Consider the following 55,903-nt stretch of genomic DNA (forward strand, 5'->3'; position numbering starts at 1 on the left):
GCATTGGAGCGGGCATTAAGTTCTGCAGATGTTTCTCAACCTGTTCCGCGTTATGTCAAAACACTTCGAGAACTTAGAAAAGCGTCGCAAACAATTAGTTGTCATCGCGACGAGATCAAGTTCGGGGTCACTTTTGGAGAGCGTTTGAAAGAACTGGGTGACGACTTCGGTTTGTCCCCGGAGCACTTTTCGGTCAATACCAGTGGCTCACCGCTGCTCGTCAAGGAGCAGGTCGGAGAACACCTGATTTCGCCCACTCATTTTGAAAACGGTGCGTATTTCAGCCACCCCCATGCCGATCATCAACTCGATCACTCGGCGCAGGATTTGCCTTCGATCAAGATTGGACAGTATGTGCGTTTTGGTCGTAACGCTGCGGTCAATGCCGGCGGCGATGTGGATATAGGCGATGGTGTCTGGCTATCGCCGGGAAGTCAGTTACTGCGTCAGGACCATGACCCGTATGGTCGGCTCTCCATCGGCTCGCGGACTGTCGCGATGACGCGCCTGCCACCGGTGCGACTGTGCGATTACGCGTGGGTCGGGCGTGAAGCGATTGTGGGCTGGAACGCGGATTACCTGGGTAAGGCGAGCATCGTCGGAATCCGTTCCTTCCTCAATACATGGGTCGGCGATTATTCCATCGTTGGCGATCAGGGAAAGGTCCTGCAATACTTGCCGTTCAAGGCTCACCTCATGGAAACCTACCAGCCGTCGATCGAGCAGACGCTGCAAGTCAGCAATTGGGCCGCGATCAATTCGGACTGGTTGATGATCTACCGTGACAGCCCGAAGCGCGAGACGCCGACATTGCCGGCACCACTGGCGGAGTATCTCGACACGCCGGGCAAAAAGTCCGTATTGCTGATTGCCCCATCCGATAACGCTCAGCTTCAAGCGTTCGGCCAGCACAGCCTGGATGTCATTTCCAGTTCCCGGCAGCCGTTTGCCCATCACTTGCAGTGGGCTCAGGACTACGGCCATAAGCAGCTCAGGTTGCGCGCCGATCTGGATTTTTCGAGGTTGCCATTCGCATCGGCCGGCGACTTTCACTATCGCCGTCGATTGGGTTACTCACTGATTGTCGCCAACAGTTCGCCTGTCGAGGCCGAGCCTTGCCGAGTCTATGTCAATGAACTGGCCCGGGTGCTGGCGACGCAGGCACTGTTGTTGGTGCCCATTACGGATGTGTTGCAGGCGCAACTGTCTGTGTATCAAGACTTGTTCCATCTGCGAGGGGAAGTCGAGTTCGACGGTGCCTCTTTCATGTTAATGAAGAAGATCTAACGGAGGCGTCAATGCCGTACTTATTACTTTCACTCGCTGCCGTGTTCTGGGGCGGTAACTATGTCGTCGGAAAGTTGATGGTGGTGGATGTTGATCCGGTGCTGCTGTCGCAACTTCGATGGCTGATTACCAGCGCTTTACTACTGCTGATTAACTATAAAGCCGTGATCGCCAGTTTGCCGGCCGCACGTAAGTCATGGTTGACTCTGGTTATGTTGGCGATCTGTGGCCAAGTTATATTTCCGCTGACCTTATATATCGGTTTGCAATACACCAGTTCGTTGAATGCGGCGATTTACCTGTCGGCCACGCCGTGTCTGGTACTGGCCCTCAACCGTTTCGTTTTCGGTGATTTCATCTCCAGGTCGAACATGCTTGGGGTGGTCATCAGTACGGTGGGTGTGTTCTGGCTGGTGACGATGGGGCATCTGTCCGATTTGAGCTTCCTGGAAGGCTTCAACAAAGGCGATTTCTGGACCATGGCCTCGGCTGCCAGTTGGGCTGTCTATTGCTCCTTTTTGCGGACAAAGCCAAAAACCATCGCCGGCAATGCGTTCGTGACGTATTGCGCGGTGGTGGGGGCGCTGTGCCTGATTCCGTTCAGCCTGGGTATTTGGGCATTGCACCCTGATCTGACGTTCAACCTGGGGCAGGGCGCTGCACCGTGGCTGGGCCTGGCGTATCTGGTGATCTTCCCGTCCTGGCTGTCGTACTTGTTCTGGAGCAAAGGTATCGGTGAAATCGGTGCCACCCGTGGTGAGATCTTCACTCACTTGGTGCCACTGTCCGGTGGGCTGTTCAGTATCGTGTTCCTCGACGTGCAACTGCACGCCTATCACCTGGTCAGTCTGGTGCTGATTGTATGTGGGGTGATCCTCTGTTCCATTAAAAGGCGGGCACCGGTGGTACTGCGCACGGAGGCGGCTTGATGGACAGAATCATCGATTCGGTCGACCGTCACGGTGTGCGGTGGGTGGGGATTGTGCAGGGCAAGGGGGCATCGGCTACGGTCTGGCAGGTCGAAGATGCCGAAAGTTCTCAGGCGTTGGCTGTGCGATTCATGCGTAGCAAGCAATCCTGGGAGCACTTCAAAAGCAACTTGTCCTTGGTAGCGGTGCCGCTTGAAGCGCTTTCATTGATGACCTTTAACGTGCCGCTGCGGCCCGTACGGGATGCCGTGTGCATGGTGAGCGGTTTTGGTTACACGCATCGCTCGGTCAATGGTCTGCCCATGCCTCAGAGGTCCTCGCCGGACTGGTACTACAAAGGTAACGGCAAAGGGTTGGTGGCCGCTTCCCGGGCGATCAAATCACCGTGTCATGCCAGTGGCGCGGGAATCGAGATCGAGTATGCCTGTGTGTACCTCATCGACGACTGCCGAAACCCCCGCTATATCGGTTACACCTTGGCGGTGGATTTTTCTGACCCGGTGCTGCGTCACACTCAACCCGGGCTGGCTGGTCTCTCCAAGTTGCGCAATACCGCGTTGTGCCACGAGCTGGTGATCGCAGAACCACCGCGCTACTCAGTGGTGAGGAGTTCGATTGTCCGGCGTGGTGAAACCGTGTGGGACAAACAGTCGCTATTAGGGCTGGATCAGTTGATGTTTGCCAAACGTGAACTCGAAGCCCTGTTGTTCCAGCATGAAGAGCTTTGCGAGCCCGGTACGGTTCACTATGTTTTGCTCGGTGCCTCGTTAAGTACCGACAAGGATGCCTTCGAGTTGCAGCACGGTGACGTCATTCGGGCGAGCAGCCAGGAGGATGGACTGCAACTGTCCAACCTCTTCGAGGACGAGGTGGTGCGGCAATCGTGTAACTGCTGACGGGGGCCCGGCCCGTTACCCTTCCGTCAGCGGTAAGCGGGCCGGTTTTTCGAAGTCCAGCACCCATTGCGCAAGCGCTCTGGGGGCTGGTTTGCCAGGGTGATCGAAAAACACGAATTCGGTGGTCAGCGAGGCATATGAACCACTCAGGAAATATGTTTGCACCTGTTCACTGCGGCAGCACGAATCGACCAGTGACAACGGCACCAGGGCAACGCCCACGCCGTTGATCACATTAGAAAACAACAGCGGATAAGAGCCACACTCGATGATTTTTTCCGGGGTGATATTGCCCATCATGAATAGTTCGTCGAGATTACGTTGCGAAGCGCTGCGCCGGCTGTTGACCAGGAACACTTGGCCACTGAACGCTTTCAGGTCCTGGATGGCGGGGTGTGCTGCGCTGTAGATCAAGGCCAGGGGATCGTTGAACAGCGTTACCCGGCGATAATGCGAAGGTGCAAAGCCTGCGCCGACAATCACTGCGTCGAGCTTGCCGGCCTCAAGATCCTTGAGCAGCGACTGTGTATTTCCAATGCTGACATCCACTGCCAGCCCGTCGGGATTGGCAACGATGCTTTGCAACAGGTTCTGGCGAGTAATAGTGAGGTTTTCGATGACACCCAAACGCACCCGTGTTTCGGTTTTTGTCTGGTTCAGGCTGGCTTGAGCGCGAGCAACCAGTTCGAGGATTTGTGAGGCATAGGCATAGAGCTCCTTGCCTGGCGCCGTCATCGTGATACCGCGACCGGAGCGTTCAAACAGCTTGGTATCGAGCCGTGATTCGAGTGTCTTGATGCGGAAGGAAATACTGGATTGAGCGCGGTTTAACCTGATCGCTGCTTGTGTGACGCTGCCGTAGTCAACAATCGCTTTGAAAGCGTCCAGTTCAGCAATTTCCATAGTCACGCACTCTTTGCTCCATAACGGGCCGAAGGCTTTCGGGCCGTGGCAGGACCTACTTTGAGCCCTGCACCGCTCTATTCTGCACGTTGTACAGTTCTTTCGTAATACTTGCTTACAAATATTTAAGCGGGTGTTTAGCGAGGAATGCAATCGCCTCGGCAATAAACCGTTGCCAGGTAGCGACAGGCTTCAGTTTCTATAAGCAAAAAAAGCCCCGCCTGGATCACCAGGCGGGGCTTTTTAGTGGCCGATGGAATCAGACGAGGGGTTTAGGCTCGTGCTCTTTTTCCTGGGCTTGCTCGTGTTGCTCTACCGCTTCCTGAACGGAGCGAGGTGCTTCGTCGATCGCGGATTCAACCGGCTCGGCAGGGGCTTCAGCGGCCGGGGCAGGGGCTGCCTCGACAACTTCAGCAACAACCGGTGCTGGCTCGGCAGCAGCCGGAGCAGCAGTGGCAGCCAATTCGGCTTCCTTCTGCAGACGCTCGGCTTCACGCTTGCGACGACGTACTTCACGCGGGTCGTTCGGCGCACGGCCACTTGGGGTCAGAGCGCTGACAGGGGCGGCTTCAACCACCGGTGCAGCCTCTTCGGCAACAACTGGCGCTTCAACAACCACTGGAGCAGGCTCGGCAGCAGCAACCACTGGCTCGGAGACCATGGCTTCAGCAGCCGGAGCTTCAGCGACTGGCGCTGGAGCTTCGACCGCTACAGGTGGCTCGGCAACCCAGTTGAACGTGGTTTGTTCCTCGCGAACTTCACGTACCGGTTCAGCCGGGGCTTCAACCACAGGCTCTGCAGCAACTACCGGTTCAGCGACGACGGCCGGTTCAGCGGCAGCTTCAACTTCAGGCTGGGCTTCACGAACCGGTGCTACTTCGATTTCCGGAGCGGCAGTTACTTCTACCGGCGTGGTCGCTTCAACCACTGGCGCTTCAACCGGAGCGGTTTCCAGAGTGGCGGCAGTGGCGCGTTCAGCTTGCTCGTTGGCTTGTGCTTCAGCAGGTGCGCTGATCACGGAGCTGGCAACGGCTGCGGTAACAGCCAGGCCGGCGGCCAGATCGGCAGCGCTTGGCGCTTCGGCGTTTTCAGCCGATTCGGACTCTTCCGAACCTTCGATCACGTTGCCGTTGGCATCGCGTTGACGCTCACGACGGTTGCTGCGACGACGCTGGCCACGGGAGCGGCGGCGTGGACGATCGCCTTCGGCGCCTTCCTGACTGTCTTCCTGCAGTTGCTCTTCGCTGGTGGTCAGCTCTTCTTCAGCAACGGCAGCAGCGGCTTGCTCGGTACGTGGCTGACGTTCTTCACGCGGTGGGCGTGGAGCGCGTTCTTCACGTGGTTGACGGGCTGGACGCTCTTCAGCGTTGGCAGCGGCGGCCGGAGCGGCATCCAGAGGCTCGCGCAATTCACGAACCGGACGTTCTTCGCGCTCGCCACGTGGCTTGCGATCTTCACGCGGGGCGCGCGGTGCACGTTCTTCACGAGGGGCGCGTGGTGCGCGCTCTTCACGCGGAGCGCGTTCCTGGGCGACTGCTGGAGCTTCTTCGCGGGCTTCGCGTGGCTCACGTGGTGCGCGCTCTTCACGCGGTGCACGTTCCTCACGAGGCTTGCGCTCTTCATCGCGGCGACCGTTACGGTTGCGGCTCTGTTGACGGCCGTTACGGCGCTCTTCGTTGCGGGCAGGGCGTTCGGTAGCTGGCTTTTCAACCACAACCGGCGCAGCAGGCTCTTCCTTGGTGGCGAACAGGCTGACCAGCGACTTCACCAGGCCTTTGAACAGGCTTGGCTCTGGGGCTACGGCAGCTGGTGCAGCCACCGGAGCGGCGGCGACTTCGGTCGGAACCGGAGCGTTGGCGCGGGCCGGAGCGGTCTTGACCGCGGCTTCCTGGCGAACCAGGGTGCGGGTCGCGGCGGCTGGCTGGACTTCTTCGACTTCGGCAGCGGCAGCGGCGATTTCGTAGCTGGACTGATTGATGCTGGCTTCCGGGCTGTCATCGCGCAGACGCTGAACTTCGAAGTGCGGCGTTTCGAGGTGATCGTTCGGCAGAATGACGATGCGGGCACGGGTGCGCAGTTCGATCTTGGTGATCGAGTTGCGTTTTTCGTTGAGCAGGAAAGCTGCAACCGGAATCGGCACTTGTGCGCGAACTTCGGCGGTGCGGTCTTTCAGGGCTTCTTCTTCGATCAGGCGCAGGATCGCCAGCGACAGCGATTCAACGTCACGGATGATGCCGGTGCCGTTGCAACGCGGGCAGACGATGCCACTGCTTTCGCCCAGCGATGGACGCAGGCGCTGACGGGACATTTCCAGCAGGCCGAAGCGCGAGATGCGACCGACTTGCACGCGAGCGCGGTCGGCTTCCAGGCATTCGCGGACTTTTTCTTCCACGGCGCGCTGGTTCTTGGCAGGGGTCATGTCGATGAAGTCGATGACGATCAGGCCGCCGATGTCGCGCAAGCGCAACTGACGGGCGATTTCTTCGGCAGCTTCAAGGTTGGTCTGCAGTGCGGTTTCTTCGATGTCGCTGCCTTTGGTGGCGCGCGCCGAGTTGATGTCGATGGACACCAGGGCTTCGGTCGGATCGATAACGATGGAGCCGCCGGAAGGCAGTTCGACGACGCGCTGGAAGGCGGTTTCGATCTGGCTTTCGATCTGGAAACGGTTGAACAGCGGAACGCTGTCTTCGTACAGCTTGATTTTGCTGGCGTACTGCGGCATCACCTGGCGAATGAAGGTCAGGGCTTCGTCCTGGGCTTCAACGCTGTCGATCAGTACTTCGCCGATGTCCTGGCGCAGGTAATCGCGGATGGCGCGGATGATCACGTTGCTTTCCTGGTAGATCAGGAACGGCGCGGAACGATCCAGCGAAGCTTCTTTGATGGCGGTCCAGAGTTGCAGCAGGTAATCGAGGTCCCACTGCATTTCTTCGCTGCTGCGGCCAAGGCCGGCAGTGCGAACGATCAGACCCATGTCGGCCGGGGCAACCAGACCGTTCAGGGCTTCACGCAGTTCGTTGCGCTCTTCACCTTCGATGCGACGGGAGATACCGCCGGCACGCGGGTTGTTCGGCATCAGGACCAGGTAACGACCGGCCAGGCTGATGAAGGTGGTCAGGGCGGCGCCCTTGTTGCCACGTTCTTCTTTTTCGACCTGAACGATGACTTCCTGGCCTTCGCTCAGGACGTCCTTGATGTTGACGCGGCCTTCGGGGGCTTTCTTGAAGTATTCGCGGGAGATTTCTTTGAGGGGCAGGAAGCCGTGGCGCTCAGAGCCGAAATCGACAAAGGCAGCCTCAAGGCTTGGTTCGATGCGAGTAATCCGGCCTTTATAGATGTTGGCCTTCTTCTGCTCGCGTGCACCGGATTCGATGTCCAGGTCGTAGAGGCGCTGGCCATCTACCAGTGCAACACGCAACTCTTCGGGTTGAGTTGCGTTAATCAGCATTCTTTTCATGTAGTACCGTCGGTTTCCGGGCTGCCGGAAACGGCGTTCGGCACACACGACTTCTCATGGTCGGTGTCAGGTGCGTCAGGAGTGGTTGGCCACTCCAGTGTCTAGCGAACCCCGGCCAATTGGGCCGGTGTCGCGACGTACGCGTCCTGCTTGCTGTGGCTACTTAAGCACTCAGTCAGGAGGAGGAATCAACCGGCGGCTGTGGACGAGATGAAGCGTCTTGATAAAGCCTATTGCTACACAGTCCAGCGGTTGTGCATCTCCACCCTACACGTATCCCTGATAATTCGGGTGCTGCCGCGCGCAGAATCCGCAGCGGGTTGGCATTTACCGTGAGCTCCGAAAGGGGAGGTCACGCATCATGGCTAATTTAGGCGGTGTTTCCGAAGCGTTCGCTCGGGGTCGTTCGCAGCTGACTGCACTTTGTGAACTGGCCGTGAATATTTGCTCGGAAGGCGAGTGAAAACTCTGCTTTGCGGCATGATTCAGGCCTTATGTCACCTGCGCTCGTTACAACTGAAAACTCTGCCGTTACGTAGCGAAAGCCCCGTAGGACGGCCTCTCGTCCTCGTGAATTGCGTTGGTCAGGGCCGGTTTTTGACCGTTAGTCCGCTGTCCAGGCCACTTTTGGCGGCGTTCGCGACTATAGCAGCAATGATTAAGTGCTTCAATTCCATAAAAAATTGTTATCATTCACGCCATGACGACTACTGCCCCTTCGACCCCAGCCGTACAACTGCTGGAGGTCTCGCCGGAATATGCCGGCCAACGAATTGATAACTTCCTTCTCGCTCGGCTCAAAGGCGTGCCCAAGACCTTGATTTATCGCATTTTGCGCAAGGGCGAAGTGCGGGTGAACAAAGGTCGGATCAAGCCCGAATACAAGCTGCAGGCGGGCGATATCGTGCGCGTGCCGCCGGTTCGCGTGCCTGAGCGCGACGAACCCGTGCCATTGGCCCAGGGTCTGCTGCAGCGGCTCGAGGCCTCGATTGTCTACGAAGACAAGGCGCTGATCGTGGTCAACAAGCCTTGCGGCATTGCGGTTCATGGCGGCAGTGGCTTGACCTACGGCGTGATTGAAGCCTTTCGTCAGTTGCGTCCGGATTGCAAGGAACTCGAACTGGTTCATCGTCTCGATCGTGATACTTCCGGCCTGCTGATGATTGCCAAAAAGCGCAGCATGTTGCGCCACTTGCACACGGCATTGCGCGGCGATGGCGTCGACAAGCGCTACATGGCGCTGGTGCGCGGCAACTGGGCGGCCTCGATCAAGCAAGTCCGTGCGTCGCTGGGCAAGAGCAATCTGCGCTCCGGCGAGCGCATGGTCGAAGTGGACGAGGAGGAGGGCAAGGAGTCTGTGACCGTGTTCAAGGTGCTGCGTCGCTTTGGCGACTTTGCCACTATGGTCGAGGCCAAGCCGATCACGGGGCGCACTCACCAGATTCGCGTCCATACTCTGCATGCCGGACATTGCATTGCTGGTGATACCAAGTACGGCGATGAGGGTTTCAGCAAAGAGATTCGTGATCTCGGCGGCAAGCGTCTGTTTCTGCACGCCTACATGCTGACTGTGCCGCTGCCTGATGGTGGTGAGCTCAAGTTGCAGGCGCCCGTCGACGAGATGTGGGCCAAAACCGTGGAGCGCTTGAGTGCACCCTACTGATTACAAGCTGCTGGTTTTCGATTGGGACGGCACGCTGGCTGACTCCATTGGTCGGATTGTCGAGGCGATGCATGTCGCGTCCGAGCGGTCCGGTTTTCAGTTGCGTGATGATTTTGCCGTCAAAGGCATTATCGGTCTGGGCTTGCCGGAAGCGATCCGCACGCTGTATCCCGAGATTGGCGACACCGAGCTGATAGCATTCCGTCAACACTATGCGGATCACTACATTGCGTCGGAAGCCGTGCCTTCTCCGCTGTTTGAGGGTGTTATCGAGTCTCTCGAAGCGTTTCGTGTCGAGGGGTATCATCTAGCAGTAGCGACCGGCAAGGCTCGTCGTGGGCTGGATCGGGTGCTGAAGTCTCACGGCTGGGAAGATTATTTCGACATCACCCGTGCCGCTGACGAAACTGCCAGCAAACCCCATCCGCTGATGCTTGAGCAGATTCTCGCCCATTGCGAGGTCCGTCCGGAGCAAGCGCTGATGGTTGGCGATTCGTCGTTCGATCTGCAGATGGCGCGCAATGCGGGCATGGATTCAGTGGCGGTCAGCTATGGCGCTCAATCGATCGACGCCTTGAAGCTATTTGAGCCGAGACTGGCCATTGATCGTTTTTCAGAGTTGCACGCCTGGCTGAATCAGCGGGTTTAATTGGTTTTTTTGCTGGGGTACATGGCATGACCGACGAATGGAAAGCGCCCGCCAAGGCGAGTGCGGAAAGCGGTGACGAGAAAAGCTGGAAGCTGCTGGAAAAAACCCTGCTGGCTGGTGTGCAGGAACAGCGCCGGTCCCGTCGCTGGGGGATATTCTTCAAGTCGCTGACTTTTTTGTACCTGCTCGGCGCGTTGATTCTGTTATCGCCGTTGATAGGCATGGAGAAGGGCGCGAGCCTCGGCTCTGGCTACACGGCGCTGATCGATATAACAGGCATGATTGCCGACAAAGAGCCGGCCAGTGCCGACAATATCGTCGGCAGTCTGCGTGCAGCCTTCGAGGACAAGAAGGTCAAGGGTGTAATTTTGCGGATCAACAGCCCGGGCGGCAGTCCGGTGCAGTCGGGTTATGTCTACGACGAGATCCGTCGTTTGCGCGGCCTGAATCCAGATACCAAGGTTTATGCGGTGATCTCGGACCTGGGTGCTTCCGGTGCCTATTACATCGCCAGCGCCGCGGATCAGATCTACGCCGACAAGGCGAGCCTGGTAGGTTCCATCGGTGTGACAGCGGCCGGTTACGGTTTTGTCGGGACTATGGAGAAGTTGGGTGTGGAGCGTCGTACCTACACCTCCGGCGAGCACAAATCGTTCCTCGATCCGTTCCAGCCACAGAAGCCCGCGGAAACCCAGTTCTGGCAGAGCGTGCTCGATACCACTCATCAGCAGTTCATCAGCAGCGTCAAGAAGGGTCGTGGTGATCGCCTGAAGGATAAAGATCATCCGGAGCTGTTCTCCGGGCTGGTCTGGTCCGGCGAGCAGGCGCTGTCGCTGGGCTTGATCGATGGTCTGGGCAATGCCAGTTCGGTTGCGCGTGATGTGATCGGTGAGAAAGAGCTGGTGGATTTCACTGTCGAGGAATCGCCATTCGATCGCTTCTCGAAAAAACTCGGCTCCAGCGTGGCTGAGCATTTGGCGATGTGGATGGGCTTTCAGGGTCCGTCGTTGCGCTGATCGTCTGGCTGCATAAAAAAACCGGCCTGCGTGGCCGGTTTTTTTCAAATCAAAAAGATCGCAGCCTTCGGCAGTTCCTACGTCAATCCATGTAGGAGCTGCCGAAGGCTGCGATCTTTTGATCTTTAGGGTATCTGCACACCTTCAGCCAACAGCATGTCGATCAGGCGAATCAGCGGCAGGCCGATCAGGCTGGTGGCGTCAGGGCCTTCGGTGCTTTGAAACAGGCTCACCCCCAAACCTTCGGCCTTGAAGCTGCCAGCGCAGTCGTAGGGCTGTTCGGCGCGCAAGTAGCGTTCGATGCGCGCTGTGTCGAGTGTGCGCATGTGTACGGTGAAGGGCACGCAATCGACCTGGCAGTGGTCGGTCTGACTATTGAGCAGTGCCAGGCCGGTCAGGAAGGTCACGCTTGCGCCGCTGGATGCCAGCAGTTGTTCGCGGGCCTTTTCGAAAGTGTGAGGTTTGCCGATAATCCGCTCGCCGAGTACGGCGACCTGATCGGAGCCGATGATCAGATGGGCTGGATGACTGCCTGCAAGTGCGCGGGCTTTTTCTTCGGCGAGACGCTTTACCAGTTCAACGGCTGACTCGTCCGGACGGTGGCTTTCGTCGATATCCGGCGAGCTGCAGGTGAACGGCAGCTGCAAGCGGGCCAATAATTCCCGGCGATACACCGAGCTTGAAGCGAGTAATAAAGGCAGCATGCGCATCTCCAAAGGGCAGGTGCGAATTCTAGCGCAGGCTCAAGTGACGGACAGGGCTGAATTTCCTTTGACATGGCTGGGGGCATCCCTATAATGCTGCGCCTATGTTGAATGACCCGATTCCACCTCACGTTGACCCGCGCAAATTGGCTGACCGTGGCACCACCCTTCAAGGTGAACTGCTGCTGGCCGATTTGGAGAGACTCTGCGACCCGCTTTCCGATACTGTCGGTACGGTGCAGGCTAAATTCGTTTTTGAACGAGATGAACGTAAATCTGTGGTAATTCACAGCTTTATCGACACCGAAGTCAAAATGGTTTGCCAGCGTTGTCTTGAGCTGGTCACCCTGCCGATCCATAGCGAATGCAGTTATGCTGTGGTGAAGGAGGGTGCGAATACCCAGTCGTTGCCGAAAGGTTATGACGTGCTGGAACTGGGCGAAGATCCTTTGGATCTGCAGTCACTGATCGAGGAGGAGCTTCTGCTCGCCTTGCCCATTGTGCCTGCTCATCATCCGGAAGAATGCCAGCAGCCGGCGGGTCTCGATGAGCCCGAACCGAGCGAGGACGAGGTAACGCGGTCCAACCCGTTCAGTGTATTGGCGCAGTTAAAGCGTGACCCAAACGTTTAGGAGTTAATCAATTATGGCTGTTCAGCAGAACAAAAAATCCCGCTCTGCCCGTGACATGCGTCGTTCGCACGACGCTCTCGAGGCTAGCACCCTGTCTGTAGAAAAAACCACCGGTGAAGTTCACCTGCGTCACCACGTATCGCCAGAAGGCGTATACCGTGGTCGTAAAGTGATCGACAAGGGCGCTGACGAGTAATCCTTGTCCGCTCAAGTCATCGCGATTGACGCAATGGGCGGGGACTTCGGTCCCCGCAGCATTGTTCAGGCCAGCCTTGCTTGTCTGTCTGCTACACCCTCGCTGCACCTGACCCTCGTCGGTCAACCCTCCCTTCTTGAAGAACTGCTCGCCAGCCAATCGGCTGTGGATCGCGCGCGCCTGTCGATTACGCCGGCGTCCGAAGTCATCACCATGGACGAAAAGCCTGCCCAGGCCTTGCGTGGCAAGCTCGACTCGTCGATGCGTGTGGCGCTGGAATTGGTGCGCGACGGCAAGGCCCAGGCCTGCGTCAGTGCGGGTAATACCGGGGCGCTGATGGCGTTGTCACGGTTTGTGCTCAAGACCTTGCCGGGCATCGATCGGCCGGCGATGATCGCGGCCATTCCGACGCAGAAGGGCTACTGCCAGTTGCTCGACCTGGGTGCCAACGTCGATTGCAGCGCCGAGCACTTATTGCAGTTTGCCGTGATGGGCTCGGTCGCGGCAGAAACCCTGGGCATCGTTCGCCCAAGGGTGGCATTGCTGAACATCGGCACCGAAGACATCAAAGGCAATCAGCAGGTCAAACTGGCGGCCACCTTGTTGCAGAGTGCTCGTGGCATCAACTACATCGGGTTTATCGAAGGTGACGGTTTGTACCGTGGCGAGGCGGATGTGGTGGTGTGTGACGGCTTTGTCGGCAATATCCTGCTCAAGTCCAGCGAAGGCCTGGCGACCATGATTGCCGGGCGCATTGAGGCGTTATTCAAGAAAAATTTCGCGTCGAAAGTGGTGGGCGCACTGGCGCTGCCGCTGATGAAACGCTTGCAGGCCGAACTGGCGCCGGCACGCCATAACGGCGCAAGTTTCCTTGGATTGCAGGGAATTGTCGTAAAAAGCCACGGTTCGGCGGGGGTGCAGGGTTTTCAGAGTGCGATTCAGCGCGCGTTGATTGAGATCCAGGAAAACTTGCCAGAGCGGCTTCATGGGCGCCTGGAAGATTTGTTGCCTTAGGTGTTTTCGTCGGACAATGCTTAAATGTGACCGCTCAGTTCAATGGGCCATCCAACTGTGAGTTTCTTGCGTTCCACAAGCGGGACGTCAATTCTCCGACGACAAGATCATTAGGGGCTTGTTACATGTCTGCTTCCCTCGCATTCGTCTTTCCAGGACAGGGTTCGCAGTCCCTCGGCATGCTGGCCGAGTTGGGCGCGCAACATCCGGTGGTCCTCGAAACATTCAAAGAAGCTTCCGATGCTCTGGGTTACGACCTGTGGGCACTGACCCAGCAAGGGCCGGAAGAACAACTCAATCAAACCGATAAAACCCAGCCGGCCATTCTGACCGCCTCGATCGCCTTGTGGCGCCTGTGGCTGGCTGAAGGCGGCGCACGTCCGGCTTACGTTGCCGGTCACAGCCTGGGCGAATACAGCGCCCTGGTGGCTGCAGGCAGTCTGAGCCTGGGTGACGCAGTGAAGCTCGTAGAGCGTCGCGGCCAGTTGATGCAAGAGGCCGTTCCGGCCGGGCAAGGCGGCATGGCTGCAATCCTGGGTCTGGAAGATGCCGACGTGCTGGCAGCCTGTGCCGAAGCGGCGCAAGGCGAAGTGGTTAGCGCGGTCAACTTCAACTCCCCGGGCCAGGTAGTGATCGCCGGTGCGAAGGCTGCGGTCGAGCGCGCCATCGAAGGCTGCAAGGCACGTGGCGCCAAGCGCGCCATGCCATTGCCGGTCAGCGTGCCGTCCCATTGCGAATTGATGCGTCCGGCCGCCGAGCGGTTCGCCGAGTCGATCGCGGCGATCGACTGGCAGGCTCCGCAGATTCCTGTGGTACAGAACGTCAGCGCCAACGTGCCGGCCGATCTGGAAACCCTCAAGCGCGATCTGCTTGAACAGCTCTACAAGCCTGTACGCTGGGTCGAGTCGGTCCAGGCGCTGGCTGCCAAGGGCGCGACCGAACTGGTTGAATGCGGCCCTGGCAAAGTACTTGCCGGTTTGAATAAACGTTGCGCCGAAGGCGTATCGACCTCTAACCTCAATACCCCAGACGCTTTCGCTGCCGCCCGCGCAGCGCTGGCCTGAACAAGGAGAAGCTTGCATGAGTCTGCAAGGTAAAGTTGCACTGGTCACCGGTGCCAGCCGTGGTATCGGCCAGGCTATCGCTCTGGAATTGGGTCGTCAGGGTGCCATCGTTATCGGCACCGCGACTTCCGCTTCGGGGGCCGAGCGTATCGCTGCTACCCTGAAAGAAAATGGTATTCAGGGCACAGGCCTGGAACTCAACGTCACCAGCGATGAGTCCGTAGCGACCGTGCTGTCGAGCATTCAAGAGCAGTTCGGTGCGCCGGCGATCCTGGTCAATAATGCCGGTATCACCCGCGATAACCTGATGATGCGCATGAAAGATGACGAATGGCATGACGTCGTCGATACCAATCTGAACAGTCTGTTCCGCCTGTCCAAGGGTGTTTTGCGCGGCATGACCAAAGCCCGTTGGGGACGAATTATCAGTATTGGCTCGGTTGTGGGTGCCATGGGCAACGCAGGCCAAGTAAACTACGCTGCCGCCAAGGCCGGTCTGGAAGGTTTCAGCCGTGCACTGGCGCGTGAAGTCGGTTCGCGTTCGATTACGGTAAACTCGGTGACCCCTGGGTTCATCGACACCGATATGACCCGTGAACTGCCCGAGGCGCAGCGTGAAGCCATGCAGACGCAGATTCCGCTGGGTCGTCTGGGGCAAGCTCAAGAGATCGCGTCTGTGGTCGCTTTTCTTGCATCCGACGGTGCGGCTTACGTTACTGGGGCTACAATCCCGGTGAACGGCGGGATGTACATGAGTTAAATGTGACGGATTGCTTCAAAAAAATGTCATACGAGCTGTCTAAAATCCGTTATAAAGCTGCAATCTATTTATAGACAGAGGGTCGGCGGGTTTGAGGAGTGAAGCTTTCAGTTGAAAAACTGAAAAGTCTTTCTATACACTTACCCACCGGCCAGCTGCCTGAATTTGTCCATTAGGAGTGAAAACAAGGTATGAGCACCATCGAAGAGCGCGTCAAGAAAATCGTTGCTGAGCAACTGGGCGTTAAAGAAGAAGAAGTGGTCAACACTGCTTCCTTCGTTGAAGACCTGGGTGCCGACTCCCTTGACACCGTTGAGCTGGTGATGGCTCTGGAAGAGGAATTCGAGACCGAAATCCCTGACGAAGAAGCTGAGAAGATCACTACTGTACAAGCAGCAATCGACTACGTTACCAGCCACCAGGCGTAATAGTTTTTAGTCGTCGCTCGCTGTCATGGAAAAACCGCACTGCCATCATGGCGTGCGGTTTTTTCTTTAGGCCTGATGCAAAGTCGTCATTTGAAAAAGGAGAGTGCTGTGTCGCGTAGACGCGTCGTAGTCACCGGTATGGGTATGTTGTCGCCACTGGGCACGGATGTGCCGAGCAGCTGGCAGGGCATTCTGGCTGGCCGCAGTGGCATTGGTCTGATCGAACACACCGACCTTTCTGCCTATTCCACCCGTTTTGGCGGCTCGGTAAAGGGCTTCAATGTCGAGGAATACCTGTCGGTCAAGGAAGCTCGCAAACTCGACCTGTTCATTCAATACGGTCTGGCTGCAGGTTTTCAAGCCGTGCGTAACGCAGGTCTTGAGGTCACCGACGCCAATCGCGAGCGGATCGGCGTGGCCATGGGCTCGGGTATTGGCGGTCTGACCAATATCGAAGAAACCAGCCGTACGCTGCATGATTCCGGCCCACGACGGATCTCTCCGTTTTTCGTGCCTGGCTCGATCATCAATATGATTTCCGGTTTCCTGTCCATCCACTTGGGCGCACAGGGACCTAACTACGCCATCGCCACGGCGTGTACCACCGGTACGCACTGCATCGGCATGGCGGCACGCAACATCATGTACGACGAAGCCGACGTCATGATCGCCGGTGGTGCCGAGATGGCCGCGTGTGGTCTGGGCATGGGCGGCTTTGGTGCCTCCCGTGCACTGTCGACCCGCAACGACGAGCCGACCCGTGCCAGCCGTCCATGGGACAAGGGCCGTGATGGCTTCGTGCTGTCCGACGGCGCCGGCGCACTGGTGCTCGAAGAACTGGAGCACGCCAAGGCCCGTGGCGCGACCATCTACGCCGAGCTGATCGGTTTCGGCACTAGTGGCGATGCTTACCACATGACCTCGCCACCGGCCGATGGCGCGGGTGCTGCGCGTTGCATCACCAATGCCTTGCGCGATGCGAAGATCAATGGCGATCAGGTTCAATACATCAACGCCCACGGCACTTCGACCTCGGCGGGCGACCTCGCCGAAGCCTGTGCGATCAAATCCGTGTTCGGCGATCACGCCTACAAGCTGGCCGTCAGTTCGACCAAGTCCATGACCGGTCACCTGTTGGGTGCGGCGGGCGCGGTCGAGGCGATTTTCAGCGTACTGGCAATCAACAGCCAGGTAGCACCGCCGACCATCAACCTCGATGAGCCGGACGAAGGCTGCGACCTCGACTTCGTACCCCACACCGCGCGTGGCATGGATATCGACGTGGTGCTGTCCAACTCCTTCGGATTTGGCGGTACCAATGGCTCGCTGGTGTTCCGCCGGTTCGCTGACTGATGGACAGCTGGGTCGACGGTCAACCGGCTGACGCTTTGTCGCTGAAGGATCGCGGCCTGGCTTACGGTGATGGTCTGTTCGAGACCATCGCGATCAAGGGCGGGCAGCCGCTGCTGCTGGATCGACATTTGTCGCGTCTGGCGGAGGGTTGTTCGCGCCTGGCGATTGCCGCCGATCATGAATTGATCCGCGCGGAGCTGCTGGCCTATGCCGCCGCGCTGGGCGAGGGCGTGCTCAAACTCATCCTCACCCGCGGCGACAGCCTGCGCGGTTACGCCGCCGATCCCTCGGCTCAGGCTCGACGTATTCTGCAAGGCAATCCTCCTGCTGCTTATCCGGCTGTTCATGCGGAGCAGGGCATTCGGCTGTTTCCTTGTGCGACACGGCTTTCCAAACAACCATTGCTCGCCGGTCTCAAGCATTTGAATCGTCTGGAGCAGGTGATGGCCCGTTCCGAATGGCAGGATACCGAGCATGCCGAAGGCTTGATGCTGGATCAGGTTGGGCGGGTGATCGAAGGCGTGTTCAGTAATCTGTTCCTGGTGCGCGATGGCGTGCTGGTGACTGCCAATCTCAAACGCTGTGGCGTGGCGGGCGTGATGCGTGCCGAATTATTGTTTCAAGCCAAGTCATTGGGGATTCCCACGCAAATCACCGATATCACCCTCGAGCAGCTGCAATGGGCTGACGAGGTCTTTGTCTGCAACAGCGTGTATGGCATTTGGCCGGTGCGCGCCTATGCCGCACTGAGCTGGCCGGTTGGGCCGCTCACCCGTAAACTCCAAACCATTGCTCGTGCGCTACTGGATGCTTGATTCGTGAGACGTAAATTCTTGCTGCTGCTGGAAACCGGATTGGTTCTGGCGGGGCTGTTGGCGGGCGCTTGCGCCTGGAAAATCGATTCGGCGCTGGAACAGCCGCTGAACATCGCCCAGGAAGAGCTGCTGGAAGTGCCCAAAGGCACTACGCCAAACCGCACTTTCCTGCGACTTGAAGCTGATGGCGTCATCAAGGACGCTTTCTGGCTGCGCGTGTATTGGCGCTTTAACCTGGCAAGGCAACCGCTGCACAGCGGCGAATACCGCATGGTGCCCGGTATGACAGTCAACGGGCTGATAGACCTGTGGAAGCGTGGGGAAATGGTGCAGTACAGCCTGACACTGGTTGAAGGCTGGAATTTCCATCAGGTTCGCGCGGCCCTGGCCAAGGACGAAAAACTCGAGCAGACCCTCAACGGTCTGAGCGACAGCGAAGTGATGGACAAGCTCGGGCACAGCGGGATTTTTCCGGAGGGACGATTCTTCCCCGATACGTACCGTTTCGTGCGGGGCATGACCGACGCCGATCTGCTCAAGAAAGCTTACGACCGCCTCGATGAGGTCCTCCTCAAGGAATGGAACCAGCGCTCAGCCGACGTCCCTTACACCGAGCCCTATCAGGCGCTGATCATGGCCTCGCTGGTGGAAAAGGAAACCGGTGTGCCGCAGGAGCGTCGGCAGATCGCCGGCGTGTTCGTGCGGCGCATGGAAATGGGCATGCTGTTGCAGACCGATCCAACGGTGATTTATGGTCTGGGTGATCGTTACAACGGCAAGTTGACCCGCGCTCATCTCAAGGAGCCGACGCCGTATAACACTTACATGATTGCTGGTCTGCCGCCGACGCCGATTGCGATGGTGGGCCGCGAAGCGATCCATGCGGCGTTGAATCCGGCGGACGGCAACAGCCTGTATTTTGTCGCGCGCGGTGATGGCAGCCACGTGTTCTCCGATGATCTGGACGCCCACAACAATGCGGTGCGCGAGTTCCAGATCAATCGACGTGCCGATTACCGGTCCAGCCCTGCGCCGACTGTTACGCCGTCGACGGAAGATAGCCAGGCGCCAATCCCGGCGGCTTCGCCCAATACGGCGCCCGAAGAAATGCCGCCAGTAGCGCCGCAAGACTCTGTGCAAGATCCCGCACAAGAATCTGCGCCAGCACCCGAAGCGGATGCGCCCGCGCCGCAAAGCCCGCAATGACTCTGACTAAGGACTGCCTGTGACTGGCTTGTTTATTACCCTGGAAGGCCCGGAAGGCGCCGGCAAGAGCACCAATCGCGAATACCTGGCCGAACGTCTGCGCGCTGCCGGGATCGAGGTGGTGTTGACCCGGGAGCCCGGCGGCACGCCCTTGGCTGAACGGATTCGTGACGTGTTGTTGGCGCCGGTCGATGAGGTCATGAATCCCGACACCGAGCTGCTGTTGGTGTTCGCCGCGCGAGCCCAGCATCTGGCCGAGGTGATCCGCCCGGCGCTGGCCCGTGGTGCGGTGGTTTTGTGCGATCGCTTTACCGATTCAACCTATGCTTACCAGGGCGGTGGTCGTGGTTTGTCACTGGAGCGCATCGCGACCCTCGAAACATTCGTCCAGGGCGATCTGCGCCCGGACTTGACGCTGATCTTCGATCTGCCGGTAGAAGTGGGCCTGGCCCGCGCCAGCGCCCGCGGTCGCCTGGACCGCTTCGAGCTCGAAGGCCGAGCGTTTTTCGATGCGGTGCGCACAGCCTTCCTTGAGCGTGCCAAAGCGGATCCTGCGCGTTATGTCCTGGTGGATGCCGCTCAGCCGCTGGCGCAGGTTCAGCAGTCTCTGGATGCCTTGTTGCCACGTCTGCTGGAGCTGACTCGTGGCTGAAGCCTATCCGTGGCAGGACAGTCTCTGGCAGCAATTGGCCGGCCGTGCCCAGCACGCCCATGCCTATTTGCTGCATGGCCCGGCCGGGATCGGCAAGCGTGCGCTGGCCGAGCGTCTGATGGCCCATTTGTTGTGTCAGCGCCCGACCGCCCAAGACGCCTGCGGTGAGTGCAAATCTTGCTTGTTGCTGAAGGCCGGCAGTCACCCCGACAACTACATCCTGGAGCCGGAAGAGGCAGACAAGGCGATCAAGGTCGATCAGGTGCGTGATCTGGTCAGCTTCGTGGTTCAGACCGCGCAGATGGGCGGTCGCAAAGTGGTGCTGATCGAGCCAGTCGAATCGATGAACATCAACGCCGCCAACGCCTTGCTGAAAAGCCTTGAAGAGCCATCCGGCGATACCGTTTTGCTGTTGGTCAGCCACCAGACCAGCCGTCTGCTGCCAACCATCAAGAGCCGCTGCGTGCAGCAGGCCTGTCCGTTGCCGAGTGAAGCGATGAGTCTGGCTTGGCTGGCCAGCGCTTTGCCGGACTGTTCGGAAGAAGAGCGCATTGAACTGCTGACCCTCGCCGCCGGTTCGCCATTGGCCGCGGTCAAATTGCAGGCGCAAGGCGTGCGCGAGCAGCGGGCACTGGTGGTTGAAGGCGTAAAGAAACTGCTCAAGCAGCAGCAATCGCCGACGCAACTGGCCGAGGAGTGGAAAACCATTCCCATGTTGCTGCTGTTCGACTGGTTCTGCGACTGGTCGAGCCTGATCCTGCGTTATCAGTTGACTCAGGATGAAGCAGGGCTGGGCCTGGCAGACATGCGCAAGGTGATTCAATACCTGGCGCAGAAATCCGCACAGGACAAAGTCCTGAATATCCAGGACTGGATTCTCGCCCAGCGGCAGAAAGTGATGAGCAAAGCCAACCTCAATCCTGCGCTGTTGCTGGAGGCGCTGTTAGTGCAATGGGTATCTTTGCCTACCCAGAAGTGACTGTCTGAGCCTAGACTCTGATCATCAGACAGTGGAGGTCAGCATGAATGAACCCATCAGTCCGGGGCCGCGAAATGGCATTTTGTCCTTGACCATCAAGGACAGGGCCGTGCTCTACGCGGCCTACATGCCATTCATCAAGAACGGTGGCCTGTTTATCCCGACCAACAAAAGCTACAAATTGGGCGATGAGGTCTTCATGTTGCTGCACCTGATGGACGAACCGGAAAAGATTCCGGTCGCCGGCAAGGTCACCTGGATCACCCCCAAAGGTGCCCAGGGCAATCGCGCCGCCGGGGTTGGCGTGCAATTCAACGAAGGCGACAACACCGCGCGCAGTCGAATCGAAACCCATCTGGCCGGAGCCCTGAAGTCCGACCGTCCCACTCATACGATGTAAGTTGCAGCCCTTTTATGCTCGTAGATTCCCATTGTCACCTTGATCGCCTCGACCTTACCGCCCACGACGGCTCCCTGGATGCCGCGCTCGATGCGGCACGTGCGCGCGGGGTAGGGCACTTTCTGTGTATTGGCGTCAGCGCCGATAACGCCGCCGACGTCAAAGCCCTGGCCGAACGTTACGACGATGTCGACTGTTCGGTCGGCGTGCATCCACTCGATGTGCAGCCGGGTGCCGCACCGGCGCTGGATTGGCTGTTGCGCGAGCTCAATCATCCGCGGGTGGTGGCGATCGGTGAAACCGGCCTGGATTATCACTACGAGCCGGAAGCGGCAGCGTTGCAGCAGGAATCGTTCCGTCTGCACCTGCAAGCGGCGGGGCAGACCGGCAAACCGGTGATCATTCATACCCGTGGCGCGCGGGCCGATACCCTTGAACTGCTACGCGAAGCGGCGCTGCCTCAGGCGGGCGTGCTGCATTGCTTCACCGAAGACTGGGAGATGGCCAAGGCTGCGCTGGACATGGGGTATTACATTTCCTTGTCCGGTATTGTCACTTTTCGCAATGCCGATGCCCTGCGGGATGTGGCCAGCAAGGTACCGGCTGACCGGTTGTTGGTGGAAACCGACTCGCCGTACCTGGCGCCGATCCCTTATCGCGGCAAACCGAACCTGCCGCAATACGTACGTGAGGTAGCGGAGTTTCTGGCAATGTTGCGAGGTGAGTCCTACGAGCGATTTGCCGAGCAGACCACCGAGAATTTCAAGCGTTTGTTCCCGTTGGCGCACGTCAGGGCATCGGTGTAACGTTAGAAAAGCTCGCAGCCTATGGGATTTTTGGCCGCTGAATCGCAGGCAAAAAAAACCCGGGTTCTGGGGGGTGAATCCGGGTTAAGACCATTAGGAGTAAAACAAAGGCACGCAATCCTTTGGTACCTTCATCGGCGCGACACTTGGGGGAGATGCCTCGCCGACAGTTGAAGTATTGATCAGTATTGCGCCGAGTCCAGTTTAGCTGGTCGGGTTTTTAAACAAATTTGGAATACGCGCGCTTCGGTTGAGTTCTCATCAACCGACGAGGGTGTTCGAATTCATCAAGAAACACATATATGGTCGGATGATCCGTGCATTTTGGCGTAAGTTAGGCATAATACGCGGCTTCGAATTTTGACCCCTACAGACCTTTTCTTATGCATAAAGAACCTCGTAAGGTCCGTGAGTTTCGTCGCCGCGAGCAAGAAATTCTCGATACCGCGCTCAAGCTGTTCCTCGAACAAGGTGAAGACAGCGTCACCGTCGAGATGATTGCTGATGCCGTCGGTATCGGCAAAGGCACGATCTACAAGCACTTCAAATCCAAGGCGGAGATCTATCTGCGCCTGATGCTCGATTACGAGCGCGATTTGAACGAGCTGTTGCATTCGGCCGATGTCGATAAGGACAAGGAAGCCCTGTCCCGGGCCTACTTCGAATTCCGCATGCGCGATCCGCAACGCTATCGGTTGTTCGATCGCCTGGAAGAAAAGGTGGTCAAGGGCAACCAGGTGCCGGAGATGGTCGAGGAACTGCACAAGATCCGCGCCTCGAACTTCGAACGCCTGACCCTGCTGATCAAGGGCCGGATCAGCGAAGGCAAGCTCGAAGACGTGCCGCCTTACTTCCATTACTGCGCGGCCTGGGCGCTGGTGCACGGCGCCGTGGCGCTGTATCACTCGCCGTTCTGGAGCAACGTGCTGGAAGATCAGGAAGGTTTCTTCCAGTTCCTGATGGACATCGGTGTGCGCATGGGCAACAAACGCAAGCGCGACACCGACACGCCGAGCAGCTGAACCATTCAGTTGCCTTATTGCGCCATGATTTAGCTACATGGCGCAGTACCGCAGGAATATACTCAGGCATAGGGCTTGCTAAAACTTGATTTGTGAGTCAAGTTTTGCGCGTTCGAATCTTCTTTCGCCGGAGTGATCCATGATCGTTGACCGTCAAGGCAGGCGTTTTCGCAATTTGCGGATCAGTCTGACCTCAGCCTGCAATTACGCTTGTACCTACTGCGTGCCCAACGGCAAGCGGCTGGTGGCTGCGCAGGATGAGTTGTCGGCGGAGGCCATGGCGCGCGGCGTGGCCTATCTGATCGAGGCGGCGGGCATCGAGCGTTTGCGCATTACCGGTGGCGAGCCACTGGTCAGTCCCAAACTCGAAGCCTTCATGACCGCCGTCGGGCAGATGGGCCTGGCGGATATCAGCCTGACCACCAATGGCCAGTTACTGGCGAAGAAGCTGCCACTGCTGGTGGATGCCGGTATTCGGCGCATCAACGTTTCCCTCGATACCCTGGATGCCAGCGCTTTTCGCAGCATTGCGCGCGGTGGTGATCTGGCGACCGTCCTCGACGGCATGGGCCAGGCCGCCGCGGCCGGCATGAAGATCAAGGTCAATATGGTGCCGTTGCGTGGGCAGAACCTCGATCAGGTGATGCCACTGCTCGACTATTGCCTGGAGCGCGGCTACGAGTTGCGTTTCATCGAGTTGATGCGCATGGGCCATCTGGCCAGCGATTCCAACGCCTTCCTGCAGCAGTTCGTCAGCCTTCAGCAGTTGCTGAGCCTGATCGGCGAGCGCTACGAGTACCTTCAGGCCGATGCGCCGGTCGATGCTACGGCGGTGCGTTACCAGATTCCGGGGCTGGGCCACTTCGGCGTGATCGCCAACGAAAGCGTTCCGTTCTGCCGCACCTGTTCGCGTCTACGCTTGTCGTCCACTGGTTGGCTACATGGCTGCCTGTCGTCAAGCAATCGCCACTATGTCGGCGACCTGCTGGACAAGCCTCGTCACCAAGCGCTGCCGGCGTTGCAGAGACTGTTGGTCAAAGCCTTGGGGGACAAGCAGGAAGTGGCGTTCTCCGGTGGCGCGACCATCATGAAAATCATCGGCGGCTGATCGGGCCTTGGGGTGAGGGGGCTTGCCCCCGTTGGGGCGCGAAGCGCCCCCCAAAGCCATTCTCTCCATTGTGTCAGAAGCACCGCATGTATCGGTTTTACGACTGCTGCGCAGCCGAACGGGGGCAAGCCCCCTCGCCACAGTTCACGCTTGAAATGATATGAGTTCCAGGGACTGGCGCGGAAGCTGCATCCCATGGCCATTCGCCGGTTTTCCGTCACCGGCCTCTGGAGGGTAGGATGCGTAGCCTGGTTTTGCTGCTGGCCGTTTTGGCGCTTGGTGGCTGCATGAATGTCAGCGATATGGCCGAAGGGACTCGCTACCACATGAGCGACGCGGGCCTGCTGGACCACAGCGACAGCCGTCGCGTGAATAACTTCCGCATTCAGCCGGACTCGTTTATCTACATCGCCCAGGGTGCTTTCGTGCCGCCGGGCAATGCCTACCCGCGCCCTAACGTGGTGGCCGAAGAGGCCTTCAACGGCTTTATCGAATATTTCCCGATGGTCCGCCGCGCCCGTGCGCCGGAAGGCCTCGACGCTGCCATGGGCGAAGCCCGTGCCGCCGGCGCCCATTACCTGCTTTACACGCGTTTCGCCAAGGCCGACGACCGCATCGGCAACTCGGACGAATGGCTCGACCAGGAGCACGTGGATCGCCTCGGCATCGACAACGGCGTGATTCAAATCATGTTGATCGAGACCAGCACCCAGTATTTGATTGATACTGCACGTATCAAGAGTCGTGGCGGTTTACTGACGTTCCACGACAACAAGCCAGAAGACTTGCTGGGCCCGCCACTGGAGCAATACGCTCGTAGCCTGCTGGGGCTCAGCGACCAGTAATTCATAGGAGAACGCCATGAGTGGCCCGCAAAAAGCCAACGACCTGTTGGGGCAAATCCCCAAAACCAAAGGCTTGCCGCCGGTCCACTTGTGGAACCCCGACTTCTGCGGCGATATCGACATGCGCATCGCCCGCGATGGCACTTGGTATTATCTGGGCACGCCGATCGGGCGCAAGCCGATGGTCAAGCTGTTCTCCACCATTATTCGCCGCGATGGCGATGATTACTTTCTGATTACCCCGGTCGAAAAGGTTGGCATCAAGGTCGACGACGCGCCGTTCGTGGCGATTGCCGTGGAGGTCGAAGGCGAGGGTGAAGCTCAGGTCTTGCGCTTTACCACCAACGTTGATGAAACGGCCGATGCCGGCGCCGAGCACCCTATGCGCGTGGTGATCGATCCGGTTACTCAAGAGCCCGCGCCATACGTGCATGTGCGCACCAACCTTGAAGCACTGATTCACCGCAATGTGTTCTACCAACTGGTGGAACTGGCGGTGAGCCGTGAAATCGACGGGCAGCGTTGGCTAGGCGTGTGGAGCGGTGGCGAATTCTTCCCTATCGGACTTGAGCCGTAACGCGCTGTGCTTCTGTGCTGTAAAAAAAACGGCCCGTTATTTCAACGGGCCGTTTTTTTTCGCTTACAAACCTTTGCTCCTGAGTCGCTCTGCATGTTCCAGGTAGAGCCTGACCGGGCTCACGTTCCAGCTGTCGACTCCGGCTATCTGATTGACTGCATCAAAGTGGTCCATCGGGTAATCCGAGCGAATCACTTTGCCCAAGTGCGAGCTGTAGCGGCCGACCAGCCCATCGTTGGCGTTTTCCTCTTTATAAAACAGCTTCGATAGCACGATACAATTCAAATGACTCGGGTCGAGTGGTTGCAGGCTTTGGAACTTCTGCACGATCCCGCTCCAGGAATAGTAATACACGCCGTTTTCAACTTCGTTGCCTTCGCCGCCCCAAACCTTTGGCACCCCTTGTGGGTACTTGCGATTGAAGGCCGCCAACCCTGCGCTGGTCAGCGATTCGAATGCCGCCTCAGCGTCAATCGGGTTTTCCGGATGGCCGCTGATCAGCGAAATGAAGGTGCCGACTGCGCCCAGCAGGGCCAGTACGAACGCTTCGGGTAACTCACCGGGCGTCAGTGCCTTATGCAGTTGATCGGCAATCTCGGAGCCATGATTGGGGCAACTGACCGAGGTGACCGACGCGACCTTCTCCGGATGCAGGGCTGCTACGTAGCGTGCGGCCAGGGGGCCTTGGCTATGGCCGATCAGATTGACCTTGGCAGCTCCGGTTTCCAGCAAAATGCGGTTGACGTGTTCGAGCAGTTTTTCACCGCGTTCCTCATTACCGTTGACTGTTGGAATATTGACGGCAAACACCTGGGCGCCGGCGCGTTCCAGGGCTTCCTCGATTTCAAAGAAGTAGGGATAACCGGCGATTTTATCGAAGCCGAAAAGACCGTGAACCAACACAATGGGGTATTTCGTAGACGCATCCATGTCCATGTTCATACCTATCGATAGCGGATTTGAAGGGGAGCAGATCGCTGACTGCCTGATCTGTTGCGGCTAACCGTAGTTTACAAAGTGGATGGGATCAAAGCGCTTCGAGCAGGATTCGGACGAACAGCCATGTCCATGTTGGCGGGGCAGCTGAAAATCCAATTGACACCCAATCATATGATGATTAGCGTGGACACCCATCGCGAACGGCTTTGTGTCGTTTGTTTTTTATCACCGGTCGACGAGGTACCCATGTCCAGCAGTTTTCATGCGTCGACGGTCGACTGGCTGGGGTGCTGGATTGCTGCCGGCCAAGTCAAACCCGGCGAAACCATCAAAGTCGAAGCCGATTTGGGTGAGCAACTCGGTGTCAGTCGTACGGTCATCCGCGAAGCCATCAAAACCCTGGTGGCCAAAGGCATGCTCGAAGTCGGGCCAAAGGTTGGCACACGGGTATTGCCGGTGCGGCGCTGGAATCTCTTCGACCCGCAAGTCGTTGGCTGGCTGTCGCGCAGCGGCTTGCCGGAAAACTTCGTCGACGACTTGCTCGATCTGCGCCGCACCATCGAACCCATGGCGGTGCGCTGGGCTTGCGAGCGGGCGACGGTGGAACAAGTGCAAGCCGTACTCCAGGCCTATAACGCGCTGGAACGGGCGGTGGACAGCGGCATCGATTACAACCGCACCGACCAGTTCTTCCACGAGTGCATCCTCGCCGCCAGCCACAATCAATTCATCGAACAAATGGTCCCGGCCCTCGGCGCGTTGCTGGCAGTGTCTTTCGAAGTGTCTGCCGCAGACCCGGACGAACTGCGCCGAACCTTGCCAATCCACAAAGACATGGCCGACGCCATCGCCGCCCGGGATGCCGCGCGGGGGGTATGGGCTTGCATGACCCTGATCGATAACGCGGACCTGGCGATCAAACGCTTCTACCCACAAGTCATGGCCGACAAAAAGGCCAGCTAACCAGACGAACTCTGTGGGAGCGGGCTGTGTGGCGAGGGGGCTTGCCCCCGTTCGACTGCGAAGCAGTCGTAAAACCAGTCAACACTTTCTAAATTCAAGATCGTGGTGACTGTTGTTAGGGGGGCTTCGCACCCCAACGGGGGCAAGCCCCCTCGCCACACAAGCCCGCTCCCACATAAAAGCAATAAAAAGGAGGTTTCATGACGTGGACTGCGGTTACCGGACACCGTGCGCAACTCGGCGAAGGCCCGTTTTGGGATGCACCCACCCAAGCGCTGTATTGGGTAGATATCGCCGGTAAACAAGCGCTCAGGCTGATCGGCGCCAATGTGGAAATCTGGCAGATGCCGGAGCACGTGTCCGCGTTCATCCCCTGCGAAAGCGGCGATGCCCTGGTGACATTGAGCAGTGGGGTTTATCGGCTGGATCTGGATTCTCCAGGCCTGGAACCTCGGCTGACCTTGTTCTGCGTCGCCGATCCGCAACCCGGCAATCGCCCCAACGAAGCCCGCTGCGATGCCCAGGGCCGGCTCTGGCTGGGCACCATGCAAAACAACATCGGTGAGCAGGGCGAAGATTTGCCCGTCGTGCGCCGGTCCGGTAGCCTGTTTCGCATCGACCGCGATGCTCGGGTCACGCCGCTGCTACGAGGATTAGGCATCCCCAACACGTTGTTGTGGAGCGACGACGGCACAACCCTGTATTTCGCCGACAGCCTCAACAGCACGCTTTACCGGCATTTCATCCATACCGACGGCAACCTGGACACCGCCTATGTCTGGCTTGGCCCCCACGAACGCGGCGGCCCCGATGGTTCGGCGATGGATGCCGAGGGCTATATATGGAATGCCCGTTGGGATGGCAGCTGTCTACTCAGATTGAACCCCGAAGGTCATGTGGATCGGGTGATCGAACTGCCGGTCAGCCGTCCCACCAGTTGTGTATTCGGTGGCGAAGACTTCAAAACCCTGTACATCACCAGCGCCGCAAGCCCGCTCAATCACCCGCGGGACGGCGCGCTGTTATCGATTCGAGTGGATGTGCCCGGAAAAGCCTGTCAACGGTTTGCTGGATAGATCCCTAAATATGGGATGTAAAATTATATATTGAGATTGTTTGGTGGTCGGGTTTATAGTCGGCCCCATCAGTTACACGCACTCACACTTAAAAAAACAAAACAGGTGAAGTGATGCAGCGATATTCCACCGCACTCCCTTACGGAGTCAGTGCTTCAGGCCGCCTCGGCGCTCGGGCGTTTTCGCGCCTGCCTGCCTATTCCCAACAGCTTTCTGACCGGACATCGACAGATGTCCGGTTTTCGTCGTGCCTTCGAACAGGAGTGTTGATCCATGGCTGAACCTCTTTCCTTGCCACCGGTGCCCGAACCGCCCAAGGGTGAGCGCCTGAAGAACAAGGTCGTGCTGCTGACCGGTGCCGCTCAGGGGATCGGCGAAGCGATTGTCGCAACCTTCGCCTCTCAGCAGGCCAAGCTGATCATCAGTGATATCCAGGCTGAGAAAGTTGAAAAAGTCGCGGTGCACTGGCGTGAACAAGGCGCGGATGTCGTAGCGATCAAGGCCGACGTGTCGCGCCAGCACGACCTGCACGCCATGGCCAAACTGGCCATCGAACTTCACGGCCGGATCGACGTGCTGGTCAACTGCGCCGGGGTCAACGTGTTCCGTGATCCGCTGGAAATGACCGAGGAAGACTGGCGTCGTTGCTTCGCCATCGACCTGGACGGCGCCTGGTATGGCTGCAAAGCGGTGTTGCCGCAAATGATCGAGCAAGGCATCGGCAGCATCATCAACATCGCCTCGACCCATTCCACCCACATCATTCCCGGCTGCTTCCCGTACCCGGTGGCCAAGCATGGTTTGCTCGGGCTGACCCGCGCCTTGGGCATCGAATACGCACCCAAAGGCATTCGCGTCAACGCCATCGCGCCGGGCTACATCGAAACCCAACTGAACGTCGATTACTGGAACGGTTTTGCCGACCCCCATGCCGAACGTCAGCGGGCCTTCGATCTTCATCCTCCGCGGCGTATCGGCCAGCCGATTGAAGTGGCGATGACCGCTGTGTTCCTGGCCAGCGATGAAGCGCCATTCATTAACGCTTCATGCATCACCATCGATGGTGGGCGCTCGGTCATGTATCACGACTGAATAACCTGGGTTTCAAGCGCGAAACTACGTTTGAAATCCAATCATCATACGATATGACTATTGGCTGCATGCTTCGACCGCTGTATTGGCTTTCAAATAACGCTCAAAAAAAATAACAAGGAGTCAGCTTATGAAACGTCGTCGTGGGATCCGTTCCCTGTGCTGTGCCGCTTTGGCGGTCACCGCGGTCAGCCTGAGCAGTACGTTGTTGGCGGCCGAAGAAGTGAAGATCGGTTTTCTGGTCAAGCAAGCGGAAGAGCCCTGGTTCCAGACCGAATGGGCCTTCGCCGAAAAGGCCGGCAAGGACAAGGGCTTCACCGTCATCAAAATCGCCGTGCCTGATGGCGAGAAAACCCTCTCGGCCATCGACAGCCTGGCGGCCAACGGCGCCAAGGGCTTCGTGATCTGCCCGCCGGACGTCTCCCTCGGCCCGGCAATCATGGCCAAGGCCAAACTCAACGGTTTGAAAGTGATCGCTGTCGATGACCGTTTCGTCGATGCCGGCGGCAAGTTCATGGAGGACGTGCCATACCTCGGCATGGCAGCCTTCGAAGTCGGCCAGAAGCAGGGCGCCGCCATGGCCGCGGAAGCGAAAAAACGCGGTTGGGAATGGAAAGACACCTACGCGGTGATCAACACCTACAACGAACTCGATACCGGCAAGAAACGCACTGACGGTTCTGTCAAAGCGCTGGAAGACGCCGGTATGCCGAAAGACCACATCCTCTTCTCGGCGCTGAAAACCCTCGACGTACCGGGCAGCATGGACGCCACCAACTCGGCCTTGGTGAAGCTTCCGGGGGCGGCGAAAAACCTGATCATCGGCGGCATGAACGACAACACCGTGCTGGGCGGCGTGCGCGCCACCGAAAGCGCCGGTTTTGCCGCGGCCAACGTGATCGGCATCGGCATCAACGGCACCGATGCCATTGGCGAACTGAAGAAGCCCAACAGCGGCTTCTTCGGCTCGATGCTGCCGAGCCCGCACATCGAGGGTTACAACACCGCGAGCATGATGTACGAGTGGGTCACCACCGGCAAAGAACCGCCGAAATACACCGCGATGGACGACGTTACGCTGATCACGCGCGACAACTTCAAGCAGGAACTGGAAAAAATCGGCCTGTGGAACTGAGGCGCGGTTGATTTCATCGGCGGCCCTGGCGACGGGGCTGCCTGACCGGTGTGATGAGGTGGGTTTATGCACGCACAAGTACAGACAGATCAACAGAGCATTGGCGGCAGCCTGCGCTTCAACGGGATCGGCAAAACCTTTCCCGGGGTGAAGGCGCTGGACGGCATCAGCTTCGTTGCCCACCCGGGGCAGGTTCACGCCTTGATGGGCGAGAACGGCGCCGGTAAATCCACGCTGCTGAAAATCCTTGGTGGTGCTTACACGCCGAGCAGCGGCGATCTACAGATCGGCGAGCAGAGGAGGATCTTCAAGTCCACTGCCGACAGCATTGGCAGCGGGGTCGCGGTGATCCATCAGGAGCTGCACCTGGTGCCAGAAATGACCGTCGCCGAGAACCTGTTTCTCGGCCATCTACCGGCGAGTTTCGGCCTGATCAAACGCGGCGTTTTGCGGCAACAGGCATTGGCCTGCCTTAAAGGCCTGGCCGATGAAATCGATCCGCAAGAGAAAGTCGGGCGTCTATCCCTCGGCCAGCGGCAACTGGTGGAAATCGCCAAGGCGTTGTCCCGTGGCGCGCATGTGATTGCATTCGACGAACCCACCAGCAGCCTGTCGGCGCGGGAAATCGATCGCTTGATGGCGATCATCGGGCGCCTGCGCGACGAAGGCAAAGTGGTGCTTTACGTCTCCCATCGCATGGAAGAAGTGTTCCGTATCTGCAACGCGGTGACGGTGTTCAAGGATGGTCGTTTCGTGCGCACCTTCGAGGACATGAGCGCGCTGACCCATGATCAGTTGGTGACGTGCATGGTCGGTCGCGACATTCAGGATATCTACGATTATCGCAGCCGTCCGCGCGGCGCAGTGGCGCTCAAGGTCGACGGATTACTGGGGCCGGGCTTGCGTGAGCCGGTGAGTTTCGAGGTGCACAAGGGCGAAGTCCTCGGGCTTTTCGGCCTGGTCGGGGCCGGGCGCACCGAGCTGTTCCGGATGCTCAGCGGGCTCACGCGCAACACCGCCGGGCGCCTGGAGTTGCGCGGTCGTGAACTGAAACTGCGTTCGCCGCGCGATGCCATTGCGGCGGGGATTCTGTTGTGTCCCGAGGACCGCAAGAAGGAAGGCATCCTGCCGCTCGCAAGCGTCGCCGAGAACATCAACATCAGCGCTCGTGGCGCCCATTCCACCTTCGGCTGCCTGCTGCGCGGCTTGTGGGAAAAGGACAATGCCGACAAGCAGATCAAGGCGCTGAAGGTGAAGACGCCCAACGCGGCGCAGAAAATCATGTACCTGTCCGGCGGCAATCAGCAGAAGGCGATTCTCGGTCGCTGGCTGTCGATGCCAATGAAAGTCCTGCTGCTCGACGAGCCCACCCGGGGCATCGACATCGGTGCAAAAGCCGAGATCTACCAGATCATCCATAACCTGGCGGCCAGCGGCATCGCGGTGATTGTGGTGTCCAGCGACCTGATGGAGGTCATGGGCATTTCCGACCGCATCCTGGTGCTCTGCGAAGGCGCGATGCGCGGCGAACTGACCCGCGAACAAGCCAATGAATCCAACCTGCTGCAACTGGCGTTGCCACGCCAACGCGCTGCCGACGTGGCGAACTGAGAGGTGACTATGACCATCCAAAACAATGCTTTGCCAACCCCGCGCAAACCGCTGGACTTGCGGCGCTTTCTCGATGACTGGGTGATGCTGCTGGCGGCCGTGGGGATCTTTGTGCTCTGCACCTTGCTGATCGACAACTTCCTGTCGCCACTGAACATGCGTGGCCTGGGTCTGGCGATTTCCACTACCGGGATTGCCGCGTGCACCATGTTGTATTGCCTGGCGTCCGGGCATTTCGACTTGTCGGTGGGCTCGGTGATTGCCTGTGCCGGCGTAGTCGCGGCGGTGGTGATGCGCGACACCGACAGCGTGTTCCTTGGCGTGAGTGCGGCGCTGGTGATGGGGCTGATTGTCGGGCTGATCAATGGAATCGTGATCGCCAAGCTGCGGGTCAATGCGTTGATCACCACGCTGGCGACGATGCAGATCGTGCGTGGCCTGGCTTACATTTTTGCCAACGGCAAAGCGGTGGGCGTTTCGCAGGAGCAGTTCTTCGTCTTCGGTAACGGTCAGTTGTTCGGTGTGCCGGTGCCGATTTTGATCACCATCGTCTGCTTCCTGTTTTTCGGCTGGTTGCTGAATTACACCACCTACGGGCGCAACACCATGGCCATCGGCGGCAACCAGGAAGCAGCGTTGCTGGCCGGCGTAAATGTCGACCGGACCAAGATCATCATCTTCGCCGTACATGGTGTGATCGGTGCATTGGCCGGGGTGATTCTGGCGTCGCGCATGACGTCCGGTCAGCCGATGATTGGCCAGGGTTTCGAGCTGACGGTGATCTCGGCTTGCGTGCTCGGCGGGGTATCGCTGAGTGGCGGGATCGGGATGATTCGGCATGTGATTGCCGGGGTGCTGATTCTGGCGATCATCGAGAATGCGATGAACCTGAAGAATATCGATACGTTTTATCAGTATGTGATTCGCGGTTCGATCTTGCTGCTGGCGGTAGTGATCGACCGGTTGAAACAACGCTGATTTTCCTTTGTGAGAGTGGGGTGTCACCGATCGTTCCCACGCTCTGCGCGGGAATGCAGCCCGGGACGCTCCGCGTCCCAATAGCGGACGCAGAGCGTCCATTGAGGCATTCCCACGCGGAGCATGGGAACGATCATTTGGAAGATCCTTCACCCACTTTCACAAAATATCCCTTGCTCGCCCCAACCCGTTTCAGCTATGACGGTACACCCGAGGTGTACATGATTAGACCGCTACGAATTGACAAGAAACAACAGGTGCTCGACGAGCTCGTCCGGCGCATTGAAAACGGCCTCATGGAGGACGGCGTTCTATTGCCGGGCGAACATCAGTTGGCTCAAGAATTCAAGGTCAGCCGAGGCACGCTGCGTGAAGCCCTGGCCGAACTGAAACGGCGCCACTACATCGCTACGCAAAGCGGGGTGGGGTCCATCGTCACGTTCGACGGTGTGGTGCTCGATCAGCGCAGCGGCTGGGCCCAGGCGCTGGCCGACAATGGAGCGCTGATCAATACCGAAGTGCTGCGGCTGGAGGCGGTCAGCCGTCCTGACCTGCTACCACGTTTCGGCATCGATCAGTTCATCACCCTCGACCGTCGTCGTCGCGGCACCGATGGCACGCTGGTGTCCCTTGAACGTTCATTGATGCCCGCCACCGGAGGCCTGGAAGGCCTGCCGCGAGTCGGTCTGATCGATGACTCCCTGACCATCACATTGGCCGCCTACGGCTACATTGGCGATCACGGGGATCAGTGGATCGGCGCCGAACCCTTGAATGCCGAAGACGCCGAATTGCTCGGGCGCCCGGAGGGCACGGTGTTCCTCAAGGCCCTGCGCACCACTTACGATCGTCAGAACCGCTTCATGGAACAGGTCGAAAGCCTGCTCGATCCGGTGCATTTTCGTCTGCACCTGCAAATTGGAACTTCAAAATGACCGCGCTCGACCGTGCGCTGGGCGCCTTCTATGGGCTGGCCCTGGGCGATGCGTTGGGCATGCCGACACAATCCCTGAGCCGCGCCGAGATCAAGGCGCGCTTCGGCGAGATCACCGATCTGCAAGACGCTGGCCCGGATCAACCGATCGCTGCAAACATGCCCAAAGGCTCGATCACTGACGATACCGAACAGGCGATCCTGGTAGGTCAGTTATTGATTGAAGGCGAGGGCTGGATCGAACCGGCGGTGCTGGCCCGGCGCTTGATCGAATGGGAAGCCGGGATGCAGGCCAAGGGCTCGCAGGATTTGCTCGGCCCCTCAACCAAGCGCGCGATCGAGATGATCCTCGCCGGCCACTCGCTAGAAGAGGCCGGCCGCCACGGCACCACCAATGGCGCGGCGATGCGCATCACGCCGGTGGGGATTGCGGCCGATGTTGCCGATCCCGAACGTTTCATCCGCGCCGTGGTGCAAGCCTGTCAGGTGACCCACAACACCACGCTGGGAATTGCCAGTGCGGCGGCGGTGGCGGCGGTGGTTTCTGCCGGGATCAACGGCTTGGACCTGGGCGAGGCATTGAACCTCGGCCAGCAGATCGCTCAGCAAGCCGAAAGCCATGGCCACTGGGTCGCTGGCGGACGTATCGCTTCGCGGATCAGTTGGGCGCGGAGCATCAGCGTCGACAGCGACAAGGCGTTGCTGGCGGACTTGTTGTACGACGTGATTGGCACGTCGGTGGCCTCGCAGGAATCGGTGGTGGTGTCGTTTGCGCTGGCTCAGCAAGTAGCCATTGATGAGATGAGTGCCTTCGAAGCGCTGTGCATGGCTGCCAGTCTGGGCGGTGATACCGACACCATCGCGGCAATTCTCGGCGCCATGCTTGGGGCTGGTCTGGGGCTTGAGAGTTGGCCGGTGGCGATGATCGAGCAGGTTAAAGCGGTAAATGATTTGCAGCTGGAACCGTTGGTGCAGGGGCTGCTGGCCTTGCGTTGACTGTACTAAAGCCATCGCGGGCAAGCCCGCTCCCACAGGAATAGTACAAACCTTGAGATGCACGCCGTACGTCATCGCGGGCTTGCCCGCGATAGGCGCACCGCATATTTGAATTTTTCATCCGCAATGGAGCGCACTGATATGGCCAGGACCGCCGGAAAGTTATGTCGACTTCCGAATTGCCCACAATCACAACAATGGCAACAGGAGCAGTTTTCATGAGTTCATCGAACACCGGACAAAGTGCCGGACAATTGGAAACCCGTGGCATCGAGCCGGTGCCGGAAGGGGAGTGCAACGGTCACCCACTGCAACTGTTCTGGGTCTGGTTCGCAGCGAACATTTCCATTCTTGGTTTGCCGTTGGGCGCCACCCTGGTGGCCTTCCGCGGCCTGGCGATCTGGCAGGCGATCATCGTCGCCATCCTCGGTGCCGCCGGCTCTTTCGCGGTGGTCGGGATCATCTCCATTGCCGGTCGCCGTGGTCGCGCACCGAGCCTGACGTTGTCGCGAGCTATCTTCGGTGTGCGCGGCAATATCGGCCCGACCCTGGTCTCACTGATGTCGCGTCTGGGTTGGGAAACCGTCAATACCACCACCGCCGCGTTCGTCTTGCTGTCGTTGTGCTCGATTCTGTTCGGCTCGCCGGTGGAAGCCAAAAGCGCGCCGCTGCTGACCCTGGTGTTCATCGCGATATTTGTACTGTTGACGTTGTCGGTATCCGGCCTCGGTCACGCCACGTTGCTGGTGATCCAGAGATGGGCGACCTACGTGTTCGGTGCGTTGAACATCCTGGTCGGCGGTTTCCTCTGCGCGACCATCGACTGGAGCGCCGTGTTCAATGCGACGCCAGCGCCCCTGAGCGCAATGATCATCGGCATCGGCACCATGGCCGCTGGCACCGGGATTGGTTGGGCCAACGCCGGTGCCGACATGTCACGCTACCAGCACCGCAGCGTCAAAGCCGTGCGTCTGGTGGCGTCGGCGGCGTTCGGTGCGGGGATTCCGCTGGTGCTGCTGATCACCCTCGGTGGTTTGCTGTCAGTGGGCAACAATGATCTGGCCTCGGCGACTGACCCGATTGTCGCGATCCGCGACATGCTGCCGACCTGGATGGCCGTGCCGTACCTGATCACCGCATTCGGCGGGCTGCTGCTGTCGAACAACCTGTCGGTGTACTCCGCCGGTTTGACCACGTTGACCCTCGGCCTGAAGGTCAAGCGCGTGTATGCGGTGGTGCTCGATATCATTGCGATCTTCGCCGGTTCGATCTACTTCATGCTGATCGCCGAGAGTTTTTACGGCCCGTTCATCACCTTCATTTCCTTGCTGGCCGTGCCGATCACGGCGTGGGTCGGAATTTTTGTGATCGACCTGATTCACCGGCATTACTACAGCCCCAAAGACCTGCTGGACGTCAGCCCGAGCAGCGCCTACTGGTATCGCGGCGGCGTCGAGTGGCGCGCCTTCGGTGCATGGGCGCTGGCGATTGTGTTGGGTTTCAGCTTCACCACCATTGGCACCACTGAACAAGATGTCTGGTTCCGCGGCTTTTTGTCCGACTCCTGGCTGGGCCACAACGGCCTGGGCTGGATCGTGACGTTCCTGGTGGCCGGTGGCATTTACTGGGTACTCGGCGGTGCCAAGGACCGCCGCGCCGCGTTGATCGAGCCGGCTCATGCCTAAAATGCTGCACACCGGCCAGGTCATGATCGATCTGGTCATGGCCGTGGATAAGTTGCCTCAGTCGGGCGGTGACGTGCTGGCGCAAACCGCCCGTTTCGAGGCTGGCGGTGGCTTCAATGTGATGGCTGCGGCCCGGCGAAACGGCTTGCCGGTGGTCTACCTCGGTGGCCATGGCCAGGGCCGTTTCGGCGACATGGCCCGAGAGGCGATGACGGCTGAAGGCATTCGGATCGGCATCGATCAGAGCACCGAGCGCGACACCGGGCTGTGCGTCGCGCTGACCGAAGCCTCGGCCGAGCGCACGTTCATTTCCTGCATCGGTGCCGAAGGCGAATTGACCGCCGAAGACCTGGCGAGTGTGCCAGCCGAGGCGGGCGATTTTGTCTATGTCAGCGGCTATAGCCTGCTGCATGGCGGCAAGGCTCAGGCGCTGGTGGATTGGGTGCTGGATTTGCCGGACGGGATCAAGGTGGTGTTCGATCCGGGGCCATTGGCGGATTCACCGGACGCGCCACTGATGAAGGCCTTGTTGCCACGCATCGATCTGTGGACCAGCAACCGTGTCGAGGCGCAGCGGTTTACCGGGGCGACGGACATCGGCGGGGCATTGAATCGGCTGGCGGATCATCTGCCGACCGAAGTGTTGACGGTGGTACGCGATGGGCCGCAAGGGTGCTGGATCAGCCAGCGCGGCAATCACCAGCATGTGCCGGGATTCAAGGTCGTGGCACTGGACAGCAATGGCGCCGGGGATGCTCACGCGGGAGTTTTTGTCGCCGGGTTGGCGTACGGATTATCGGCAGTCGAAGCGGCGCGGCGGGCGAATGCGGCTGCGGCGTTGGCGGTCACTCGCTGGGGGCCGGCGACTTCGCCGGGGGCGGCTGAGGTGGATGCGTTGATTCGCGAGACTTTCGGCGTCTGATCCACCGCTATCGCGGGCAAGCCCGCTCCCACATGGGTTTGTGTCGTTAACAAATCCCCTGTGGGAGCGGGCTTGCCCGCGATGAGGCCCTCAAATTCACCCTCAATCCTAACCTTCAACCCGCCTTGCGCAACGCCTCGATCAACTCTTGCTTGCGCATGCTCGAGCGCCCTGGAATCTTCTTCGCCCGGGCTTCTTTCATCAGGCTGTCCACCGTCTGCGTATCGCGCGAAGCCTTGCTGCTGCGCGGCTTGCCTTCACGGGTGGCCACCGCACGTCGGGCCGATTCCTTGCGATCTGCAGACTTGGCGCTGGCCGGCTTCTTGCGCCCCGAGCCGCCGGCGCGTTCACCTCCGCCCGACTGCTTGTTCACCGTGGCCCAGGCTCGAGCTTCGGCTTCATCTTTCGACACGCCTTTGTGCTCGTAGCTTTCTTCTATGTGTTCGGCCTTGCGTTTTTGCTCGGCGGTGTATTTGTCTTTACTTCCACGAGGCATGGGATTTCTCCTGGTTGTAGGAGCCTGCGATCTTTTGCGCTTCAAGCATTCACAGGCAAAAGATCGCAACCTGTTGCAGCGCTATCGGTTAGACATCCAGCTTGCGCGCCTCCTCAACCCCAGCGGCGCTGAGTTTGATCGGCAGGTTCAACGAGTGCTCGCCGGCTTCGTTGCAGACCACATGACCGTGCTGGATCAGCCCGCGTTCCTGCAGAGTCGCGAGCGTGCTGGCCACGACTCTCTCCCCCCGGTAATTGTCCAGAACCTCCTTGCCCAAGCCATTTGGGTGGGCGTGCAGCAGGCGGGTCAGGACTTCTTTTTCCAGGTTTTTATCAACGTTCATGGTTACCTCTTCGTCAGGATGGGTAGGTATTGCATGTTCCCTCGCATCGGCGAACTTATTGATTGACGCTACGGCCTTCGGAGCCCGAGCCACCGGTGGTGGTTTTCGAGCCGACGCCGGTTCCAGCGTTATCGGGAGTCTGGGTGCCGGGTGTAATCATCCCGCCCTGAGCGCCTGCGTCGTCGTGATAAATCCGTGGGTCTGTGGCCGTCGGAGAAGGCGACCGGCCGCTGTCGATGCCTTGGGTGGCCGCAGATTCGGGCCTTTCGATTGGATCGGTCGGGTCGGTCCCGGAAGAGCTGGTCGCGGCGAACGCGACAGAGGTGAGCAATGTGGTGAGAGCGAAGGTGGTCAGTCGGGACGTGATCATGGTGTCGTCTCCGTTGATTAGAGTCCTTACCCGATATTGGTCCTTTCTGACCTGGATTGGTGCCTGATGAACGACGAGTGGTGTCGTTCTGGCTGATTAATCGACACCGATTTCTTCTTTGAACTGCTCCATGAAACCCTTCAGGCGTTCGTGACGAATCTGTGCCAGACGTTGACCGGTGGTCGTTTGGAAACCGTCCGCCAGGTGCAGCAGCTTGGTCTGGAAATGATCGAGGCAAAAACGTTTGTCGTCGTAGTCCCGTTTTTTTGCCTCTGGGTCCAAAGGATCGTACAACGCACTGCCCATGCGTCCGGCGATGTAGAAAGTACGCGCCACGCCGAGCATGCCAAGGGAGTCCAGGCGGTCGGCGTCCTGGATGATTTTCGCTTCGAGGGTGATGGGCGTGATGTTGGCGCTGAAGCTATGGGCTTCGATGGCATGGACGACCGCAGTGATTTTTGCGCCAGGCCAGTCCATGGCTATCAGAACTGTCGAAGCTTTCTGCGCCGCCAGTCGTGATGCCTGTGAGCGCAGCGGCGAGTTCTTCTCTACCGCCACGCAATCGTGCAACAGCACGGCTGCCAGCAGCACCTCAAGATCACCGCCTTCTTCTGCATGAAGCGTGCGCACGTTGTGCCACACCCGCTGTAAGTGCGACAGATCATGGGCACCGTCCTCGCCAGGTTCCAGCGCGTGGGGCAGCAGTTCAGAAGCCAGAGTGTGCAGCGGCGCGAAAGCGGCAGTGGTCATAAAAGTCCTTGGATTCGACTCGGTTTTTGTGATCAATGAGCACCCTGTGGGAGCGGGCTTGCCCGCGAAGACGTCAGTACAGTCACGCTGATTTCGCAGGCTGGCCCGTTCATACAAAGCGCCACAAAACATCAATGCTACATGACGTTTTGCTTTCAAATGTGACGAGCGCCGCGCGCGGACTTAGTATGGCGTTTTCAATTTTTGACAAGGCACGTTCATGACGATCGAAATCCGCCCGGCAACCCCCAGCGATGCTCCGCAAATCCTCGCGTTCATCACTGAACTGGCGGACTTCGAACGTGCCCGCCACGAAGTCATCGCCAGCGTCGCCGACATCGAGCGTAGCCTGTTCAGCGAGGGCGCCACCGCCCATGGCCTGATCTGCCTGCGCGATGGCTTGCCGATTGGCTTTGCGGTGTTCTTTTTCAGCTATTCCACCTGGTTGGGCAGCAACTGCCTGTACCTCGAAGACCTCTACATCACGCCTGAACAACGGGGCGGCGGCGCCGGTAAAACCTTGCTGCGCCATCTGGCGAAAGTCGCCTGCGCCAATGACTGCGGCCGTTTCGAATGGAGCGTGCTGGACTGGAACAAACCGGCGATCGAATTCTACAAATCCCTCGGCGCACAGCCGCAGGAAGAGTGGGTGCGGTATCGGATGGATGGGGCGGTGTTGCGCGAGTTTGCCGAGGGACGTTGATTACTGGTGGCTATCTGACATGAATCAGTTGTTCGCACCGCTCTAGTCCGGCATTCTGTGCGCCCTTTGCGCGCTCACGGACGACACCTGCAATGCCTTTTGCACTCTTTCTCCACGCCCGTGGAGCCTTCGCCGCGTCAATGAGTGACCGGCGATGAGCGGACTTCGGGCGACTATGCGTCTGTATGGCCTGGTGAAAAACCTCGGCTCCACGGACGACCGCCATCGCCAGCCGGTGGACATCCTTTGCACCCTCAACCGCGCGAGCGGTAAGGCAATTCAGGTGTTTGTTTCGCGTCTGGACGCCGAGTTGATGACGCGCAGTCGCGGTCTCGAGGAGTACCGTGTCATACCGCTTCGCACGTTCGATCCGAATCCTTTTATCCAGGAACATTAGGGCTGGCTGACGCTGCACGTCTGCTGTGGCTTCGTCGCTCCGGCGGATCAATCGCTACTGAACGACGGCACGCTGTCGCCCATGGGCTGGTACGTCTATTCCGACATCGGCCAATGGACCGCAGAGCATTACATCGATTTCGGCCCGCAGATGGCCAGACTGTTGCGGACGTCCTATGACCGGATCGGCCTGCGCGACTACAACACCGTGCTCAATGACCTCGATAGCGTCTCGGATGCAGATCTGAAATGGCAAGTTGCCGAGGTTTGGCAAACCCTTCACAACGTTTCATCCCCCGACAGCCATGACGATTGTCATGCGCTGTTCGACCCGGTCGAGAACCGTTGGTGCTTCGCCGCGACCGACATTGATATTTATCAGCCTCACCCTGAACCTCAGAAGCAAGGAGCTTTGACTTGAGTGGAAAACCTGCTGCGCGCGTCACCGACCCGACCGCGTGCCCGTTGCCAGGCCATGGCACCAACCCGATCGTGGCCGGCTCCCCGGACGTGTTCTTCGACGGTCTCGGCGCTGCCCGCATGACCGACAAATCCGCTTGCGGCAGCCCGATCACCGGCGCCGTGTCTGGCACGGTATTCATCAACGGCCTTAATGCTGCAACGCTCGACAGCACGGGCGGCCATGGCAACGTGGTGGTTGGCGGCTCTGGCACTGTGATTATTGGCCAGAGTGGCGGAGGGGCGGCGTTTAGTGGGTTGTTGCCGATGCCGGTGCATTTTACTGACAGGTTGCAGGTGGTTAACGAAGCGACCGGAGAGCCCGTTCCCTACCACCCCTACACCATTCAGCGTGGTGACGGCAGTGAGGAGCATGGCATCACGGATGCGTCCGGATTCACCCATACCGTCAGTTCGCATTTGGCTGAAACTATTAAATTGTTTGTGGAGTGATCAGGTATGCCTGATGAAAGCGCGACAGTAGAAGCACCTTTGGCGAAAAGAGAGGTGAAAACGCATACGCTCACATGCAAGACGGATCAGTCCGTCAAGCAGGTTTCCGTTGGATTGCGGGATCTGGTTATATTTTTTATCGGTGGTGCGGGGGATCAAGAAAGTTATTATCTTACTGGTCCAAATAATAATATTGGTTATGTTCGTGATGTAACTGTTGCGGACGCAAAAAAGTTGAATGTATTAAGTCGCTGTCCTTCGTGGTCTCTCAGCTATAATGCATTCATTAGTGATGAAGACTTAGAGAAGAATGTAATCAGTCGGATACCCAATTGCTCCACGGCGGTTTACATTGTTGGTCATAGTCTCGGTGGGTGGAATGGCGCTCATCTATCCAGTGTATTGACCGAAAGAGGATTTAAAGTAAAGATGCTGATGACTTTGGACCCTGTAGGTGAGGGTGAAATTGTTTACGGTATTTCAAATATTTACAAGCGAGAGCCAAAGCCGAAAGCCGAGTACTGGGTGAATATACGTGCTGCTGCTGTCGATTGGAATTTTTCGGATCTGGTTGCAGACTTCGGTGAACAATGGGAAATCACCCAAGGTCCGAATGTCATGGGCAGGGTCGATATCAACCACGCGGATGCCAATCTAATGTTCATGCAGGTATTGCCAACCGGAAAATCGGCTCGTCAGATATTCAATGAGTCGATTTTAAGCTATTTCAGGGAGTGATGTTTGGATGCGTAAGCTATTTCTTTTTTTTGTAATTTTAATGAGTTCAGCCTGTTCTTTAAATCACGGAAAGCCTATCGCTACGCTCCAGTACTCAAAAACTGAACAATTTCTAGATACAAGTATCTATCAGATTTATTTTACGTCTGATATAGCGATTCTTGATTTGTTCAAGTCGCGAATTGGCGAAGGGCTTGTATGTTCGCTGGAAGATGATATGGATTTCTCTCAGGCGCATCACATTAGGCGCTCCGGTTTCGGTTTTGTTGAAAAGGTTGTGGGTAATCCACAAGCAACCTATAAAGCTGATGTGATTTTTAGCGAGTCTGAAAGCGGCAAGGGAGGAGAGAAGTATTTGCAAGGCGAGACGTTAGTCCCATTGTTGGAAGGTCGTGATTATATTTCTTGTGTGTTTAGAGTTCATACCACTACGTACAAAACATATTTCTCAAATGTCATGCATGTACCGGCCGGGGAGTTGGTGAAGGCCGCTGCTAAAAAATAACAATACAAACTTCCCCGATGAGGCTCGCCGAATTTTCAAAGAGTAAGCGGCCTTGTCACTCCGTCATTTCCCAATTACCACTAAGCAAACCATCAAGTGTCTGCCGTACGGTGATCTTGAAAGCGCCGGCCTTCCCTTCATCGAAGGCCGCTTTCCAGTACGTATACCCCTGACTGAAATCCGGAATCTCTGCGGTCTCACCCACACGGCGAGTGAGGCTGCGTTGCAGAGCTTTGGCCTGGAAGGGCAGGTGAGGCATTTCATTGAATTCATTGCCGACTACCGGGTTGATCATCCGGATGCCGTCGACCCTGATGTGCACGACCTTGCCATATTTTGGATAGTTTTCGATTTTCAGAATGGTCAACGTAGAGGCCTCTTCACCGGGGCGGGTTTTGTAGGCCCAGATGTCACCTTCCTTCAATGCTGGTGCTGCGCTGAACACAGCGTTGATCCAGAGCGCACCGCAGACCAACAATACCTTTAGAGCCGTTTTCATGTTTCTTCCTTGAATATTCGGGGAGGCTGGCACCCGCATGGGCGCAGGGCGGCATTTTAGAGCGTTGTCGGAGAAAATCTTGTCACACTTGTAAATCCCACAATATGGGAGTGATATTTATATATTGAGATTTACCTTCGTCCAGGTTTATAGTCCAGCTCACTCACTGCCAAAAAACAAAACAGGTGAAGCGATGCTGGCGCAATTGATCGCGCTCGATTGGGGGACTACCTCATTACGTGCTTACAAACTCGGCTTCGGCGGCCAGGTGCTGGAACAGCGTTCGCTGTCGTCCGGGATCATGCAGTTGCCAAAGACGCCGCGAATCATCGCCGGCCAGGAATGCGCCGACGGTTTTGAATTGGCCTTCGATGAGGCGTGCGGTGACTGGCTTGACGCACAGCCCGATTTGCCGGTGATTGCTTGCGGTATGGTCGGCAGTGCTCAGGGCTGGCGCGAAGCGGCCTACTGCGACACGCCGGCGAACGTCGCCAATCTCGGAACTTCCCTACAAACCGTTCGCAGTCTTCGCGGTGTCGATGTGCACATCGTGCCGGGCGTGATTCAGCGTTCGCGCTTGCCGAACGTGATGCGCGGCGAAGAAACCCAAGTCCTCGGCGTGTTGCAGAATCTGCCGAGCGGGGCGGGCAACGATCTGTTGATCGGCTTGCCGGGCAGCCATTCGAAATGGGTGGAAGTGGCCGATGGCTGCATCGCGCATTTCGATACTTTCATGACTGGCGAAGTCTTCGCCGTCCTCAGTGAACACAGCATTCTGGGGCGCACTCAGCAGCGCGGCGCGTCTTTCGATGGCGAAGCGTTTGATCGTGGCGTGCGGGTGGCCTTGTCGGCGGACGGCGAGATCGGGCCGCTGTCGACGCTGTTCAGTGCCCGCAGCCTGGGGCTGACCGGCGAACTCAGCGCCGTCGCTCAGCCGGACTATCTGTCCGGTCTGTTGATCGGCCATGAACTGTCGGCCCTGGCCAACGTTCAACGGCACCGGCGCAACAGCGTGCACCTGCCTTCGATCATCCTCATCGGCAACACCCAACTCTGCGCCCGCTACAGCCGGGTGCTCGACGCCTGCGGTTTTGCCCGAGTGACCCTGGCCGAGCAGGCCACCGAACGCGGGTTGTGGCAGTTGGCGGTCGCCGCCGGACTGATCACGACACCCCCATCCCGTTAAACCTGACTGGAGGTCTGACATGCTCAAGCAAGCACTGGCACAAAACGGTCTGATCGCGATCCTGCGTGGCCTGCGTCCGCAAGAAGCGGCAGCTGTTGGCGAAGTCCTGTACTCGGCCGGATTTCGCGTTATCGAAGTGCCGCTTAATTCCCCCGAGCCGTACGAAAGTATCCGCATCCTGCGCAGTACCTTGCCCGCCGATTGCCTGATCGGGGCGGGCACGGTGTTGACGCCGGAACAGGTAGAGCAAGTGAAAGCGGCGGGCGGTCAGGTGATCGTCATGCCTCATAGCGATGCCAAGGTGTTGCGTTCGGCGAAGGCAGCGGGGCTGTTCCTGTCGCCGGGTGTGGCGACGCCGACCGAAGCCTTTGCGGCGCTGGCCGAAGGGGCGGATGTGCTGAAGATGTTCCCGGCCGAACAAATGGGCCCTGCTGTTGTGAAAGCCTGGCTGGCGGTGTTGCCGGCAGGGACGGTGCTGGTGCCGGTAGGCGGGATTACGCCGGACAACATGCAGGTGTTTGTCGAGGCCGGCGTCAAAGGTTTCGGCCTTGGCTCCGGGTTGTTCAAACCGGGCATGACACCTGAGCAAGTGGCAGTAAACGCCAAGGCGTATGTCGCTGCATGGAACGCTCTGCATTAAGACTTTTTGGCGCCGAGCGCGCTACATCTATAAGAGAGATAAAAGATGAAAATCACCAAACTCACTACCTTCATCGTTCCGCCGCGCTGGTGCTTCCTCAAGGTCGAAACTGACGAGGGCGTGACCGGTTGGGGTGAGCCCGTGGTCGAAGGCCGCGCGCACACTGTCGCTGCTGCGGTTGAGGAGTTGTCTGACTACCTGATCGGCAAAGACCCACGCAACATCGAAGACATCTGGACCGTGCTCTACCGTGGCGGCTTCTACCGTGGCGGCGCGATCCACATGAGTGCCCTGGCCGGCATCGACCAGGCGTTGTGGGACATCAAGGGCAAGGCTTTGGGTGTGTCGGTCAGCGATCTGTTGGGTGGTCAGGTGCGGGACAAGATTCGCGTTTATTCATGGATCGGTGGTGATCGCCCGGCGGACACCGCTCGCGCCGCGAAAGAAGCGGTCAGCCGTGGTTTCACGGCGGTGAAAATGAACGGCACCGAAGAACTGCAATTCCTCGATTCCTTCGAGAAGGTCGACCTGGCTTTGGCCAACGTCGCCGCCGTACGCGATGCCGTCGGCCCGAATGTCGGCATCGGCGTGGACTTCCATGGTCGGGTGCACAAGCCCATGGCCAAGGTGCTGATGAAGGAACTCGACCCGTACAAACTGATGTTCATCGAAGAGCCGGTACTCAGCGAAAACTACGAAGCGCTGAAAGAACTGGCACCGCTGACCAGCACACCGATTGCCCTCGGCGAGCGGTTGTTCTCGCGTTGGGACTTCAAGCGGGTGCTCAGCGAAGGCTACGTCGACATCATCCAGCCCGATGCCTCCCACGCAGGTGGCATCACCGAAACCCGCAAGATCGCCAACATGGCCGAAGCCTACGACGTGGCACTGGCGCTGCATTGCCCGTTGGGTCCGATTGCCCTGGCGGCATGCCTGCAACTGGACGCGGTTTGCTACAACGCGTTCATCCAGGAACAGAGCCTGGGCATCCATTACAACGAGAGCAATGACCTGCTCGATTATGTGAAGGATCCGCGGGTGTTCGACTACGACAAGGGCTTCGTGAAAATACCCAACGGGCCTGGCCTGGGCATCGAGATCAACGAGGAATACGTGATCGAACGCGCCGCCGTAGGCCACCGCTGGCGCAACCCGATCTGGCGCCATGCCGATGGTAGTTTTGCCGAGTGGTGATTTCCTCCTGACTCAACACAAATCCCTGTGGGAGCGGGCTTGCCTGCGATAGCGTCTTGTCAGTCACATCAATGCTGAATGTACCGCCGCCATCGCGGGCAAGCCCGCTCCCACAGGGTACACCGCAAGTCTTCAAATTGACCTCAATAAACATAAGAAGAGGCACCCCCCCATGCAACCGCAAACCCTCACCGGGCAGGCGTCGTTGGTGACGCCGAGCCGCAAGCGGTTTTTCATCATGGTCCTGTTGTTCATCACGGTGGTGATCAACTACCTGGACCGCAGCAACCTGTCGATTGCCGCCCCGGCGCTGACCAGCGATCTGGGCATCGATCCGATCCACGTCGGGCTGATCTTCTCAGCCTTTGGCTGGACCTACGCCGCCATGCAGATTCCCGGTGGCTGGCTGGTGGATCGGGTACCGCCGCGCATTCTGTACAGCGTCGCGCTGTTGCTGTGGTCACTGGCCACGGTGATGCTTGGCTTCGCTGCCAGTTTCATCGCACTGTTCGTGCTGCGCATGGCCGTCGGTGCGCTGGAAGCGCCGGCGTATCCGATCAACAGCCGCGTGGTGACGACCTGGTTCCCCGAGCGCGAACGTGCCACGGCCATTGGTTTCTACACGTCCGGGCAATTCGTTGGTCTGGCGTTCCTGACGCCTGTATTGGCCTGGCTGCAGCACCAATATGGCTGGCACATGGTGTTTGTCAGCACTGGCGTGGTGGGCATTATCTGGGCGGTGATCTGGTACGCGGTGTATCGCGAACCGCGTGATTTCAAGGGCGCCAACGACGCTGAAATCGAATTGATCCGCGAAGGCGGCGGCTTAGTGGATATCCAGGCAGAAACCGCGAAGGCCAAGGCGAAATTCAGCTGGACCGATCTCGGCATCGTTCTGACCAAACGCAAACTCTGGGGTATCTACCTCGGTCAGTTCTGCCTCAACTCGACCCTGTGGTTTTTCCTGACGTGGTTCCCGACCTACCTGGTGAAATATCGCGGCATGGACTTCATCAAGTCTGGCTTGCTGGCGTCGCTACCGTTTCTGGCGGCCTTCGTCGGCGTGCTGTGTTCGGGGTTCTTCTCGGACTTTTTGATTCGTCGCGGCTACACAGTGGGTTTCGCCCGCAAGTTGCCGATCATTGGCGGCCTGCTGATCTCCACTTCGATCATCGGTGCCAACTTTGTTGAATCGACGCCGCTGGTGATTGCCTTCCTCGCGTTGGCCTTTTTCGGCAACGGCCTGGCTTCGATTACCTGGTCGTTGGTGTCGACACTGGCCCCGGCGCGCTTGCTTGGATTGACCGGTGGGGTGTTCAATTTCATCGGCAACCTGGCGGCGATCACCACGCCCATCGTCATCGGCTTCCTCGCTTCCGGTGATTCGTTTGCCCCGGCGATTACCTATATCTCGGTTCTGGCGTTGTTGGGTGCGCTTTCCTACGTGTTGCTGGTGGGCAAGGTCGAGCGTATCAAGTTGTAGTCGCGGCCATCGGGCGACCATAATGCCGCCCGTTCACTCGCTCAACGGTAAAGGCTGGATATGCAGGAAGACGCCCCAAAAATCGCCAAGGACGCTGCGCCGACTGGCACCCAGACACTGCTTCGTGGCCTGGGTGTGGTTCAGGCCGTGGCCAGTGGCGCCCGCGATCTCAAGGAAATCGCCCGGCTGATCGGCACGACGCGCAGCACCACTCATCGTCTGGCCAGTTGCCTGGTGGATGAGCGTTATCTGCGGGTGGTGCCGCAAGTCGGTTATCTGCTGGGGCCGAAACTGATCGAGCTGGGTTTCCAGGCTCGTGAAGAGCTGCCGCTGGTAACGCTGGCGGGGCCGTATCTGGATGAGTTGTCGGCGTTGACCGGCGACACCATTCATCTGGCGATTCGTGAAGGCGACGAGGTGCTGTACCTGCATAAAAATCCCGGGCGCAACGGTCCGGAAATGCGTTCGCGAGTCGGTCATCGCATGCCATTGGCGCGTACCGGGATCGGTAAGGCGTTGATGCTCGATGACACGCAGGAAGAATGGCAACGGCTGTACGAAATCAGCTTGCCGGTGGGTGGGAAAAATCAGTTCTGGCCACAGCACCCGGAGCAATCCTGGGAGCAGTTTCAGCAGCGCATGATCGAGTACGTGGCCGGCGGGTACGCGTTCGATCTGGAAGACAACGAACCGTCGATCCGCTGCGTGGCGGCGCCGATCCGCGATGCCAGCAAGCGCATCGTCGCCGGTATCAGCATCGCCAGCACCGTGCCGTACATGCCATTGGAAAAAATGGCCGAGCTGATTCCCCTGATCAAAGGGGTCACAGCCCGGCTGTCGGCGGAGCTCGGCTTGAAGGTTTAAACCTTCAGCGTCGCCATGTCGATGACAAAGCGGTACTTCACGTCACCGGCAATCATGCGGGTGTAAGCCTCGTTGATCTGGCGGATGTCGAGCATTTCGATGTCGCAGGTGATGCCGTGCTCTGCGCAGAAATCCAGCACTTCCTGGGTTTCGGCGATGCCGCCAATCAGCGAGCCGGCCAGCACACGACGACCCAATACCAGTTTGGCAGCGTGAACCGGTGGATCGATCGGTTCAATCAAGCCCACCAGAATGTGTACGCCGTCGAAACGCAGCGTATCGAGGTAGGGATTGAGGTCGTGCTGCACCGGAATGGTGTCCAGCAGGAAGTCGAAATGTCCTGCGGCGGCTTTCATCTGTTCTGCGTCGGTGGACACGATCACGTGGTCCGCGCCTTGACGACGACCTTCTTCAGCCTTGCTCGCCGAGCGGGTGAACAACGTCACTTCAGCGCCCATTGCCTTGGCGAACTTGATGCCCATGTGACCGAGGCCACCCATACCGAGAATCCCGACCTTGTCGCCGGCCTTGACGCCGTAGTGCTTGAGCGGCGAGTAGGTGGTGATGCCGGCGCACAGAATCGGCGCGGCGCTGGCCGGATCGAGTTTCTCCGGGATACGCACGACAAAGTGCTCGCGGACCACGATGCTGTCGGAGTAACCGCCCATGGTGTTGCTGCCATCGACCCGGTCCGGGGTGGCATACGTCATGGTCGGGCCTTCAAGGCAGTATTGCTCCAGATCCGCCTTGCAGGCTTCGCAGTGGCGGCACGAGTCGACCATGCAGCCGACGCCGACCAGATCGCCGACTTTGTGTTGGGTAACATTCGCACCGACCGCGGTGACTTTTCCGACGATCTCATGGCCGGGCATCAGCGGGTAAACAGCAATGCCCCATTCGTTGCGTGCCTGATGGATGTCGGAATGGCAGACGCCGCAGTAAAGAATGTCGATCGCAACGTCGTCGGCCCGTGGGCTGCGGCGTTCGAATTTCATCGGGGCGAGGGGAGTGGTGGCTGACTGAGCGGCGTATCCGATGGCGGTGTACATGGTGAACCTCGCAAAAGCAGTGACAGGTGAGGCGAGCAATTCTGGGCACCGCACGGGTTACCGGCCATGGCGATTCCTCCGGGTGTCATGCCTAATCCTCCGGCATGTGCGTTTGATGGAGTGCATTGGCCATCAGACCTGCGATGATGTTTTCATCCCTTTTTTCGCGACTTTTTTTGTGAAGAGCTCCTCATGTTGTTGACCCGTCATCTCGATGCCAATGCCACGCTGGTTTCGCTGATTAAGCCTCTGACCACCCGAGACGGTTTCGCTCCTACCACGTTGCCGGGCGTGCAGGTTTTGCGCGCCAGTTGTGATATGGCCCGTGGCCCGCAAATCTACGAGCCAAGCCTGGTCATCATCGCCCAAGGCAGCAAGTTGGCGTATCTGGGGCCGCGTACGCTGGAATATGGTGCCGGGCATTACCTGATTCAGGCGTTGCCGGTGCCCTTCGAGTGCGAAACGTTTTCGGCTCCGGATGGCCCGATGCTGGGCGTTTCCATCGCCATTGACCGGGTGATGCTCGGTGAGTTGGTGCTGGCCATGGGGCTGTCGCCGGGGCGCACTGTTCCCGCACAGACGCCCGAGTCCATGACCTCGGCGGTGCTCGACGATGCCATGCGCGGTTGTGTGGAACGGTTGTTGCGCTGCCTGCACGATCCGCTGGAGTGCCAGATCATGGGCACGGCGCGCTTGCGTGAATTGTTGTTCGTGGCGTTGCGCGGTCCGCAAGCCGATGTGTTGCGAGCGTTGGTGGAGCAACAGGGGCAGTTCGCACGGATCGCGGCGTCCCTAAGTCATCTGCATGCGCATTACACCGAGCCGCTGAACGTCGAGACCCTGGCCAGTTGCGCGAACATGAGCGCGTCGACGTTTCATGAGCATTTCAAACGCAGCACTTTGTTGTCGCCGGTGCAGTATTTGAAGCGTTTGCGCTTGCTCAGGGCCCAGCAGTTGTTGCTGGGAGAGGGGTTGGGCGTGGCCCAGGTGGCGCATCGGGTGGGGTATCAGAGCACGTCGCAGTTCAGTCGTGAGTACAAGCGTTACTTTGAGCGCAATCCTGGGGATGAGCGGGCAGCCTGATACGCCACGAATCCCTGTGGGAGCGGGCTTGCCCGCGATTGCGGTGGGTCAGTCGACTTTGATGTTGGATGATAAACCGTCATCGCGGGCAAGCCCGCTCCCACAAGGTCTTGTGTTGACGCTTGAATTGCGGGCAACAAAAAGGCCCCCATTTAGGGAGCCTTGATGTTCAGCGATTTGACTTACATGTTCGGGTAAGTCGGGCCACCAGAGCCTTCCGGCGCCACCCAGGTGATGTTCTGTGCAGGGTCCTTGATGTCGCAGGTCTTGCAGTGAACGCAGTTCTGGGCGTTGATCTGGAAGCGCTTCTCGCCGTCTTCCTGGGTCACCACTTCGTACACGCCGGCCGGGCAGTAACGCTGGGCAGGTTCATCGTACATCGGCAGGTTCTTGCCGATCGGAATGCTCGCGTCGGCCAGCTTCAGGTGGCAAGGCTGTTCTTCTTCGTGGTTGGTACCCGAGATGAACACCGAGCTGAGTTTGTCGAAGCTGATCTTGCCGTCCGGTTTCGGGTAGTCGATCTTCTTGCAGTCGGCTGCCAGTTTCAGGCAAGCGTAATCGGGCTTGGTGTCGCGCAGGGTGAACGGTAGTTTGCCGCCGAACCAGTTCTGGTCGATGTAGTTGAACGCCGCGCCGAGAATCGGGCCGAATTTGTGCATCGCCGGGCCGAAGTTGCGGCTGGCGAACAGTTCGTCGTAGAGCCAGCTCTTCTTGAAGGCGTCGACGTAAGTGGTCAGCTCTTCGGTGCCGTCCTTTTCAGCAAACAGCGCGTCGGCCACGGCGTCAGCGGCGAGCATGCCGGACTTCATCGCGGTGTGGCTGCCTTTGATCTTGGCGAAGTTCAGCGTGCCGAGGTCGCAACCGATCAGCGCGCCGCCCTTGAAGACCATTTTCGGTAGCGAGTTCAAGCCGCCTTTGGAGATAGCACGCGCGCCGTAGCTGATGCGCTTGCCGCCTTCCAGGTACTGCTTGAGCACCGGGTGATGCTTGAGGCGCTGGAACTCGTCGAACGGCGACAGGAAGGTGTTGCTGTAGGAAAGATCGACGATCAGACCGACCACCACCTGGTTGTTTTCCAGGTGGTAGAGGAACGAGCCCCCAGTGTTCTCGGTGCCCATGATGTCCAGCGGCCAACCGGCGGTATGGACCACCAGGCCTGGCTGGTGCTTGGCCGGGTCGATTTCCCAGATTTCTTTCAGGCCGATGCCGTAGTGCTGGGCGTCGGCTTCGCTGTCGAGGTTGAAGCGCTTGATCAGCTGCTTGCCGATATGGCCGCGGCAACCTTCGGCGAACAGCGTGTACTTTGCACGCAGTTCCATGCCTGGGGTGTACAGGCCTTCTTTCGGATTGCCTTCGCGGTCAACGCCCAGATCGCCGGTGATGATCCCGCGAACTACACCGTTCTCGTCGAACAGTGCTTCCTGCGCGGCGAAGCCCGGGTAGATTTCAACGCCCAGGTTCTCGGCCTGCTGGGCCAGCCAGCGGCACAGGTTGCCCAGGGAGATGATGTAGTTGCCTTCGTTGTGCATGGTCTTGGGCACAAAGAGGTCAGGAATCTTCTGCGCGCTGTCGGCGTTTTTCAGAACGAAGATGTCATCGCGTGTAACTGGCGTATTCAGCGGCGCGCCGAGTTCTTTCCAGTCCGGGAACAGTTCGTTCAGGGCACGTGGTTCGAACACGGCACCGGACAGAATGTGAGCGCCGACTTCGGAGCCTTTTTCGACCACGCAGACGCTGATTTCCTTACCGGCTTCGGCGGCCTTCTGCTTCAAACGGCAGGCGGCGGACAGGCCAGCGGGGCCGGCACCGACGATGACCACGTCGAATTCCATGTATTCGCGTTCCACAGGCTATCTCCTACTCAAGGCTCAACAGTTTTTTTTCTAATTGGAGGTTTGGCGTTGCATCCATTATTTCCTCCGGTAACTGCCGGAAGGGACAATGGATGACCCACCTTTCTCTCTAGGTGGCGCATTATATCTACACCACTCCTAGCGTCCAATACAAACGTTTGTTTGAATGGGCTCAAAGCCAGAGAAATCAAAGTCACGCGGCTTATGACTGGCCATTTTGCCGTATTGACCGGAATAGGTGTTCCGGTCAAGATACGGGCGGTTTTGCGCTCGCCGTAGGCTGACTGTTGGTTTCAAGAGCACCTCTAAAGACAGGGCGATGGCAGTACAAGGTGATGCGTAGCACAGGTCAGGCGCGCAGTTTACACGCCGCGATTATGAATGACTTGTCGGTCACCACTGACGAACGGTTATCAGCTTCGTGAGCAACGTTCACCCGATACACCTGCCAGCGTTTTTAGAGGTGCCCTTGCGCCGATGAGCATCAACCGCCAGGTTCGCCTAGGCGACTTTCTTTTCACCGGAGAGTAACGAGGAATCCATGAAGGTTCTTGTAGCTGTCAAACGCGTTGTGGATTACAACGTCAAGGTTCGTGTCAAGGCGGACAATTCCGGCGTCGACCTCGCTAACGTCAAGATGTCGATGAACCCGTTCTGCGAAATCGCAGTGGAAGAAGCCGTACGTCTGAAAGAGAAAGGCGTTGCGACTGAAATCGTCGTCGTCTCCATCGGCCCGTCCACCGCTCAAGAGCAACTGCGCACCGCGCTGGCTCTGGGTGCCGACCGCGCCATCCTCGTCGAATCCGCTGAAGATCTGACTTCCCTGGCCGTTGCCAAGTTGTTGAAAGCTGTTGTCGACAAGGAACAGCCTCAGCTGGTGATCCTCGGCAAACAAGCCATCGACAGCGACAACAACCAGACTGGCCAGATGCTCGCTGCATTGAGCGGCTACGGTCAGGGCACATTCGCTTCGAAAGTCGAAGTGTCCGGCGACAGCGTTGCCGTGACCCGTGAAATCGACGGCGGCGCGCAGACAGTTTCCCTGAAACTGCCGGCCATCGTCACCACCGACCTGCGTTTGAACGAGCCGCGCTACGCGTCTCTGCCAAACATCATGAAAGCCAAGAAGAAGCCTCTCGAAGTGCTGACTCCGGACGCTTTGGGCGTTTCCACCGCCTCCACCAACAAGACCCTGAAAGTCGAAGCGCCGGCTGCACGCAGCGCGGGTATCAAGGTCAAGTCGGTGGCTGAACTGGTCGAGAAACTGAAAAACGAAGCGAAGGTAATCTAAATGACTATCTTGGTTATTGCTGAACACGACAACAAAGTACTGGCCCCGGCCACGCTGAACACTGTGGCTGCTGCTGCCAAGATCGGTGGTGATATCCACGTTCTGGTTGCAGGTCAGGGCGCTGGCGCCGTGGCTGAAGCCGCTGCGAAAATCGCTGGTGTGGCCAAAGTGCTGGTGGCCGACAACGCCGCTTACGCTCATCAACTGCCGGAGAACGTTGCTCCGCTGGTTGCTGCTCTTGTTCAAGAAGCGGGGGGCAAGGCTTACAGCCACATCCTGGCTGCCGCTACTTCGAACGGCAAAAACATCCTGCCGCGCGTTGCCGCGACCCTGGACGTTGACCAGATCTCCGAGATCATCTCGGTCGAAAGCGCTGATACCTTCAAGCGCCCGATCTACGCCGGTAACGCCATTGCTACCGTACAGTCCAACGCTGCAGTCAAAGTGATCACCGTGCGTGCCACCGGTTTCGACCCGGTTGCTGCTGAAGGTGGTTCGGCTGCCGTTGAAGCAGTTGCGGCTGCTCACGACGCTGGCACTTCGAGCTTCGTTGGTGAAGAACTGGCCAAGTCCGATCGGCCGGAACTGACCGCTGCCAAAATCGTCGTTTCCGGCGGTCGCGGCATGCAGAATGGCGACAACTTCAAACACCTGTACGCCCTGGCCGACAAGCTGGGTGCTGCCGTCGGTGCTTCCCGCGCCGCGGTCGACGCAGGTTTTGTACCCAACGACATGCAAGTCGGTCAGACCGGCAAGATCGTTGCTCCACAGCTGTACATTGCCGTCGGTATTTCCGGCGCGATCCAGCACCTGGCCGGCATGAAAGACTCCAAAGTGATCGTTGCGATCAACAAGGACGAAGAAGCGCCGATCTTCCAGGTGGCCGATTATGGCCTGGTGGCAGACCTGTTCGAAGCTATCCCCGAGTTCGAGAAGCTGGTCTAATCCGGCAGCTTGACTTATAAAGAGCCCGACCTTTTGGTCGGGCTTTTTTTTGCGAAAATATTGGGTTGTAGGGAGTGTCGTCATGGATTTGCGCCGCGTATGTGGCTGGTCATTACTGTTGGGGCTGACGCTGTTGCCGGGGCTATCCATAGCCGCGGGCAAATGCGAGCGCCTGGTGGTGACCGGCAGCCCGGACGCGCCGCCGTACCTGTGGCAAGACCCGCATAACCCCAAGTACCTGATAGGCGCGAGCGCCGACCTGTTGCAGCAAGTGGCGGGGGAGTTGGGCATCAAGGTCGAGCTGCTTTATGCCGGCAAACGCTCCCAGGCCCTGGACGAAGTGCGCAGCGGGCGCATGGACATGCTGGCCGATGCGCCATTGATGGTCAGTGAGCTGGAAAATCTGGATTACATCCATCCACCGCTGCTGGAAAACGATTATCTGGTCTGGACCCGTAACGACTCGTTACTGGTCTACAACGAAGCGCAAGACCTTCACGGTCATCCCGGTGCCTTGTCGGAAAAGGCTCGAGTGACCCCCTCGTTCGGCACTTTCGCCGAGCAGCAATTGACCCTGGTGCGCACGCCCAATCTGACCCAGGCCTTTCAGAAATTGCTGCTGAACGAGGTGGAATTTGTCCTCGCCGGACGCTACTCGGGCATGGCCATGGTGCAAACGCTGGGCATGGCCGATGACTTGATGGCTCACCCACAACCCATCGACAAACCCGGCCTGTATCTCGCGGTTTCCCATAACTCTGCCTGCAACGATCCTTGGTTGCGCGGACAGCTGGCCAAAAAGATGACAGAATTGCCCGCGTCCGGACTGACGGAAGCTGCGCTGCTGCGCAATATCGAGCGTTGGAAAACGCAACGTTCACAACCGCAGCCACAACCTGTCAGTACCCCAA

General features: G+C 58.6%; 57 protein-coding genes and 1 pseudogene (1 of these 58 cut by a window edge). 47 read left to right on the forward strand and 11 right to left on the reverse strand.

The window, feature by feature from the left end; all coding sequences use genetic code 11:
* Positions 1–144: 144 nt before the first annotated feature.
* From JFU11_RS11295 to JFU11_RS11305, 3 genes are read left to right on the forward strand one after another with little or no spacing between them, the layout of a single operon-like run.
* The gene (locus JFU11_RS11295; protein WP_201060637.1) at positions 145–1,287 is read left to right on the forward strand and encodes a hypothetical protein; all 1,143 of its coding nucleotides are present in this window, start codon (positions 145–147) and stop codon (positions 1,285–1,287) included.
* Positions 1,288–1,298: 11 nt separating this feature from the next.
* The gene (locus JFU11_RS11300) at positions 1,299–2,216 is read left to right on the forward strand and encodes a DMT family transporter (RefSeq protein ID WP_201060638.1); all 918 of its coding nucleotides are present in this window, start codon (positions 1,299–1,301) and stop codon (positions 2,214–2,216) included.
* Positions 2,216–3,112, forward strand: a complete 897-nt coding sequence (locus tag JFU11_RS11305) for a hypothetical protein (protein ID WP_123723079.1) — start codon at positions 2,216–2,218, stop codon at positions 3,110–3,112. The genes JFU11_RS11300 and JFU11_RS11305 overlap by 1 nt, the downstream gene beginning before the upstream one ends.
* 15 nt (positions 3,113–3,127) lie before the next feature.
* Here the strand turns inward: JFU11_RS11305 and JFU11_RS11310 are convergent, their stop codons facing one another.
* Both JFU11_RS11310 and rne read right to left on the reverse strand, forming a co-directional pair.
* Positions 3,128–4,015 (reverse strand): LysR family transcriptional regulator, encoded by an 888-nt coding sequence (locus JFU11_RS11310; protein ID WP_123723080.1) that lies wholly within the window; start codon positions 4,013–4,015, stop codon positions 3,128–3,130.
* A 259-nt stretch (positions 4,016–4,274) separates the two neighbouring features.
* Entirely contained in the window at positions 4,275–7,472 is a 3,198-nt protein-coding gene (gene rne / locus JFU11_RS11315; RefSeq protein WP_123723081.1) for a ribonuclease E, read from the reverse strand.
* 700 nt (positions 7,473–8,172) lie between these two features.
* Here rne and rluC point away from each other — a divergent pair.
* Genes rluC through sppA form a run of 3 tightly spaced genes read left to right on the forward strand, consistent with a single transcriptional unit; the run spans position 8,173 to position 10,800 of the window.
* Positions 8,173–9,135: a 23S rRNA pseudouridine(955/2504/2580) synthase RluC gene (rluC, locus tag JFU11_RS11320; protein WP_038982087.1), complete on the forward strand. Its 963-nt coding sequence runs from the start codon at positions 8,173–8,175 to the stop codon at positions 9,133–9,135.
* Positions 9,122–9,784, forward strand: coding sequence for an HAD-IA family hydrolase (locus JFU11_RS11325; protein WP_201060640.1), 663 nt, complete (start codon positions 9,122–9,124; stop codon positions 9,782–9,784). Before rluC ends, JFU11_RS11325 begins: the two co-directional genes overlap by 14 nt.
* Before the next feature lie 26 nt (positions 9,785–9,810).
* Entirely contained in the window at positions 9,811–10,800 is a 990-nt protein-coding gene (sppA, locus tag JFU11_RS11330; protein ID WP_201060641.1) for a signal peptide peptidase SppA, read from the forward strand.
* A gap of 125 nt (positions 10,801–10,925) precedes the next feature.
* Here sppA and JFU11_RS11335 read toward each other — a convergent pair whose 3' ends face one another.
* Positions 10,926–11,504: a nucleoside triphosphate pyrophosphatase gene (locus JFU11_RS11335; RefSeq protein WP_201060642.1), complete on the reverse strand. Its 579-nt coding sequence runs from the start codon at positions 11,502–11,504 to the stop codon at positions 10,926–10,928.
* Positions 11,505–11,608: 104 nt separating this feature from the next.
* Between JFU11_RS11335 and JFU11_RS11340 the strand changes: the two genes are divergently transcribed.
* The 17 genes from JFU11_RS11340 to JFU11_RS11420 all read left to right on the forward strand — a co-directional run bounded on the left by JFU11_RS11340 (position 11,609) and on the right by JFU11_RS11420 (position 25,361).
* Entirely contained in the window at positions 11,609–12,136 is a 528-nt protein-coding gene (locus tag JFU11_RS11340) for a YceD family protein (protein WP_004371317.1), read from the forward strand.
* A 13-nt stretch (positions 12,137–12,149) separates the two neighbouring features.
* Complete coding sequence (gene rpmF, locus JFU11_RS11345; RefSeq protein WP_003179396.1) at positions 12,150–12,332, forward strand: 50S ribosomal protein L32; 183 nt, start codon at positions 12,150–12,152, stop codon at positions 12,330–12,332.
* A gap of 3 nt (positions 12,333–12,335) precedes the next feature.
* Positions 12,336–13,346 carry a phosphate acyltransferase PlsX gene (plsX, locus tag JFU11_RS11350; RefSeq protein ID WP_123723084.1) on the forward strand — a complete coding sequence of 337 codons (1,011 nt, stop codon included), beginning with the start codon at positions 12,336–12,338 and terminating at the stop codon, positions 13,344–13,346.
* A gap of 125 nt (positions 13,347–13,471) precedes the next feature.
* Entirely contained in the window at positions 13,472–14,410 is a 939-nt protein-coding gene (fabD, locus tag JFU11_RS11355; RefSeq protein ID WP_052964852.1) for an ACP S-malonyltransferase, read from the forward strand.
* Between the two features lie 16 nt (positions 14,411–14,426).
* Positions 14,427–15,170, forward strand: a complete 744-nt coding sequence (gene fabG / locus JFU11_RS11360; RefSeq protein WP_123723085.1) for a 3-oxoacyl-ACP reductase FabG — start codon at positions 14,427–14,429, stop codon at positions 15,168–15,170.
* Between the two features lie 191 nt (positions 15,171–15,361).
* Positions 15,362–15,598 (forward strand): acyl carrier protein, encoded by a 237-nt coding sequence (acpP, locus tag JFU11_RS11365; protein WP_003175607.1) that lies wholly within the window; start codon positions 15,362–15,364, stop codon positions 15,596–15,598.
* 108 nt (positions 15,599–15,706) lie between these two features.
* Positions 15,707–16,951 (forward strand): beta-ketoacyl-ACP synthase II, encoded by a 1,245-nt coding sequence (gene fabF, locus JFU11_RS11370; RefSeq protein WP_052964851.1) that lies wholly within the window; start codon positions 15,707–15,709, stop codon positions 16,949–16,951.
* Complete coding sequence (gene pabC, locus JFU11_RS11375; protein ID WP_201060644.1) at positions 16,951–17,766, forward strand: aminodeoxychorismate lyase; 816 nt, start codon at positions 16,951–16,953, stop codon at positions 17,764–17,766. The genes fabF and pabC overlap by 1 nt, the downstream gene beginning before the upstream one ends.
* 3 nt (positions 17,767–17,769) lie before the next feature.
* Positions 17,770–18,972, forward strand: coding sequence for an endolytic transglycosylase MltG (mltG, locus tag JFU11_RS11380; protein WP_201060645.1), 1,203 nt, complete (start codon positions 17,770–17,772; stop codon positions 18,970–18,972).
* A gap of 19 nt (positions 18,973–18,991) precedes the next feature.
* Complete coding sequence (gene tmk, locus JFU11_RS11385) at positions 18,992–19,624, forward strand: dTMP kinase (RefSeq protein ID WP_008067785.1); 633 nt, start codon at positions 18,992–18,994, stop codon at positions 19,622–19,624.
* Positions 19,617–20,603, forward strand: a complete 987-nt coding sequence (locus JFU11_RS11390) for a DNA polymerase III subunit delta' (RefSeq protein ID WP_052964848.1) — start codon at positions 19,617–19,619, stop codon at positions 20,601–20,603. Before tmk ends, JFU11_RS11390 begins: the two co-directional genes overlap by 8 nt.
* 43 nt (positions 20,604–20,646) lie before the next feature.
* Positions 20,647–21,003: a PilZ domain-containing protein gene (locus JFU11_RS11395; protein ID WP_008014345.1), complete on the forward strand. Its 357-nt coding sequence runs from the start codon at positions 20,647–20,649 to the stop codon at positions 21,001–21,003.
* A gap of 14 nt (positions 21,004–21,017) precedes the next feature.
* Entirely contained in the window at positions 21,018–21,809 is a 792-nt protein-coding gene (locus JFU11_RS11400) for a TatD family hydrolase (protein ID WP_123723089.1), read from the forward strand.
* 383 nt (positions 21,810–22,192) lie between these two features.
* Positions 22,193–22,831: a TetR/AcrR family transcriptional regulator gene (locus JFU11_RS11405; protein WP_007942012.1), complete on the forward strand. Its 639-nt coding sequence runs from the start codon at positions 22,193–22,195 to the stop codon at positions 22,829–22,831.
* Between the two features lie 139 nt (positions 22,832–22,970).
* Complete coding sequence (locus JFU11_RS11410) at positions 22,971–23,939, forward strand: radical SAM protein (protein ID WP_095055312.1); 969 nt, start codon at positions 22,971–22,973, stop codon at positions 23,937–23,939.
* A 239-nt stretch (positions 23,940–24,178) separates the two neighbouring features.
* Complete coding sequence (locus JFU11_RS11415) at positions 24,179–24,784, forward strand: DUF4823 domain-containing protein (protein ID WP_007903975.1); 606 nt, start codon at positions 24,179–24,181, stop codon at positions 24,782–24,784.
* Between the two features lie 16 nt (positions 24,785–24,800).
* Positions 24,801–25,361 carry a DUF1285 domain-containing protein gene (locus JFU11_RS11420; protein WP_008067797.1) on the forward strand — a complete coding sequence of 187 codons (561 nt, stop codon included), beginning with the start codon at positions 24,801–24,803 and terminating at the stop codon, positions 25,359–25,361.
* A 63-nt stretch (positions 25,362–25,424) separates the two neighbouring features.
* Here the strand turns inward: JFU11_RS11420 and JFU11_RS11425 are convergent, their stop codons facing one another.
* The gene (locus tag JFU11_RS11425; RefSeq protein WP_201087385.1) at positions 25,425–26,297 is read right to left on the reverse strand and encodes a triacylglycerol lipase; all 873 of its coding nucleotides are present in this window, start codon (positions 26,295–26,297) and stop codon (positions 25,425–25,427) included.
* Between the two features lie 249 nt (positions 26,298–26,546).
* Between JFU11_RS11425 and JFU11_RS11430 the strand changes: the two genes are divergently transcribed.
* The 10 genes from JFU11_RS11430 to JFU11_RS11475 all read left to right on the forward strand — a co-directional run bounded on the left by JFU11_RS11430 (position 26,547) and on the right by JFU11_RS11475 (position 37,692).
* Positions 26,547–27,263, forward strand: coding sequence for a FadR/GntR family transcriptional regulator (locus tag JFU11_RS11430; protein WP_201060647.1), 717 nt, complete (start codon positions 26,547–26,549; stop codon positions 27,261–27,263).
* A gap of 200 nt (positions 27,264–27,463) precedes the next feature.
* Positions 27,464–28,339, forward strand: a complete 876-nt coding sequence (locus tag JFU11_RS11435; protein ID WP_201060648.1) for an SMP-30/gluconolactonase/LRE family protein — start codon at positions 27,464–27,466, stop codon at positions 28,337–28,339.
* Between the two features lie 273 nt (positions 28,340–28,612).
* Complete coding sequence (locus tag JFU11_RS11440) at positions 28,613–29,431, forward strand: SDR family oxidoreductase (RefSeq protein ID WP_201060649.1); 819 nt, start codon at positions 28,613–28,615, stop codon at positions 29,429–29,431.
* 130 nt (positions 29,432–29,561) lie between these two features.
* Positions 29,562–30,566: a substrate-binding domain-containing protein gene (locus tag JFU11_RS11445; protein WP_038982104.1), complete on the forward strand. Its 1,005-nt coding sequence runs from the start codon at positions 29,562–29,564 to the stop codon at positions 30,564–30,566.
* Positions 30,567–30,632: 66 nt separating this feature from the next.
* The gene (gene araG / locus JFU11_RS11450) at positions 30,633–32,177 is read left to right on the forward strand and encodes an L-arabinose ABC transporter ATP-binding protein AraG (protein ID WP_123723092.1); all 1,545 of its coding nucleotides are present in this window, start codon (positions 30,633–30,635) and stop codon (positions 32,175–32,177) included.
* Positions 32,178–32,186: 9 nt separating this feature from the next.
* Positions 32,187–33,155 (forward strand): L-arabinose ABC transporter permease AraH, encoded by a 969-nt coding sequence (araH, locus tag JFU11_RS11455; protein WP_123357792.1) that lies wholly within the window; start codon positions 32,187–32,189, stop codon positions 33,153–33,155.
* A 221-nt stretch (positions 33,156–33,376) separates the two neighbouring features.
* A complete protein-coding gene (locus JFU11_RS11460; protein ID WP_123723093.1) occupies positions 33,377–34,090 on the forward strand; it encodes a GntR family transcriptional regulator in 714 nt (237 codons plus the stop codon).
* Positions 34,087–35,085, forward strand: a complete 999-nt coding sequence (locus tag JFU11_RS11465; RefSeq protein ID WP_201060650.1) for an ADP-ribosylglycohydrolase family protein — start codon at positions 34,087–34,089, stop codon at positions 35,083–35,085. The genes JFU11_RS11460 and JFU11_RS11465 overlap by 4 nt, the downstream gene beginning before the upstream one ends.
* 218 nt (positions 35,086–35,303) lie before the next feature.
* Entirely contained in the window at positions 35,304–36,770 is a 1,467-nt protein-coding gene (locus JFU11_RS11470; protein ID WP_123723095.1) for a cytosine permease, read from the forward strand.
* Positions 36,763–37,692: a PfkB family carbohydrate kinase gene (locus JFU11_RS11475; RefSeq protein WP_201060651.1), complete on the forward strand. Its 930-nt coding sequence runs from the start codon at positions 36,763–36,765 to the stop codon at positions 37,690–37,692. Before JFU11_RS11470 ends, JFU11_RS11475 begins: the two co-directional genes overlap by 8 nt.
* A 115-nt stretch (positions 37,693–37,807) precedes the next feature.
* Here JFU11_RS11475 and JFU11_RS11480 read toward each other — a convergent pair whose 3' ends face one another.
* From JFU11_RS11480 to JFU11_RS11495, 4 genes are all read right to left on the reverse strand, one after another.
* A complete protein-coding gene (locus JFU11_RS11480) occupies positions 37,808–38,188 on the reverse strand; it encodes a Rho termination factor N-terminal domain-containing protein (protein ID WP_201060652.1) in 381 nt (126 codons plus the stop codon).
* A gap of 88 nt (positions 38,189–38,276) precedes the next feature.
* Positions 38,277–38,531 carry a hypothetical protein gene (locus JFU11_RS11485; RefSeq protein ID WP_123723097.1) on the reverse strand — a complete coding sequence of 85 codons (255 nt, stop codon included), beginning with the start codon at positions 38,529–38,531 and terminating at the stop codon, positions 38,277–38,279.
* A 55-nt stretch (positions 38,532–38,586) separates the two neighbouring features.
* Complete coding sequence (locus tag JFU11_RS11490) at positions 38,587–38,901, reverse strand: hypothetical protein (RefSeq protein WP_123723098.1); 315 nt, start codon at positions 38,899–38,901, stop codon at positions 38,587–38,589.
* Between the two features lie 96 nt (positions 38,902–38,997).
* Positions 38,998–39,651: an HD domain-containing protein gene (locus JFU11_RS11495; protein WP_123723099.1), complete on the reverse strand. Its 654-nt coding sequence runs from the start codon at positions 39,649–39,651 to the stop codon at positions 38,998–39,000.
* A 220-nt stretch (positions 39,652–39,871) separates the two neighbouring features.
* On the opposite strand from JFU11_RS11495, the gene JFU11_RS11500 reads away from it, so the two are divergent.
* From JFU11_RS11500 to JFU11_RS11520, 5 genes and pseudogenes are all read left to right on the forward strand, one after another.
* Positions 39,872–40,354 carry a GNAT family N-acetyltransferase gene (locus JFU11_RS11500; RefSeq protein WP_123723100.1) on the forward strand — a complete coding sequence of 161 codons (483 nt, stop codon included), beginning with the start codon at positions 39,872–39,874 and terminating at the stop codon, positions 40,352–40,354.
* A 154-nt stretch (positions 40,355–40,508) separates the two neighbouring features.
* A pseudogene (locus tag JFU11_RS28315) lies at positions 40,509–41,171 on the forward strand (hypothetical protein).
* Complete coding sequence (locus tag JFU11_RS11510; protein WP_201060655.1) at positions 41,168–41,662, forward strand: PAAR domain-containing protein; 495 nt, start codon at positions 41,168–41,170, stop codon at positions 41,660–41,662. Before JFU11_RS28315 ends, JFU11_RS11510 begins: the two are co-directional and overlap by 4 nt.
* A 6-nt stretch (positions 41,663–41,668) precedes the next feature.
* The gene (locus JFU11_RS11515) at positions 41,669–42,400 is read left to right on the forward strand and encodes an alpha/beta hydrolase (protein WP_123723103.1); all 732 of its coding nucleotides are present in this window, start codon (positions 41,669–41,671) and stop codon (positions 42,398–42,400) included.
* Positions 42,401–42,407: 7 nt separating this feature from the next.
* Positions 42,408–42,905, forward strand: coding sequence for a hypothetical protein (locus JFU11_RS11520; protein ID WP_187326508.1), 498 nt, complete (start codon positions 42,408–42,410; stop codon positions 42,903–42,905).
* 55 nt (positions 42,906–42,960) lie between these two features.
* On the opposite strand, the gene JFU11_RS11525 is transcribed toward JFU11_RS11520, so the two are convergent.
* A complete protein-coding gene (locus tag JFU11_RS11525) occupies positions 42,961–43,404 on the reverse strand; it encodes a hypothetical protein (RefSeq protein ID WP_123723104.1) in 444 nt (147 codons plus the stop codon).
* A gap of 193 nt (positions 43,405–43,597) precedes the next feature.
* On the opposite strand from JFU11_RS11525, the gene JFU11_RS11530 reads away from it, so the two are divergent.
* From JFU11_RS11530 to JFU11_RS11550, 5 genes are all read left to right on the forward strand, one after another.
* Complete coding sequence (locus JFU11_RS11530; protein WP_201060656.1) at positions 43,598–44,590, forward strand: 2-dehydro-3-deoxygalactonokinase; 993 nt, start codon at positions 43,598–43,600, stop codon at positions 44,588–44,590.
* 19 nt (positions 44,591–44,609) lie between these two features.
* Positions 44,610–45,230, forward strand: coding sequence for a 2-dehydro-3-deoxy-6-phosphogalactonate aldolase (locus JFU11_RS11535; protein WP_123723106.1), 621 nt, complete (start codon positions 44,610–44,612; stop codon positions 45,228–45,230).
* Positions 45,231–45,275: 45 nt separating this feature from the next.
* Positions 45,276–46,424 (forward strand): galactonate dehydratase, encoded by a 1,149-nt coding sequence (gene dgoD, locus JFU11_RS11540; protein WP_007903915.1) that lies wholly within the window; start codon positions 45,276–45,278, stop codon positions 46,422–46,424.
* Between the two features lie 172 nt (positions 46,425–46,596).
* Complete coding sequence (locus tag JFU11_RS11545) at positions 46,597–47,907, forward strand: MFS transporter (RefSeq protein WP_123723108.1); 1,311 nt, start codon at positions 46,597–46,599, stop codon at positions 47,905–47,907.
* Between the two features lie 60 nt (positions 47,908–47,967).
* The gene (locus JFU11_RS11550; protein ID WP_008012044.1) at positions 47,968–48,771 is read left to right on the forward strand and encodes an IclR family transcriptional regulator; all 804 of its coding nucleotides are present in this window, start codon (positions 47,968–47,970) and stop codon (positions 48,769–48,771) included.
* Here JFU11_RS11550 and JFU11_RS11555 read toward each other — a convergent pair.
* The gene (locus JFU11_RS11555; protein WP_201060657.1) at positions 48,768–49,820 is read right to left on the reverse strand and encodes an NAD(P)-dependent alcohol dehydrogenase; all 1,053 of its coding nucleotides are present in this window, start codon (positions 49,818–49,820) and stop codon (positions 48,768–48,770) included. The two genes, JFU11_RS11550 and JFU11_RS11555, sit on opposite strands and share 4 nt — an antisense overlap.
* Positions 49,821–50,012: 192 nt before the next feature.
* Here JFU11_RS11555 and JFU11_RS11560 point away from each other — a divergent pair, with 192 nt between their 5' ends.
* Positions 50,013–50,903 (forward strand): AraC family transcriptional regulator, encoded by an 891-nt coding sequence (locus JFU11_RS11560; protein ID WP_123723110.1) that lies wholly within the window; start codon positions 50,013–50,015, stop codon positions 50,901–50,903.
* Between the two features lie 182 nt (positions 50,904–51,085).
* Here the strand turns inward: JFU11_RS11560 and JFU11_RS11565 are convergent, their stop codons facing one another.
* Positions 51,086–52,750, reverse strand: coding sequence for an electron transfer flavoprotein-ubiquinone oxidoreductase (locus JFU11_RS11565; protein ID WP_201060658.1), 1,665 nt, complete (start codon positions 52,748–52,750; stop codon positions 51,086–51,088).
* Between the two features lie 547 nt (positions 52,751–53,297).
* Here JFU11_RS11565 and JFU11_RS11570 point away from each other — a divergent pair.
* The 3 genes from JFU11_RS11570 to JFU11_RS11580 form a co-directional block, all read left to right on the forward strand.
* Positions 53,298–54,047, forward strand: a complete 750-nt coding sequence (locus JFU11_RS11570) for an electron transfer flavoprotein subunit beta/FixA family protein (RefSeq protein WP_003226982.1) — start codon at positions 53,298–53,300, stop codon at positions 54,045–54,047.
* Positions 54,048–54,992 (forward strand): FAD-binding protein, encoded by a 945-nt coding sequence (locus JFU11_RS11575; RefSeq protein WP_201060659.1) that lies wholly within the window; start codon positions 54,048–54,050, stop codon positions 54,990–54,992.
* An 82-nt stretch (positions 54,993–55,074) separates the two neighbouring features.
* Positions 55,075–55,903, forward strand: the 5' portion of a protein-coding gene (locus JFU11_RS11580) for a transporter substrate-binding domain-containing protein (protein WP_123723114.1). The gene runs 8 nt beyond the window's last position; the window shows 829 of its 837 coding nt (coding positions 1–829); its start codon is at positions 55,075–55,077; its stop codon lies off the right edge, out of view.

The organism is Pseudomonas sp. TH37, from assembly GCF_016650735.1.
GTDB lineage: Bacteria > Pseudomonadota > Gammaproteobacteria > Pseudomonadales > Pseudomonadaceae > Aquipseudomonas > Aquipseudomonas farris.

Excerpts from the sequence above, each read along its gene's own strand:
- JFU11_RS11515 (WP_123723103.1), top strand. The coding sequence starts at position 41,669 with ATGCCTGATGAAAGCGCGACAGTAGAAGCACCTTTGGCGAAAAGAGAG.
- araH (WP_123357792.1), top strand. The coding sequence starts at position 32,187 with ATGACCATCCAAAACAATGCTTTGCCAACCCCGCGCAAACCGCTGGAC.
- fabG (WP_123723085.1), top strand. The coding sequence starts at position 14,427 with ATGAGTCTGCAAGGTAAAGTTGCACTGGTCACCGGTGCCAGCCGTGGT.
- JFU11_RS11485 (WP_123723097.1), bottom strand. The coding sequence starts at position 38,531 with ATGAACGTTGATAAAAACCTGGAAAAAGAAGTCCTGACCCGCCTGCTG.
- JFU11_RS11575 (WP_201060659.1), top strand. The coding sequence starts at position 54,048 with ATGACTATCTTGGTTATTGCTGAACACGACAACAAAGTACTGGCCCCG.
- JFU11_RS11415 (WP_007903975.1), top strand. The coding sequence starts at position 24,179 with ATGCGTAGCCTGGTTTTGCTGCTGGCCGTTTTGGCGCTTGGTGGCTGC.
- JFU11_RS11310 (WP_123723080.1), bottom strand. The coding sequence starts at position 4,015 with ATGGAAATTGCTGAACTGGACGCTTTCAAAGCGATTGTTGACTACGGC.
- JFU11_RS11440 (WP_201060649.1), top strand. The coding sequence starts at position 28,613 with ATGGCTGAACCTCTTTCCTTGCCACCGGTGCCCGAACCGCCCAAGGGT.
- JFU11_RS11560 (WP_123723110.1), top strand. The coding sequence starts at position 50,013 with ATGTTGTTGACCCGTCATCTCGATGCCAATGCCACGCTGGTTTCGCTG.
- JFU11_RS11430 (WP_201060647.1), top strand. The coding sequence starts at position 26,547 with ATGTCCAGCAGTTTTCATGCGTCGACGGTCGACTGGCTGGGGTGCTGG.
- JFU11_RS11420 (WP_008067797.1), top strand. The coding sequence starts at position 24,801 with ATGAGTGGCCCGCAAAAAGCCAACGACCTGTTGGGGCAAATCCCCAAA.
- JFU11_RS11480 (WP_201060652.1), bottom strand. The coding sequence starts at position 38,188 with ATGCCTCGTGGAAGTAAAGACAAATACACCGCCGAGCAAAAACGCAAG.
- JFU11_RS11555 (WP_201060657.1), bottom strand. The coding sequence starts at position 49,820 with ATGTACACCGCCATCGGATACGCCGCTCAGTCAGCCACCACTCCCCTC.
- JFU11_RS11460 (WP_123723093.1), top strand. The coding sequence starts at position 33,377 with ATGATTAGACCGCTACGAATTGACAAGAAACAACAGGTGCTCGACGAG.
- JFU11_RS11570 (WP_003226982.1), top strand. The coding sequence starts at position 53,298 with ATGAAGGTTCTTGTAGCTGTCAAACGCGTTGTGGATTACAACGTCAAG.
- acpP (WP_003175607.1), top strand. The coding sequence starts at position 15,362 with ATGAGCACCATCGAAGAGCGCGTCAAGAAAATCGTTGCTGAGCAACTG.
- JFU11_RS11340 (WP_004371317.1), top strand. The coding sequence starts at position 11,609 with ATGTTGAATGACCCGATTCCACCTCACGTTGACCCGCGCAAATTGGCT.
- pabC (WP_201060644.1), top strand. The coding sequence starts at position 16,951 with ATGGACAGCTGGGTCGACGGTCAACCGGCTGACGCTTTGTCGCTGAAG.
- JFU11_RS11550 (WP_008012044.1), top strand. The coding sequence starts at position 47,968 with ATGCAGGAAGACGCCCCAAAAATCGCCAAGGACGCTGCGCCGACTGGC.
- JFU11_RS11435 (WP_201060648.1), top strand. The coding sequence starts at position 27,464 with ATGACGTGGACTGCGGTTACCGGACACCGTGCGCAACTCGGCGAAGGC.
- dgoD (WP_007903915.1), top strand. The coding sequence starts at position 45,276 with ATGAAAATCACCAAACTCACTACCTTCATCGTTCCGCCGCGCTGGTGC.
- JFU11_RS11490 (WP_123723098.1), bottom strand. The coding sequence starts at position 38,901 with ATGATCACGTCCCGACTGACCACCTTCGCTCTCACCACATTGCTCACC.
- JFU11_RS11335 (WP_201060642.1), bottom strand. The coding sequence starts at position 11,504 with ATGCTGCCTTTATTACTCGCTTCAAGCTCGGTGTATCGCCGGGAATTA.
- JFU11_RS11400 (WP_123723089.1), top strand. The coding sequence starts at position 21,018 with ATGCTCGTAGATTCCCATTGTCACCTTGATCGCCTCGACCTTACCGCC.
- JFU11_RS11530 (WP_201060656.1), top strand. The coding sequence starts at position 43,598 with ATGCTGGCGCAATTGATCGCGCTCGATTGGGGGACTACCTCATTACGT.
- JFU11_RS11500 (WP_123723100.1), top strand. The coding sequence starts at position 39,872 with ATGACGATCGAAATCCGCCCGGCAACCCCCAGCGATGCTCCGCAAATC.
- rpmF (WP_003179396.1), top strand. The coding sequence starts at position 12,150 with ATGGCTGTTCAGCAGAACAAAAAATCCCGCTCTGCCCGTGACATGCGT.
- rne (WP_123723081.1), bottom strand. The coding sequence starts at position 7,472 with ATGAAAAGAATGCTGATTAACGCAACTCAACCCGAAGAGTTGCGTGTT.
- JFU11_RS11395 (WP_008014345.1), top strand. The coding sequence starts at position 20,647 with ATGAATGAACCCATCAGTCCGGGGCCGCGAAATGGCATTTTGTCCTTG.
- JFU11_RS11525 (WP_123723104.1), bottom strand. The coding sequence starts at position 43,404 with ATGAAAACGGCTCTAAAGGTATTGTTGGTCTGCGGTGCGCTCTGGATC.
- rluC (WP_038982087.1), top strand. The coding sequence starts at position 8,173 with ATGACGACTACTGCCCCTTCGACCCCAGCCGTACAACTGCTGGAGGTC.
- JFU11_RS11545 (WP_123723108.1), top strand. The coding sequence starts at position 46,597 with ATGCAACCGCAAACCCTCACCGGGCAGGCGTCGTTGGTGACGCCGAGC.
- JFU11_RS11535 (WP_123723106.1), top strand. The coding sequence starts at position 44,610 with ATGCTCAAGCAAGCACTGGCACAAAACGGTCTGATCGCGATCCTGCGT.
- JFU11_RS11305 (WP_123723079.1), top strand. The coding sequence starts at position 2,216 with ATGGACAGAATCATCGATTCGGTCGACCGTCACGGTGTGCGGTGGGTG.
- JFU11_RS11425 (WP_201087385.1), bottom strand. The coding sequence starts at position 26,297 with ATGGACATGGATGCGTCTACGAAATACCCCATTGTGTTGGTTCACGGT.
- fabD (WP_052964852.1), top strand. The coding sequence starts at position 13,472 with ATGTCTGCTTCCCTCGCATTCGTCTTTCCAGGACAGGGTTCGCAGTCC.
- JFU11_RS11300 (WP_201060638.1), top strand. The coding sequence starts at position 1,299 with ATGCCGTACTTATTACTTTCACTCGCTGCCGTGTTCTGGGGCGGTAAC.
- JFU11_RS11475 (WP_201060651.1), top strand. The coding sequence starts at position 36,763 with ATGCCTAAAATGCTGCACACCGGCCAGGTCATGATCGATCTGGTCATG.
- araG (WP_123723092.1), top strand. The coding sequence starts at position 30,633 with ATGCACGCACAAGTACAGACAGATCAACAGAGCATTGGCGGCAGCCTG.
- JFU11_RS11445 (WP_038982104.1), top strand. The coding sequence starts at position 29,562 with ATGAAACGTCGTCGTGGGATCCGTTCCCTGTGCTGTGCCGCTTTGGCG.
- JFU11_RS11405 (WP_007942012.1), top strand. The coding sequence starts at position 22,193 with ATGCATAAAGAACCTCGTAAGGTCCGTGAGTTTCGTCGCCGCGAGCAA.
- JFU11_RS11495 (WP_123723099.1), bottom strand. The coding sequence starts at position 39,651 with ATGACCACTGCCGCTTTCGCGCCGCTGCACACTCTGGCTTCTGAACTG.
- JFU11_RS11470 (WP_123723095.1), top strand. The coding sequence starts at position 35,304 with ATGAGTTCATCGAACACCGGACAAAGTGCCGGACAATTGGAAACCCGT.
- JFU11_RS11465 (WP_201060650.1), top strand. The coding sequence starts at position 34,087 with ATGACCGCGCTCGACCGTGCGCTGGGCGCCTTCTATGGGCTGGCCCTG.
- JFU11_RS11410 (WP_095055312.1), top strand. The coding sequence starts at position 22,971 with ATGATCGTTGACCGTCAAGGCAGGCGTTTTCGCAATTTGCGGATCAGT.
- JFU11_RS11520 (WP_187326508.1), top strand. The coding sequence starts at position 42,408 with ATGCGTAAGCTATTTCTTTTTTTTGTAATTTTAATGAGTTCAGCCTGT.
- sppA (WP_201060641.1), top strand. The coding sequence starts at position 9,811 with ATGACCGACGAATGGAAAGCGCCCGCCAAGGCGAGTGCGGAAAGCGGT.